The 57671-nt window shown below is 54.1% G+C and carries 34 protein-coding genes and 1 rRNA gene (1 of these 35 running past the window's edge); 14 read left to right on the top strand and 21 right to left on the bottom strand.

Annotation, left to right across the window (positions count from 1 at the left end):
* Positions 1 to 132, bottom strand: the 5' portion of a protein-coding gene (locus R3C20_13795; GenBank protein ID MEZ6041573.1) for a complex I subunit 1 family protein. The gene continues 1215 nt to the left of window position 1, outside the view; the window shows 132 of its 1347 coding nt (coding positions 1–132); it begins with the start codon at positions 130 to 132; its stop codon lies beyond the left edge, outside the window.
* 292 nt (positions 133 to 424) lie between these two features.
* Between R3C20_13795 and mnmA the strand changes: the two genes are divergently transcribed.
* From mnmA to R3C20_13780, 3 genes are all read left to right on the top strand, one after another.
* On the top strand, positions 425 to 1543 hold the full coding sequence (mnmA, locus tag R3C20_13790; GenBank protein MEZ6041572.1) for a tRNA 2-thiouridine(34) synthase MnmA: 1119 nt from the start codon (positions 425 to 427) through the stop codon (positions 1541 to 1543).
* Between the two features lie 117 nt (positions 1544 to 1660).
* The gene (locus tag R3C20_13785; protein ID MEZ6041571.1) at positions 1661 to 2311 is read left to right on the top strand and encodes a nitroreductase family protein; all 651 of its coding nucleotides are present in this window, start codon (positions 1661 to 1663) and stop codon (positions 2309 to 2311) included.
* Between the two features lie 234 nt (positions 2312 to 2545).
* On the top strand, positions 2546 to 3607 hold the full coding sequence (locus R3C20_13780; protein MEZ6041570.1) for a DUF1559 domain-containing protein: 1062 nt from the start codon (positions 2546 to 2548) through the stop codon (positions 3605 to 3607).
* Positions 3608 to 3830: 223 nt separating this feature from the next.
* On the opposite strand, the gene R3C20_13775 is transcribed toward R3C20_13780, so the two are convergent.
* Positions 3831 to 5345 (bottom strand): DUF1501 domain-containing protein, encoded by a 1515-nt coding sequence (locus R3C20_13775; GenBank protein MEZ6041569.1) that lies wholly within the window; start codon positions 5343 to 5345, stop codon positions 3831 to 3833.
* A gap of 256 nt (positions 5346 to 5601) precedes the next feature.
* Between R3C20_13775 and R3C20_13770 the strand changes: the two genes are divergently transcribed.
* The 5 genes from R3C20_13770 to R3C20_13750 all read left to right on the top strand — a co-directional run bounded on the left by R3C20_13770 (position 5602) and on the right by R3C20_13750 (position 11931).
* Complete coding sequence (locus tag R3C20_13770; GenBank protein ID MEZ6041568.1) at positions 5602 to 6648, top strand: type II secretion system F family protein; 1047 nt, start codon at positions 5602 to 5604, stop codon at positions 6646 to 6648.
* 240 nt (positions 6649 to 6888) lie between these two features.
* Complete coding sequence (locus R3C20_13765; protein MEZ6041567.1) at positions 6889 to 9072, top strand: glutamine amidotransferase; 2184 nt, start codon at positions 6889 to 6891, stop codon at positions 9070 to 9072.
* 218 nt (positions 9073 to 9290) lie between these two features.
* Positions 9291 to 10031, top strand: a complete 741-nt coding sequence (locus R3C20_13760) for a hypothetical protein (protein ID MEZ6041566.1) — start codon at positions 9291 to 9293, stop codon at positions 10029 to 10031.
* The gene (locus R3C20_13755) at positions 10028 to 11074 is read left to right on the top strand and encodes a DUF1559 domain-containing protein (GenBank protein MEZ6041565.1); all 1047 of its coding nucleotides are present in this window, start codon (positions 10028 to 10030) and stop codon (positions 11072 to 11074) included. The genes R3C20_13760 and R3C20_13755 overlap by 4 nt, the downstream gene beginning before the upstream one ends.
* 38 nt (positions 11075 to 11112) lie before the next feature.
* A complete protein-coding gene (locus R3C20_13750) occupies positions 11113 to 11931 on the top strand; it encodes a hypothetical protein (protein ID MEZ6041564.1) in 819 nt (272 codons plus the stop codon).
* Positions 11932 to 12110: 179 nt separating this feature from the next.
* On the opposite strand, the gene R3C20_13745 is transcribed toward R3C20_13750, so the two are convergent.
* From R3C20_13745 to R3C20_13715, 7 genes are all read right to left on the bottom strand, one after another.
* Positions 12111 to 13193, bottom strand: coding sequence for a TIGR00266 family protein (locus R3C20_13745; protein ID MEZ6041563.1), 1083 nt, complete (start codon positions 13191 to 13193; stop codon positions 12111 to 12113).
* Positions 13194 to 13208: 15 nt separating this feature from the next.
* Positions 13209 to 13895, bottom strand: a complete 687-nt coding sequence (locus R3C20_13740) for a TIGR00266 family protein (protein ID MEZ6041562.1) — start codon at positions 13893 to 13895, stop codon at positions 13209 to 13211.
* 76 nt (positions 13896 to 13971) lie between these two features.
* Entirely contained in the window at positions 13972 to 14628 is a 657-nt protein-coding gene (locus tag R3C20_13735) for a TIGR00266 family protein (protein ID MEZ6041561.1), read from the bottom strand.
* A 37-nt stretch (positions 14629 to 14665) separates the two neighbouring features.
* Positions 14666 to 15784: a M48 family metallopeptidase gene (locus tag R3C20_13730; GenBank protein MEZ6041560.1), complete on the bottom strand. Its 1119-nt coding sequence runs from the start codon at positions 15782 to 15784 to the stop codon at positions 14666 to 14668.
* 210 nt (positions 15785 to 15994) lie between these two features.
* Positions 15995 to 17452: a sulfatase gene (locus R3C20_13725; GenBank protein MEZ6041559.1), complete on the bottom strand. Its 1458-nt coding sequence runs from the start codon at positions 17450 to 17452 to the stop codon at positions 15995 to 15997.
* 222 nt (positions 17453 to 17674) lie between these two features.
* Positions 17675 to 18397 (bottom strand): RraA family protein, encoded by a 723-nt coding sequence (locus R3C20_13720; GenBank protein MEZ6041558.1) that lies wholly within the window; start codon positions 18395 to 18397, stop codon positions 17675 to 17677.
* Positions 18398 to 18461: 64 nt separating this feature from the next.
* Entirely contained in the window at positions 18462 to 19646 is a 1185-nt protein-coding gene (locus tag R3C20_13715; GenBank protein MEZ6041557.1) for an SGNH/GDSL hydrolase family protein, read from the bottom strand.
* A 237-nt stretch (positions 19647 to 19883) separates the two neighbouring features.
* On the opposite strand from R3C20_13715, the gene R3C20_13710 reads away from it, so the two are divergent.
* Positions 19884 to 22094, top strand: coding sequence for an alpha/beta hydrolase fold domain-containing protein (locus tag R3C20_13710; protein ID MEZ6041556.1), 2211 nt, complete (start codon positions 19884 to 19886; stop codon positions 22092 to 22094).
* A gap of 625 nt (positions 22095 to 22719) precedes the next feature.
* On the opposite strand, the gene R3C20_13705 is transcribed toward R3C20_13710, so the two are convergent.
* The 3 genes from R3C20_13705 to R3C20_13695 form a co-directional block, all read right to left on the bottom strand.
* Positions 22720 to 24234 (bottom strand): 16S ribosomal RNA (locus tag R3C20_13705).
* A gap of 306 nt (positions 24235 to 24540) precedes the next feature.
* Positions 24541 to 24954: a DUF983 domain-containing protein gene (locus R3C20_13700; protein MEZ6041555.1), complete on the bottom strand. Its 414-nt coding sequence runs from the start codon at positions 24952 to 24954 to the stop codon at positions 24541 to 24543.
* Positions 24951 to 25754 carry a Nif3-like dinuclear metal center hexameric protein gene (locus R3C20_13695; GenBank protein ID MEZ6041554.1) on the bottom strand — a complete coding sequence of 268 codons (804 nt, stop codon included), beginning with the start codon at positions 25752 to 25754 and terminating at the stop codon, positions 24951 to 24953. The genes R3C20_13700 and R3C20_13695 overlap by 4 nt, the downstream gene beginning before the upstream one ends.
* Before the next feature lie 33 nt (positions 25755 to 25787).
* Here R3C20_13695 and R3C20_13690 point away from each other — a divergent pair, with 33 nt between their 5' ends.
* On the top strand, positions 25788 to 26729 hold the full coding sequence (locus tag R3C20_13690; GenBank protein MEZ6041553.1) for a sugar phosphate isomerase/epimerase: 942 nt from the start codon (positions 25788 to 25790) through the stop codon (positions 26727 to 26729).
* A gap of 12 nt (positions 26730 to 26741) precedes the next feature.
* Complete coding sequence (locus R3C20_13685; GenBank protein ID MEZ6041552.1) at positions 26742 to 29105, top strand: dienelactone hydrolase family protein; 2364 nt, start codon at positions 26742 to 26744, stop codon at positions 29103 to 29105.
* A 17-nt stretch (positions 29106 to 29122) separates the two neighbouring features.
* Here R3C20_13685 and R3C20_13680 read toward each other — a convergent pair whose 3' ends face one another.
* The 7 genes from R3C20_13680 to R3C20_13650 form a co-directional block, all read right to left on the bottom strand.
* Positions 29123 to 30166: a ferrochelatase gene (locus R3C20_13680; GenBank protein MEZ6041551.1), complete on the bottom strand. Its 1044-nt coding sequence runs from the start codon at positions 30164 to 30166 to the stop codon at positions 29123 to 29125.
* A gap of 324 nt (positions 30167 to 30490) precedes the next feature.
* Positions 30491 to 31465 carry a PQQ-binding-like beta-propeller repeat protein gene (locus tag R3C20_13675; GenBank protein ID MEZ6041550.1) on the bottom strand — a complete coding sequence of 325 codons (975 nt, stop codon included), beginning with the start codon at positions 31463 to 31465 and terminating at the stop codon, positions 30491 to 30493.
* Between the two features lie 60 nt (positions 31466 to 31525).
* Positions 31526 to 32461 carry an NHL repeat-containing protein gene (locus tag R3C20_13670; protein MEZ6041549.1) on the bottom strand — a complete coding sequence of 312 codons (936 nt, stop codon included), beginning with the start codon at positions 32459 to 32461 and terminating at the stop codon, positions 31526 to 31528.
* A 612-nt stretch (positions 32462 to 33073) separates the two neighbouring features.
* Entirely contained in the window at positions 33074 to 34393 is a 1320-nt protein-coding gene (locus tag R3C20_13665; GenBank protein MEZ6041548.1) for a coproporphyrinogen-III oxidase family protein, read from the bottom strand.
* Positions 34394 to 34423: 30 nt separating this feature from the next.
* Positions 34424 to 35002 carry a DUF6580 family putative transport protein gene (locus R3C20_13660; protein MEZ6041547.1) on the bottom strand — a complete coding sequence of 193 codons (579 nt, stop codon included), beginning with the start codon at positions 35000 to 35002 and terminating at the stop codon, positions 34424 to 34426.
* 77 nt (positions 35003 to 35079) lie between these two features.
* Positions 35080 to 36093 (bottom strand): L-threonylcarbamoyladenylate synthase, encoded by a 1014-nt coding sequence (locus tag R3C20_13655; protein ID MEZ6041546.1) that lies wholly within the window; start codon positions 36091 to 36093, stop codon positions 35080 to 35082.
* Between the two features lie 49 nt (positions 36094 to 36142).
* Positions 36143 to 37123 (bottom strand): AAA family ATPase, encoded by a 981-nt coding sequence (locus R3C20_13650; protein MEZ6041545.1) that lies wholly within the window; start codon positions 37121 to 37123, stop codon positions 36143 to 36145.
* A 331-nt stretch (positions 37124 to 37454) separates the two neighbouring features.
* On the opposite strand from R3C20_13650, the gene R3C20_13645 reads away from it, so the two are divergent.
* The 3 genes from R3C20_13645 (at position 37455) to R3C20_13635 (ending at position 40687) form a co-directional block, all read left to right on the top strand.
* Complete coding sequence (locus tag R3C20_13645) at positions 37455 to 37661, top strand: CDGSH iron-sulfur domain-containing protein (GenBank protein MEZ6041544.1); 207 nt, start codon at positions 37455 to 37457, stop codon at positions 37659 to 37661.
* Between the two features lie 170 nt (positions 37662 to 37831).
* Positions 37832 to 39031, top strand: a complete 1200-nt coding sequence (locus R3C20_13640; protein ID MEZ6041543.1) for a lactonase family protein — start codon at positions 37832 to 37834, stop codon at positions 39029 to 39031.
* A gap of 120 nt (positions 39032 to 39151) precedes the next feature.
* Complete coding sequence (locus R3C20_13635) at positions 39152 to 40687, top strand: sulfatase (protein ID MEZ6041542.1); 1536 nt, start codon at positions 39152 to 39154, stop codon at positions 40685 to 40687.
* A gap of 179 nt (positions 40688 to 40866) precedes the next feature.
* Here the strand turns inward: R3C20_13635 and R3C20_13630 are convergent, their stop codons facing one another.
* Positions 40867 to 43317 (bottom strand): diguanylate cyclase, encoded by a 2451-nt coding sequence (locus R3C20_13630; protein MEZ6041541.1) that lies wholly within the window; start codon positions 43315 to 43317, stop codon positions 40867 to 40869.
* Between the two features lie 18 nt (positions 43318 to 43335).
* Positions 43336 to 57513, bottom strand: a complete 14178-nt coding sequence (locus tag R3C20_13625; protein ID MEZ6041540.1) for a cadherin-like domain-containing protein — start codon at positions 57511 to 57513, stop codon at positions 43336 to 43338.
* Between the last annotated feature and the right edge of the window lie 158 nt (positions 57514 to 57671).

The raw sequence follows: 57671 nt of genomic DNA, 5'->3' as shown, positions 1-57671 counted from the left end.
GGCGAACGGCGAGATGGCGAAAACATGAACCAGCAGAATTGCGTGCACGATGGCCGCCAGCAGATAGCCGTATCCGTTCAGCTTATCAATGCCGTTGAAGAATTCTGCTAATGATTGTGTCGCAAAAAGCATACTGTCACACCAAAAGGCAGTTGGTCACCACTCTGACTCAAGAGCAACTCGTTGCCGAAAGTCAAAATGTGGAGCTGGGCAGCACAAGTGCCACACAGCGCGCAGTGCTAAAGTCACCAGGCTAAATCCACCAGAGCAATAATCCCTCAGCGCTGGGCGATTAAGGGGCCTCGGAATATGACAAATGCAAAGTTGGACTGCAACCAACCGGTCCTGGCTTTCGCAACACCGGTTTCAGTTAGCTACAATTGCTCATTGAAAGCAAACTGATTTCTCAGGCCCGAGAAATGAACTGACTGGCATTATGGCGAAGCGTGTTGTTCTGGCGATGAGTGGTGGAGTCGATAGTTCTGCCGCTGCCGTGCTCCTTAAGGAACAGGGATACCAGGTCATCGGATTGTTCATGCGATCCGGTGAAAGTGAATCGTCCTGCGCTCTCTCATCGGACGGCCTGCTTCCTGTGATCAATCAGTCCTCTCATCGGCAGGGATGTTGCAGCGCTGAGGATGCAGGTGATGCTCGACGCGTAGCGGACAGACTGGGGATTCCCTTCCATTCGCTGAACTTTCAGGATTCGTTTCGTCGCATCAAAGACTACTTTGTTGAGGAGTACCTTGCCGGGCGAACACCAAACCCATGCGTTCAGTGCAATAACTGGCTGAAGTTCGGGAAACTATGGGATTTTGCCAAACAAGTCGGTGCTGAATACATCGCGACCGGCCACTACGCTCGCGTGATTCAGGATGCACACACCGGACATTGGCAGCTGCATCGTGGTGTCGACCTGAACAAGGATCAGTCGTACGTTCTGTTCGGGATCGAACGAACATTGCTTCCGCAGATCCTGTTTCCGCTCGGTACGTACCAGAAGCCCGCCATCCGGGAACTGGCCGCGGAGTCCGGGTTGAAGGTGGCCACCAAGAAGGATAGTTACGAAATTTGTTTCGTACCAGACAATGATTACGCCGGATTCATCCAGCGTTGGCATGGCCAGACAGAGACCGCAGGGACATTTGTGGATACCCAGGGGAACGTTCTTGGGGAGCACTCCGGATACGAACAGTTCACGGTTGGGCAACGCAAAGGGCTGGGGCTTGCGTTTGGCGAACCCAGATTTGTGGTTCGGATCGATCCTCAGAAGAAACAGGTCGTTCTGGGAGTGCCGGATGACCTGATCACAGAGTCCGTTTGTGTGGATCAGACAAACTGGCTGGTCGACGAACCTCTGAGTGCATTCGAGTGTGAGACGAAGCTTCGATACCGATCCACTTCGATTCCATGTCGCGTGACTCCGCAGCCGGGTCAGCGGGCTGTTTTGACATCGGATGAGACGTTCAGCGCTGTCGCGCCAGGGCAGGCGGCTGTCTTTTATCAGGGCAGTCAAGTGCTTGGCGGCGGTTGGATTGCGTGAGGCCAAAAGCAAAGGATTCTGCGCGTTCCGAAACTTGGTACTCGGGAGGTTGCCAATGTCACCGATCCCTCTTTTCAATTGTTGCGACTCATCGGGGACCCCGGGAGAAGTGATCGGATGAGGCAATACACCGAATTTCTGCCGACAACGGACAACGAGTCCATCCGGGGTGCCGAGGAATTTCTCACCCTGATGCAGCGCCGTCGCACAGTACGGCATTTCTCCGATCAGCAGATTCCCGACTGCGTTGTGAACAATTGCCTTCAGGTGGCACTCTCTGCTCCCAGTGGAGCCAATCAGCAACCGTGGACATTCGTCGTTGTTAAAGATGTGCAGATTCGCAAACAAATTCGCGAAGCCGCGGAAGAAGAGGAGCGACGGTTTTACGAACATCGGGCGCCGGAAGAGTGGCTGAATGCTCTTCGACCGCTCGGGACAGATGCTTCGAAGCCATTTCTCGAAACGGCCCCGATTTTGATTGCCGTCTTTGCAAGGTCTTGGACTCCGTCAGAAGGTACCAGGTCGAAGCACTATTACGTGAGTGAATCCGTCGGAATCGCGTGTGGCTTCCTGATTGCTGCTCTGCACAACTGCGGACTGGCGGCGCTGACGCATACGCCATCACCGATGAAATTCCTGAACCATATTCTTGAGCGGCCGGATTTCGAACGCCCTTATCTGCTCCTCGCGGCCGGACGTCCTGCCGCTGGCTGTGAGGTCCCTGATATCGCGAAGCGACCATTCGGCGACTCGGTGTTCTACTGCTGAAAGAGTTCTTCGGAGTGTCGCAGCGCACCGCGCGGCAATGTACTGCAGAGTGCTTCTCCCAATTCGCAAATCCGGTTCTTAACAGAATCTTCATGAGCCATTCGCACGAACTTCATATCACAGCCCGATAGTCCCCCTGCTCAAAGCCGGTCAGTTGATCGAGGTCACGTTTCCGTTCACGTGCATCAGGGGATGCATGGTGGCCTTTCGGCCGGAATATTTTGGAGGGTTGAAATGAGAAGTTCGTCGTCAGGTGCTCTGAAGCGCCGCAGTCAGGGTTTTACGCTGATTGAGCTCCTGGTAGTTATTGCAATCATTGCCATTCTTATCGCACTGCTTCTTCCAGCGGTTCAGCAGGCACGAGAAGCTGCCCGCCGCACACAGTGCAAGAACAATCTGAAGCAGATCGGTCTTGCGATTCATAACTATGAAGGTACTTACGGGACAACTCCAACATCCGGCGAGCACACTCGCAATGGTGGTACCTCCAGTGAAGTTCGAATCTTCTTCCCTGTGTCGTTCTTTACCGCGGCTTTGCCATTTATTGAACAGGCCAACATCTACAACGCGTGGGATTTCAACTACAGCTACCTCGGCGCTCCTGGCAGTGCCACTGTGGGCGCAAACAACCGGGCTTTGGCAAAGAGCAGCATTGCTGCATACCTTTGCCCCAGCAACGGTAATTTTGATGAGCAGGGTGGTGGCGGCTACGGTCAGACTGACTACATGCCAATCGCTTATGCGAACATCATCGACCCAGGCCAGCCAAAAACATCGGTTTCCGTCAAAGGTCCGCTTGCTGACCAGGCATACTTCGCCGACGGATTTCTGTCCGGTGGAGCTCGAGGTGTTGGTAAGTTCCGCGATTGCACCGACGGTTTGAGCAACACGATTGCCGTTATCGAAGATGCTGGGCGACCATCGAATATTGTCGGAAAGTATCCAATCGACCTTGCCGGCAACTCATACACCGACGGCTGTGGTGACGGCACCCGCCGTTGTCCAAACCGCTGGGCAGACGGAGACACTGGAAACGGTGTTTCTGGTCCGCCGAACGGTGCTGTTTCCGGCGTTCGAATTATCAACAACAGCAGCAATCCGAAGGGTGGTCCAGCTGACTGTCCGTGGAGCACCAACAACTGCGGTCCGAACGACGAACCATTCAGTTTTCACACGGGCGGTGTTCAGTGCGTTCTGGGTGACGGCTCGGCTCACTTCCTGTCCGAAAACATCGACACCGGAGTTATGCGTCGTCTTTGCGATCCAAAGGACGGCCTGGTAGTCGGCGAGTTCTGATCGATTTGAACATTCGCGTCTGACCCATGCGACGTTTCCGACACCTTGCGGTTTGATGCCGCAAGGTGTTTTTTTTGCGCAAACTCAGCCGGGTGAAAGGAAACTACGCAAAGGGTCCGGACGTGTACGTGAGCAGCAATGTTCCGACATGATTGACATCGCAGACTTCAGACGAAAGCATCGAGTATGCTTTTCAGCCAACGATTTCAGCGGACGGTCGCGCCTACGCAAGGACTTCACTCAGGACATTGCCGTAGACGTCGGTGAGTCGAAAGTCGCGGCCTCCATACCGATAGGTCAGGCGTTCGTGGTTGATTCCAAGCTGATGCAGGACAGTTGCCCACATGTCGTAAATCGTGCATTTGTTTTCGACGACGTGATATCCAAACTCGTCGGTTGCTCCATAGACCGAACCACCCTTCACGCCACCTCCAGCCATCCAGACGCTGAATCCAAAGGGATTATGGTCACGGCCATTGCTGCCCTGCGAGAACGGTGTCCGTCCGAATTCTCCAGCCCAGATGATGAGTGTTTCGTCAAGCAATCCACGTTCGCGCAGATCTCTGATCATGGCCGTGATGGGTTGATCAATCTGTCCTGCCATGGCACGATGTCCTCGCTCAAGGTCACCATGCTGATCCCAGGGGTTCGCAGCGCCACCCGCACCGATGGATCGCGTCAGGCAGCTCAGTTCAATGAATCGTACGCCCTTCTCAGCCAGCCGTCGGGCCAGAAGGCATTGTCGACCATAGGCCGCCATTTCCCGATCGTTCGAATCAATTCCGTATGCACGAAGTGTATGTGGTGTTTCTCCGGAAATGTCACACAGTTCCGGAACTGCGGACTGCATCCGATAGGCTGTTTCGTAATTGCGAATCGCGGCTTCGACCTGAGCGTCATCGTCAGCGCGTGTCAGGAACTGCTGGTCATGTTGCCGTATAAAATTCAGGCGGCGCCTTTGCAGCAAACGCGTCTCCTGAGGAGAGATGTTGGCGATGGCTTCCGGCTTGTCTGCCTGAAGAATGGAACCCTGATGAATGGCAGGCAGAAATCCATTGCTGAACAAACTGACGCCGCCGTGTGGAGGCACTGCACCGCCACTCTGCAGGACAACGTAGCCCGGCAGGTTTTCGTTTTCGATGCCAAGTCCATAACACGTCCACGCACCGGCGCTGGGATGACCCATGAATGGAAAGCCGCTGTGCATCAGGAAATTGCCCTGAGCATGTTCATTCACTGGTGTTGTCATCGATCGAATAACCGCCAGTTCATCCGCTACATTGCCCAGGTGTGGGAACATGCTGCTGATTTCGAGCCCGCTTTGCCCGTGCCTTGTGAATTCAAAGGGACTTCCCATGATCGAACCGTTGTTGTTGAACTGAGTTCGTTCAATTTCAACGGGCATTGGTTTGCCGTGGTCTTTTGTCAGCCGCGGCTTGGGATCGAAACTGTCCACATGGGAGACCCCTCCCGACATGAAGCAAAAGATCACGCGTTTTGCTCGAGGCGGATGGTTCAGGCGGGGTGCCGGTGTGTCGCCTGCGGCAATCTTGGACTGAAGTCCAGCAAGTGCGATGCCTCCGAATCCAATCGCCGCCGTCTGCAGAAGTCGGCGACGTGAATACGCTGGCCTCATGAGTTCGCTCAATTCGCTGGAGCATTGACTGTTTGTGCGACTGTTCATGATGCTTGCCTGGCTGGGGCTGGTGGTCAGGTTTCCCGGACCCTTTTGGCTCATCGTCTGTACGTTCAGCCACCATTCTACAGAACAAATGGAATCGAAAGTAGTTGTGATATGAGTTTCCAGCCCCCAAAACCGCTCTACAGAAGTGAAATCATGCCATGGGCGGATGAATTTGGGATGTTACTGTCTTGTGGTAAACTCGCGCAAACGGCAATCACCGGGCACCTTTCAATGAAGACGTTTCAATTCACACACTGACTCAATTCACACACTCAATTGACACATTGGTTTTCTTTTCAAAGAGCGTTGCATGCTTCGTAATCCTCATATTTCATGGCGAGCATTGTCGATGTTCAGTCGGTCGATGGCTCAGATGCTGGAGGCAGGAGTCGAAATCCGGAAAGCATTGAAGACCGCCTCTCGGAATTCGCCGGACTCACGATTGCCGGGACTCATAGAAAATGTCAACCGGCGCATTACCAGTGGAGCAACGCTTGCTGATGCGTTGAATGAGAACGAGGAAAGATTTCCACCGTTGTTTCGTGATCTTGTCAATGTGGGCGAGCAGACCGGAGCGATGCCGGAAGTGTTTGCCTCTCTGTCCCGTTATTACGAATCGCGGCTCAAGCAGGTCCGCGACTTTCGCTCTGCAATCTCCTGGCCGGTCTTCCAATTGGTCATCGCAGTGGGTGTGATTGGGTTACTGATTTTTATCGTGGGATTTCTTCCGCCACAGGCCAATGGAGAACCTGTTGACATTGTCGGACTGGGGCTGCATGGCGCAACTGGTGCGATGATCTGGCTTGTCGGGAGTTTCGGGCTGGGGTTCGCACTGATTGCGGGCTGGATCTTTGCCAACCGTAATCTGGCCGGGCAAACATTTCTGCATCCGTTTCTGCTTGGGTTGCCTCAAATCGGTTCCTGTATGAAATCCTTTGCCATCGCGAGATTCTCGTGGTGCTTCGCCCTGACGCAGCAGGCTGGCATGTCCATTCGGCCGTCACTGAATTGCAGTCTGAAAGCCACTGCAAACGGCGCCTATGTGATGGCAGAGCCTGTGATCTGGGATGCTCTTCAACAGGGAGAGACATTTGCTGATGCTGTCGCATCGTCCGGTTTGTTTCCTGAAGACTACATCCAGTTTCTGGAAACCGCCGAGCAGTCCGGGACGGTTCCCGAGGAACTGGACCGAATGAGCCACGTATTCGAATCGGAGGCGGTTCGCGCACTTCAGAGGCTGGCCTCCATCGTCAGTACGCTCGTCTGGCTGTTCATCGCGGGGTTCATCATCTTCTTTATCTTCCGAATCTTCCTGACATTCATTATGCCCAACTACCAGATCGACGGAGGGCTCTGAAAAGGCTCACTTCAGATGCCGGGATGGCGGTTGCCTTACCTGCATGGCGGAGAGTGCCTGCGGCAGATAAACTCGGCACGGAATGGGTGTCCCTGCGCAGGGTCGGCACCATTTTTCTTGAGAAGATAAGTCAGGACTTTGAATCAGGGGTGACGACCCTGCCGGAGACGGATGTCGCTACAACTGGAACCAGTTTGGTCATGGCCGATTGCAGTTTTCGCCTGTCTGGTGATGCTGTTGATGACTGCGCTGATTTATCCCAGACGTACGAAACATCTTCCCTCGAAGAGTCGACGATGGCTGATGGCTTTCCGCATCGCAGTTGTTGTCTTGTTGACTATCCTGATACTTCGCCCTGCGGTCGTATTGAAGCGGCAGGACAAAACGGACTCCGTTCTTTATGTCCTTGTCGACAGAAGCCGCAGTTTTCAGACCACCGATGCTCCGGGAAATGTGGCCCGCCGTGAAGCAGCTCTGAAAACGCTTCAGGCAGCAAAAGAATTCATCGATCAGCTCAAAGACAAAGCGGAGATACGCATCCGTGATTTCGATGAGATTTTACACGCGACGGAAGAACAAACACCGGAGTCGGATGGCAAGTCCACAGCGATCGGTTATGCACTGGATTCGTTGATCGACGAAGCTGGTCGGGACCGGGTCAGCGGCGTGGTCATGCTGAGCGACGGTCGTCAGGCCGCGCTGGGTAGTAAAGACGTCGATCCGTTACAGCCCGCGCGAACACTGGGACGACAACAACGTCCGGTCTACACCGTTGTCTACGGCAGTAGCGAGTCTTCTGAATCCGGTCAGGACGTCGCTCTCGATGAACTGGACTTGTCCCGGGATGTCTTCAAAGGCAATGTCGTTCCCATACGTGTTCGCCTGAAGTGTGCCGGAGTGCTGGGGCAACCGGTGCGTGTGCGAGTCTTGCTGGAGGATCGCTCGGATCCACGTCTTCAGCTTGGTCAGACGGGGCCAATGAAGCCCGTCAATCCAACGGCGCAGACTCAGCCGATTGTTGTGCATACGCCGACGAATCCGGATGACGAAGTGACGATCTCGCTGAATATCGTTCCTGAAATTGCAGGAGATCTGAAACTGGCGGTGGAAGCCGATGTTCTGCCAGGTGAACTGCGGCAAACGAACAACCGAGTGGAAACGATTATTCGTGTGCAGCAGGGCGGAATCCGAGTCGCTTATTTTGACATCCTTCGCTGGGAATCCCGGTTTCTTCGAGCGATCAATGTGAGTAACCGAGTGCAGATCGATTTCATTCGTATTCTGCAGGGACCGCTGGCTGGCAAGAACAGGATTCCCGACTCTTACTTTGTGCCGGGTGAATACGACGCTTTCATTATCGGCAACGTTCCAGCTTCCGCCTTTGAACCGGGGCAGTTGATGAATATGCAGCAGTGTTGTCTGCAGGGCGCCGGGTTGATGATGACGGGTGGCTTTGAGAACTTCGGGGCAGGCGGCTACGCCGACACTGCGATCGCTCCACTTCTTCCTGTTGAATTGCGTCAGAACGACCAGCAGTTGACGGACCTTCTGAAGATGCTGCCAACTCGTGACGGGCTTGCACACTATGTGATGCAGATAGCGTTGCTCGATCGCAATCGTGAACGCTGGGAACAACTACCGCCACTGGATGGTGCCAACCTTCTGAAGCGTCGTGATCAGTCCGCCGCTCAGATACTGGCGGCGTCAGCAGAAGGTACGCCACTTTTGATCGGTCAGAGTATCGGTAACAGTCGGGTTCTTGCATTCGCTGGCGATAGCACGTGGCAATGGGCAATGCAGGGGTTTGCTGAAGAACACCAGCGATTCTGGCGGCAGGTCATTTTCTGGTTAACCAGGAAGGATGCGGACAGCGATTCGCTCGTCTGGGTCAACGCTGACCCTCGCGACCTTTCACCAGGGCAACCCGCTGAATTAACGTTTGGTGCCCGGGATTCTGAGGGTCAGCCGCTTGCTGATGCCATCTACACGGTCGAAGTGACCACGCCGTCCGGAAAGAATATTTCCGTCGTCCCTCGCAAGGTGCCGGAAGGCGGCAATGGTGAATTCTCGGAGACGCTGGAAGCAGGAGACTACTGGGTCAAAGTTGCCGCCATGGCAAACGGTACTGCCGTCGGTCCAACAGCCGTGACCCGATTCAATGTCAACTCAAGAGATCCGGAACTGGACTATCCCGCAGCGGATCCGGATCTGATGCGCGAAATCGCGCACGTCAGTGGTGGAGAATACCTGACACCTGATGAAATGATTTCCCGCTTCGAAAAGTGGGCGATGGACGGTTTGCCGGGTATGGATCTCGAGCGAACTGAACGCATCACGCTGTGGGATAACTGGCTGATGCTGCTCCTGATCATTAGTCTGCTGACGATCGAGTGGGCGTTGCGGAAGAAACGCGGGCTCGTCTGAGGTAGATCTGAAGTCCGTGCCTTGAAGCGAAGGATGATCTCAGAACTGGATCTCCGGCCGCGCGAGCAAGGAACTGTGTTCGCCTTCAGTTGACTTCAGCGTATCGACGGGTGATTCATGACTGTGTGGATTTCCGTCAGTATCGTCAGAAACCGAGTTCTGCTGATTCTGAGTGGTGCCGACATCCTGATGACCAAACCACAGCTGGAAGTGCTGAAATGAATCCATACCCTTCACGATCCATCGCCCGAGCGATGATCGCAGCATGGCTGATGTGCCAGGGAACGGTAATCGCTGGAATGCCAATGGTGACGCTGACCGATGTCGGTCGGATGCGCCTCTCGACCGTTTCGTTCTTTCTGCTGTTGATACTGTTGAGCGCGGCCGGTATCCGATCTCTCTGGAATGGATTACGCTCAGATTTTCCGCAGCTGCCGGAAATCTCATTCTGCACATCAGTCAGAGGTGTGCTGTTGTGGGGGATCATGTTTGTTGTGGTCCTGACGATGATATCCGGTGCTCGAGAGCTGATGACACCCGGAGCGTGGGTGAAAAAAGGACTGACCTATCAGCTTGCTGAGGAATCTGATGCCGCCGATCAGAAGACTCAGGGCCAGCAGATAGCTGATGAAGTTCAGAGACAGATCGCTTTTCAGGCAGAAAGAATGAGCCGCCTTCAACAGCTGCACGTAGTACTGCTGGATTGGGCACGAAGGCATGGCGACTGGCCTGATCAGGTGCAGTTTCTCGAACTTCCCGAAGTGATTCGAACAATGCCGGGCGACTTTCCGGCTCCCTACTTGTACCGGACGGAGATCCCGAAACCGCAATCATCAGCGTCTGAAGACCTTTCTGTGGACGCCCCATTTCTCGTGATAGAGCCTTTGATCTTTGACGGGCAGGTGCAGCTGGCACTGGATGCAGCCGGAATGGTCCGGCAACTCAGGAACACACCATGAAAAGCATGAAGTGGATAGGTGTCAGTTTCGTGATCTGGCTTGTCATCGCCGCTTGTTGTGCATTCGCAGGACTGCCCTTCATCGGAGAAATCCCTCTGCGGATCGTCTTCGGCTGGATTGACTTTGTTTACAGAACGCTTCCGAATATTGAGTGGAACTGGGCTTCGGCTGGACTGGCAGCCATTTCACTGGTGGCACTGCTTGTTGGGGTGCAAAGATTGGGTGTGCGGTGGATGAGATATCGCTCGCGGCAACGCGGGATGAATGATGGGCCATGGCGTTTCCGCTGGACAGGCTCACTGGTGGCAGGTCTTCTCCTGGCGTTTACGGCTGGCATCAGTGTGCTGGGCGCTGTGCATCAGCTTGTCTGGATCGTGACTCGTGAGGAACCATTTGTCGAAAGTGATGGCTTCCATCTGTCCGGCAGAACGCAATCCCGAAATCATCTGAAGCAAATCGGTCTTGCTGTGCACAACTACTCGGACACACATGGGCTGCTTCCGCCGGGAGTGTCGTTTGATGAACAGGGCCGAGCCATGCACAGTACTCTGACCATGTTGCTGCCGTTTATCGAACAGCAAGGCCTGTATTCTTCCATCGATCTGAATTTGCCGTGGAACGATATCAGCAATCAATTGCCGTTTCAGACAAGGATCCCGGGCTATGAGTTTCCGCCACAAGTTCCAAACCCCGAAATGCGACCGCGGCGAGACATGCTTGCTCCTGCCAACTACGCTGGCAATATCCGGCTGCTTATGCCCGGCTCTGCGATGAGCTTCAGGGACATTAACGACGGCACGTCAAATACCATACTTGCAGGTGAAGTCATGGCGGGGCTCCGACCCTGGGGCGACCCTTTGAACCTGCGTGATCCGGCGAAGGGTGTTAACAAAGGTCCCGAGGGATACAGCTCACCTTTCCATGGCGGTGTCAACGTGCTGTTTGCAGACGGTTCAACACGATTTCTGTCGAGCGACACGGAACCAGGTATTCTGAAAGCGTTAAGTACTCCTGCTGGCGCTGAACCACTGGCGGATTTCTGAAGTCGAAACTGTTACGCGGTGAAATCGTGAGGTGATCTGTGGAAACGGTTGCGAATCCTTTCGCAGCTCCGGAAACTCAGGAGCTTCAGCAAGGCAGTCTTTATGATGCTCTCGGCCTCGCGGAAGTCCCGTTCAGAATTTCGGGCGATAGTTTGCTGTGTGGGTCAGACGTTTCTCTGCCGCCAGTGTGCGTCATCACCGGGCAGACCACCAACCTGACATTCCAGAGTCGCGAAATTGTGATTCCTCCTCCGGAATGGAAAGTTGTTGAGTGGGTTGTTATTGCCACGGGTGTCTGTCTGCTTGCAGGTTTTCTGTTGATCCCGGGGCTTGTCGTCCTGTTCCTGGGAGCCTTCTACAGAAGCACGCGAGACCTTTCGATGACCGTACCGAAGTTCGTTTTGGGATGGGTTCCTGCCTCTGCTGTGGTCGTGGTTGGTGTCGTTTGCTTGCTGTGCTGGTTGCAGTTTGTCTTTCGACGCGAGAGTAAGCGAATTCATATTCGGTACTATGTCGATCTCCCAAGCCGTAATCGATCCATCGCTGTGAACATGACCACGATCCTTTTTGGCTACATGCTGTTTTGTTTATCGACGGGGTTAGTACTTGAAGGGAATGTGGGCATCGCTGGGTGTCTTTCCGTTTTGCTGGTTGTTACGGCGTGCGGATGGCTGTTTCGGAAGCGACTGCGTGCTTGCGCCGGTTTGTACTGGCGTGGTTGGTCTGCCGTCGAGATTGGGCCAGGCTACTATCGACTGAAGGGCCCGAAGGCATCCTTTTTCAGGGCGGTCCTGGCAGACAAATCGGATTTTGAACCCCGCAACGCAGCACTCACGACAGCAAATGGCGAGCGATGAAGATCATTGCTCTCGTCAGTCTCCCGGGAATGACGAGAGCGACATTCAAAAGCGTGCTGTGAATCCCCTTTTGCTCCCCGGGCTTCATTACTTTCCTGACACGGGAGGCGGATTGCGCCACGGTTTCAGAAAGCGACGGAGATTCGAGTGACTGGAAAATGCCAGCAAGGCCCGTTGTGTTAGTTGCGGCTTTTTACTGGACGGAACACATGCACCCACGACAGGAAGCTTTGCACATGCCGAGTCTGAATCCAGACCCGGCCTTGTCCCGAGAAACGGCACACGAGTCCTTCACCTCCAAAGAACAGAGTCTTCAGTTTGCTTCCACCACGAAGCCCCGGAAGAACTGAAACGTGGTAGTTGAGAGTGTCTTCGAATGCAACGATATAGCCTGTATCCACGATGAATTCGTCTTTGACATTAACAGACAAAATAGCACCATAGGAATTGAAGAAGATATCGCCTTCGCCGCTGGCTTTCAGCAGTACGAGTCCCTGGCCGCCGAAAAAGCCTTTTGCCCCCTGCCATTTTCCGGTGACTTCGACTCCGTCACTATGCAGCATGAAGGCACCTCGCTGCAGCATGAGCGAGTTGCCAGTCAGCTCATAATGCGCCGCATCTCCCATGGCCCCTGCGGCAAAGACAACTTCCCCAGACCCCTTGTCGGCGGTGAACGTGTTGATAATCATGTTCTCGCCGCCAAGCATTCGTCCAAGTGTCTTGCCGAGTCCGCCTTTGAAACCGGATTTCAGTGTGACGCTCGGTGTCATTGAAGCCATGGCAGACGTTTCGGCGTATACTCTCTGGCCCTGTTCAAGGCTGATCGTCACCAGTGCAAAGTCTGGGCGTTGAGAAATCTCGTAGTCAAAATTCGGGGTCGAACCGCTGAGGATTTCTGCTCCTGTTGCATTATCGTTGGCGGCCGACGGGGTCGGTCTTGGTGCGGGTCGACCCGTCTGTACTCGGTCGGCCCCGGTTGCGGGCGGCCGCGGCATGACTGGCCGTTCGGGAGCTGATCGTGCCGATTCCGATGGTAGTTCCTGTCGCCGCGCGATTCGGGGCTTCTCCGAGGCGGTTGGTGGCGGGGTGTCGGGCCGCGCAACCGGCTTTGCAACACGAGGCCTTGTTGACTCCGGCGATGCCCCATTGCCTGAGGGAATTGGCATTGTGGCACCGCAGTCTTTGCATTTGGCGGCTTTGCCAGCAGCTTCGTCCGGGACTCGATATCGTTTACTGCACGATGGGCAGGAGAATTCGATCATGATACGAGATACTTGTTAGCGAGGCTTAAGTTTTGGACCGAGTGCTTTACCGAAGCTCGGTGGGTTGTGGCTCTGGCAGTAAAGGCGTCCTTGTCCGCTGAACCTGCAAACCAGCCCTTCTCCGCCAAGAAAGCTGCCAATCCAGCTCTTGCCGGCTTTTACAACACTGAACTGCAGTGTGTCTTCAAAGGCGACGATATGACCCGTGTCGACGATATATTCACCATCTATGTACATATCGTAGATAGCACCGAAGCTGCTGAGAAACAAACTGCCTTCGCCAGTACACTTGAGCCAGAACATGCTTTCACCGCTGAACAGGGCTTTACCAAGTCCCTGCCAGGTCGCGTCGATCTCAATGCCTGAGTCTGAAGCCATCCAGCTGGACCCCTGGACGATCAGTGATCCACCCTGCAACGGAACATGAACCACGTCTCCCAGCATCGACGGCCCCAGGATCAGTGATTGCCGATCATCAATCGCTGTAAAGTGATTCAGAAACATGCTTTCGCCAGCCAGCATGCGTTTCAGGGCTTTTCCCAGTCCGCCACCGCGGCCCCCTTTTTTGCGGGTGGTTGTTTCGACTTCGAAGCCCGGAGACATGGCGATCATTGCGCCGACTTCGCAGGTGAGTGATTCACCATCATCCATCAGCAGGCGGGCAACCGAAGCTGCCGGGCGGGAGAGAATCTTGAACTTCATGAGATTCCTCAGGGAGGCAAGTCAGAGCATTTGCTCGGTAAGAAGAATGACTGGGTACAAAAAGACAGACACGTTGTTACCAGAGATGCGAGTTGGTCCATGCTGTCAGGCCACCAAACGAACGTGACTGCATGTAAATGCGGCCAGGTCCGGATATCCGCGCGATGAGACCTTCGCCGCTGAAGAAACTGGAGAATATACCGCCCGCCATTCCTATCCGAACACCGACGGATGGCTCATAGGCAACAAGGTGTCCGGTATCGACGATGTATTCATCGTCTACTTCGCGTACGAAGATGCCACCGTAGGCACCGAACCAGACACGACCTTCTCCACTCACTTTCAAACGGAAGAGTCCTTCACCAGCAATTGCCATTTTGATACCGGCCCATGCGAGAGTCATTTTCACACCCGGATCACAGGCAATGAATGCTCCCGGCTGAAGGAACATCGTATTGCCCTTCAATTCGAGACATTCAATGTCTCCGGGGAACGGCTGTGTCAGAACAAGCTCGCCTTCCGTGTCAGTGGAAAAGACGTTTACAAACATCGATTCACTTCCAAAGACACGTCGCGCAATGCCTTTGATGACTCCGCCGCTCCACCGCGTCGTCATATCGATTGTTGCGCTCATGCTGGCCATCGCATCAGCTTCAGCGATGATTTGCTCACCGGCCTCCAGATGAATGCGGATGTTTGCAAAAGACGGCCGGTTTCGGATTTCTGATTCCATTGATGAAAGCACTTTCCATCCGGAGAGTAAACAGGTTCTATTTTTCAATGCGGGATTTGACGTCGTCCCAGTCGATATCAAACCCTTTGTATTCCTGCGGGGCAAGAGTTGCCAGTTGACTACGAACATTCATGATGCGAGCTTCATGTTCCGGGTGGGTACTGATCCAGCCAAGTCCATCCGGTAATTCTGGTCCCTCTTTCTTCATGATCTCAAAGAATTCCGCAAGGCTCAGCGGATCAATCCCGGCTGCATGCAGCATTCGGACGCCTTCTGTGTCGGCGGCTGTTTCCTGACCGCGACTGTAGCTGTTGATCGTGGCCAGTTGAAACAGTTCTGTCGCCAGAACAAACAATCCCTGAACGTCTCCCAGCAGCAGTCCGGCCGCCGCCGTCAAGCCCAGGGACTGACTCACACGCTGAAGACCGTGCCGGAGTGTTGCGTGTGAGATTTCATGGGCGATGACACCAGCAACCTGTTCCGGACGTTCAGCGACTTCGATCAGGCCTGTGTAAACAACAATAATGCCGCCAGGAAGGGCAAATGCATTGACCTCTTCGGAGTCAATCACGTGCACTTCGAATTCGAGCCCCTGGAGTGCCGCGTGCGGAGAAAGTCGATCGACCATTTGCTGTATCGCGTCGACGACGGTCGCATCGTGGATTTCTTTCCGACCCAGATTCATCGCGTCGTAGCTGCGTTCGCCGATCTGTCGATCCACACTGACTGGCAGCGCTTGTACCGCAGCTGCCCCGGCCACTTTGATACCGAAGTACAGTGCAAACAGGCCGACGACCATGGCGATCGATGCAACCATGAACATCCCACGGCCCTGCCACGCCTGTGCCTTCAGCTTCTTCTTTTTCAGATGCAGTTGTTCGTCGAGAACTCCACAGGATAGCTCCGAAAGACTTTTCGGAAACTTCTTGTCGTCGCAGAAAATCGTAACACTGCGATCTGCATTGCGACAGAAGATCATTCGATCGTTGTAACCACCGATATCAACATTGAGTTCGCTGAATCGAAGGAAAAAACGTTCGCCAGCACTGGTGGTGGCATGCACGCCGTCGAGCTGCAGTTCGATGTCGGCTCCGGCACGACCACCGTCAATGGTATCGCTGAAGACTCCGCCGGAGAAAAAAGTCTGGTCGTGCATACAAGGTTGTTTCCGGGCTTCTGATGAAGGCCCTCGTTGTGACATCAATTCAGACGCGGCGAGAAAGAGTTTTTGTCTTCCGCGACCGCAATTTCCGGACGACCAGCTTACCCAGGCTGAAGGCCCTTAAAAAGAAGTGCAACGAAGAAACATTCGGAATCGTGCGAATTCAGGCGGGTGGTCTGTCACAAATAAATTTTCCAGTCCGGTTCATTTCAATGTGCGAGGTGTTGGTGATTCGACCCGACCGGCAGCTCGCTGTCCCCTGCCTGTGACCCCATTGTCGCCAAGTTCTTCAACGCTGCGTTTTGCGAGAGAAGTCAATCGTTCGACGATTTCCGGATGTATGTCTGCGAGGTCATCGTCTTCGGCAAGGTTCTGATTCAGGTCGAACAACCGGGCCTTCACGGGCTGGGTGCCACCTTTCAGATTGACCTGCCTGTCCTCACGGGCCAGATGCAGTTTCCATCGACGATCGCGGATCGCCTGCAACTGGTCACGGAAGTAATACAGAAAAATATCGTGCGGTGACTTTGTTTCGTCTGGCTGCTTCAGAAGTGAGCTGATGTCTTTTCCGTCAATTGCGGGATTCGATTCGAGGGAGACACCGGCCAGTGACGCAAATGTTGGAAACCAATCCATCATTGTCGTAATTTCATCGCTGACTGAATCTGCCGGAATCACACCCTTCCAGCGAACAACACATGGGACGCGCATGCCACCTTCCATCGTTGAATAACCCCATCCGCTGAGCGGACGATTGCTTCCCTGAACGGGATTTCGCCGGGGTGCCCCGTTGTCGGACGTCCAGACGATGATCGTGTTGCTTTCGAGATCCAGCTGTTTCAGAGCGGAAAGAATGCGGCCCGTCGACCAGTCGATTTCTTCAACAGAATCGCCCCACTTCCCATTTGATGATTTCCCGCGGAATTCATCGCTTGCGTATGGAGTGGCCGTGCTGCCGGGCATTGCGTGCGGCAAATACAGAAAGAACGGGCGATCCTTGTTTTCGTGAATGAAACGAATGGAGTCTTCGGTGTAACGTTTTGTTAGCAGGTCTCGGTCGACGGGGGCTTCGATGACAGAATCCTGACGCATCAGGGGCAGATCGGGCCATGGCTGACCCTCACGCGGAGTCATGTCATCGCTGTAGGGAATTCCGAAGTACTGATCAAAGCCCTGTCGTGTTGGCAGGAAGGCAGGCTGGTCACCCAGATGCCATTTTCCGATACACGCGGTCGAGTATCCCGCACGTTTCAATACTTCGGCAATGGTGACTTCATCAGGATGCAGACCATTTGGCGAAACAGGTCTGAGAACTGCACCGTCCGGATCCGTCAGATGAAGTCCGACTCGGGGCGGATAACAACCCGTCATCAGTGCCGCGCGCGATGGGGTGCATACTCCACTGGCGGAATAGAAACTCGTGAGCTTCAGCCCCTCTCTTGCCATTTGGTCGACATTTGGAGTTTTGTGAAGTGTCGAGCCAAAACAGCCAATGTCACCATAGCCGAGGTTATCACACAGGATGAAAATGATGTTCGGCTTCGACTCTTCCGCCTCAGTCATCACGTCTGACAGGAGAAACAGGCTGATCATCGCCGCACAGGTTCCGGTTGTCATCGAGGATCGAAGTCTGCCGGATGGATGAGGGTTTGAATCGATCATTTTGCAGTTCCGTTCTCGGAGGCAGGATCTCATGTGAAAGACACACTGATCGTAAGAGTCATCATCTGAAATTCGCAGAAGTGGAGTCTCCGCGCGTTATGAGTTTCGGAAGGATTCTAACCTGACAGCCTGTTGGAAAACGGGACTGGCTCGAGCAGGAGACCGTAAAACACGATGGTTTCCTGTCGTCCTGAATGCCTGTCCCGGTTCTTCAACGGACAGCTAAAGCACACCGAAGGTTTCAAAAGCTGTTGTGGCCGACATGCCATTTCGGATGGCATCGCGGACCTGGTTTTCGGCATGAGCTTTTTCCCATGCGCTTTTTACGATTTCCACTTCAATTCTTCGTGGGACAATCACAAGACCGTCCTGATCGGCGGCAATTAAGTCCCCGGGTTCTGCACGGACACCGTCCAGCTCCACTGGTACGTCGAAGTCTACGACACGTTGGCGATCGCGACTGTCATAGGGGCATACGCCGCGAGCGAAGACTGGAAACTGCATGCGCGCCATCTGTGCGACATCCCGAACTGCGCCATCCACGATGACTCCAACACATCCTGCATTGCGAGCGGCGGTGGTCAGTAACTCTCCCCAGATGCCGGATCGCATCGACCCGCCAGCGGCACAAACGAGAACGTCGTTCGGCTGACAGGAATCAACCGCTGTTAGTTCCAGTTTGTAGGGCTCGGGGTCAATGTGCGCCATGTCTGACCAGAGCATTGTGCGGACGCGGCCAATCAGCATGAGGTCCGGGACGGTCATTGGAAACAGTGGAAGACGTGGCGACTGATGGCGATAGCCAGCCGCGTCCAGGGCATCACACAAGAGCGGAACGGTCAACTGCTCACGCATCATCTCGAGCGTGATGCTCAGCTCCTTCGAGACAGTTGGGCTGAGTGTGCCGGATTGAAGCTGCGGATTGCTGGACTGGTCGGCGGACATCTGATTCCTCGCAATGGGTGGCTTGAGGAAATGGAAACAGGACTCTCAGCTGCGGTGCGCACGCTTAAACATTCATGGCTTGTCGCAGGATGGGTTCCATAGCATCAGCGTGACGGTAGAAGCCAAGATCGGATGGATGGGAGCCGTCTGTGGTATCATCACGGTCCTGGCTCAGAAGTGACTCCCCGTCGACGTAATAGAGTCCCTCTACTCCGGCCTCGAGCAGAAGCTGATATTGTTTTTTGAGCGCTTCTCGACTGCTCAGGTTTCGGTCAAGCATGGATCGCTTGATCCACCCGGCAGGGTACGAGCGATCCTCAACAAGGACTAAAGGGACTTTTGGATGCGCTGCGCGCAGCTGTTTCACAAGGGGTATGGTATTGGATGTCACTTCGGCTGCACTCATGTTTGGAAGGCAGTCGATGACGTATGCGGCCGGATCAAGTTCTGTGAGGAACTGGCCCACTGTTGCCTCCATTTTGCCGTTTCCGGAAAATCCCAGGTTGATGACCGGACAATCCAGGCGCCGACCAAGAATTGCCGGGTGAGGCATCCCTGGTCTGGAGGCACATGCGCCGTGGGTAATAGAAGTGCCGTAGAAGACAATTGGTTTACCGGTGCGCGGGGCAATGGGTTCGAAAGTTGATCCTTTGGGGACACCAATCCGGAGCCGGCTGGTGCCGTTGTATAGTGGTAGATACACAGAGAAGTTCCGCGTTCCTTCGTCCAGTCCACTGACAATTTGCCCGTTCATTTCCTGTGATGCTGGTCGCGTGACAGCCACCCACTTCCATGACGCATCCGTGTCCTGTGCATACAGGTCCAGACCGCTGACTCCCGTGGCCGGCATATGGGGCATGGACAGGTTTGAAGAAGTCACCGCATGATCGGTATGGATGGCTGTGGCATTGGTTCGGAAGCGGACCATCATACCTGCTGAGTGTCGGCTTAACCCCCAAACAGCGCTACGGACGATTCCCTTCGCGCGTGCGGGAAGACGATCAAAGTAGCTTTCGGTATCACTGTAGCCACGACCTTCGAGTCCCCAGTCCCGGACATCATGCCATTGAATTCCGTCGCCCTCGGACTCGTCCGCATCCTGCAGCAGGGTTGCACCTCTGGCCGAATTGGCCGCCGCGAAAAGTCCAGCAGTCAAAGCGGATTGCCCCAGCAGTGAAATTGCTGAGGATCGGGTCAGGAACGATCGGCGGGTCAGAGTTCGAGCTGACCCGGCAGTTTCTTCAGACATGGTGGGGGTTCCTCGGGGCAAGAATGACATAATTCGATTGAGCGCAGATACGGGATCATGGCAAATGTCACCGCGATTGTCACAGGATGCACTGAAATCCTGTTGTGTTCGGCGACCGCTCTTCGCGCGATTGCAGAAAGTTGCGGGACTCAAAGAGCAAACCCACCGGGCCAGCGGCTTTCAATTCTGCCCAAAGTTCCTCAATATTTGCAGCCGCCAATTTTCTCAGCACACAGAGTGACAAAGATTCTTGTTCCGCAAATCCAGTCAGACGCTCGAAAGGTCCTGGTGAGGTATATGCTCTTTTCTTCCCGGCAGTTTGCCCTGATGATGGCTTGCGCTTGCCTTCCTGTGTTCCTGACCGCCACCGCCTTCTCCCAGCAAACGATTCAGCAGAATCGACGCAGCCAGTCGACGGCCTGGGCGTACCCTCCGGAGCTCCCTGACGCCAGGGCATTCACCTACAAGAAAGTCGACACTGTCGAATTGAAGGCCTGGGTCTATGAACCTGAAGGGTCGGCAAAGTCGGCTCGACCATGCGTTGTATTCTTCTTCGGCGGTGGGTGGCGTTCAGGTACTCCGCAACAGTTTCAGAGGCAGTGCGAGTATCTTGCTTCCAGAGGAGTGGTTGCGATTACCTGCGACTACAGGGTGGCCGCGCGACACAATGTGAAGGCCGTCGATTGCGTCGAAGACGCCAAGTCTGCCATCCGCTGGGTCCGGCAAAACGCACAAATGCTGGGCGTAGATTCTGGCCAAATTGCCGCAGCCGGTGGGTCAGCCGGAGGTCATATTGCAGCGTGTACCGGTCTGCTGAATGCATTTGATTCTGCCGAAGAGGATAAGAGTATTTCATCAAAACCAAACGCGATGATTCTGTTCAATCCGGCCCTGATGCTTGCGCCGATGGATGGAATCGATTCGGGTGACTGGGATGAGCAGAAATTCGCTGATCTGGAACTGCGAATGGGCGTACCAGGGCGGGAGTTGTCACCGTTACACAACGTTCAGGCCAATCAGCCTCCCACATTGATTCTGCATGGGTTGGAAGACAATACCGTGCCGATCGCAACGATTCGGCCATTTGTCAAAGCCATGACTGATGCCGGGAACCGCTGTGAACTGGCCGTGTACGAAGGGGCTGGCCACGGATTCTTCAACGTGAGGAACCAGCCGTCGACAAGTGGGGCGGATTCTGAAAAGACGGACAGGCAGATTCAGTGGAACCTTCGAACGATGTTGCGAATGGACCAGTTTCTGACTTCATTGAATTGGATTGAAGGCCCGCCAACAGTTCCAGTGGTTGATCGCGACAGCGTGTCGATTCGGGGAAGTCTGGCACACAGCTTTCGGCAATTTAATCACAGCAAGAAGGGGCATGTGGCGTTCCTTGGCGGATCGATCACAGAAATGAACGGTTTTCGACCGATCGTCGAACGTTGGCTGACGACTCAGTTTCCTGAAGCGGAATTTGACTTTACGAATGCCGGTATCGCGTCAACCTGTTCGCATACTGGCGCGTTCCGTCTGCAGCGTGATGTTCTTTCAAGAGGGCCCGTCGATCTCCTGATTGTGGAGTTTGCGGTAAACGATGATCAGGATGCCCATCATTCTCCCGAAAACTGCCTGCTGGGGATGGAGGGTATTCTTCGCCACACCCGAACACATAATCCGAATGCAGACATCGTCATGGTTCATTTTGTGAACCCGGACATGTTGAAGCAGATTCAGGATGGGACTGAACCGCTCAGCTCTCAGCAACATGAGCGTCTGGCGCGGTACTACGGAATTTCATCTGTCTATGTGGCGCGGGAAGTCGCCCGCCGGATTTCGACGAATCAGTTAACGTGGGAACAATTCGGAGGTACTCACCCTGGTCCCATTGGAAATCAGCTTGCTGCGGATCTGGTAGCAGAAGTTCTGACGGCTGGGTGGTCGTCCATTCGAGCGGAATCGAAAGTCTTCCGGCAGGAGGATTATGAGATGCCCGCGAAACCGCTGGCTGAAGGGTGCTTCGATCATGGAGAACTTGTCTCTCACCAGGACTTAGACCTGGGGCCCGGCTGGAAACTCGAGAAACCGGACTGGAAGAGAATCCCGGGAAGCTTTCGAAGTCGCTTCGCAGCTGATGAATTCTGCTGCAGCTTGATACCCGGATCGCAGTTGAAATTTCGATTTCGCGGAGATGCCGTCGGAGCCTGGGTACTGGCGGGACCTGATGCAGGGCAGCTGCAGGTCCGAATTGATGAGGAGGATTGGGAAACCATCGAACTTTTTCATCACCACAGCAAAGGGCTTCACTATCCCAGAACGGTTCTCTTTGGCAGTCAATTGGGGCCCGGTGAACATCTTGTGACTGTTCGCATTGCAGAGGGAGCTCATCCACAAAGCACTGGCACCGCCGCTCGAATCCTTTCATTCGTGGCAAACGCTGACTTGTCAGAATAGCGGTGTGCCATCGGCGGATCAGGTGACCGCGAGTTGAACCATCCATCTGTGATAAGAAAATTCAAAACAGTATGGACGACAGAACTGAGGAGCGGTGGCATGCCATTTGATCTTCCAGCAGAGAAGAAGTCTGACTCGCTGGGAGAAGAGCGACGGCACAATTTCCAGATTTGCCGATGGCCATAAACCCTGTTGCAGGAATGAGGGCTCGAGCAATGCATTTTCCGGATTGAAAGATGCTTCGACCATGCAAGCGTGTCTGCAGCTGTCGCAGTTTTATTCCCGACGGCTTCGCCTGGAAACGGACATCACCGCCAGCAACCTGTTGAAAACGGGACTGGCTCGAGCAAGGGATTTTAAAACACGACGGTTGACTGCCGTCCCGCGTGCAGGTTTTTCAACGGACAGCTGGTTGCGATGTTGGGGAGAAGTCACGCTGTAAGGTGAGCCATTTTTTGACGCAGCGCACAGAAAAAGGCGAGAGTCCGATGAAGGAGCTCTCGCCTTTTTGCGTTGTATAAACAGGTTGAGAATGTCAGTGTGGTTTTGTCGTACCAGGATTTCTTTTTGGTAGATGGGTCTGCTTTCTGTACGGAAAGCTCAGAGAGCCATCAATCATCCTTAGAAAGGAGGTGATCCAGCCGCAGGTTCCCCTACGGCTACCTTGTTACGACTTAGTCCCAATCACGAAGTTCGCCCTAGGCACCTGCCTCTCCGAAGAGTTAGCACAGCGACTTTAGGCGCCCCCCGCTTTCGTGGCTTGACGGGCGGTGTGTACAAGGCTCAGGAACATATTCACCGCAGTATAGCTGACCTGCGATTACTAGCGATTCCAGCTTCATGCAGGCGAGTTGCAGCCTGCAATCCGAACTGAGCGACGCTTTTTGAGATTAGCTTGCCCTCGCGGGTTCGCTGCCCTTTGTACGCCGCATTGTATGACGTGTGCAGCCCTGGACATAAAGGCCATGATGACTTGACGTCGTCCCCACCTTCCTCCGGTTTGACACCGGCGGTCTCCTTAGAGTCCCCAACTGAATGCTGGCAACTAAGGACAAGGGTTGCGCTCGTTAAGCGACTTAACGCGACGTCTCACGACACGAGCTGACGACAGCCATGCAGCACCTGTGCACGTTCCACCCGAAGGCGTGGCTCTGCTTTCACAGAGTTAATCCGTGCATGTCAAGTCCAGGATAAGGTTCTTCGCGTTGCCTCGAATTAAGCCACATGCTCCACCGCTTGTGTGAGCCCCCGTCAATTCCTTTGAGTTTCAGCCTTGCGACCATACTCCCCAGGCGGAGTACTTAACGTTTTCACTACGGCAGAAAGAAGCGAACTTCCTTCCGCCCAGTACTCATCGTTTACAGCCAGGACTACCGGGGTATCTAATCCCGTTCGCTCCCTGGCTTTCGTGCCTCAGCGTCAGTTATTCCCCAGTGTGGCGCTTTCGCCTCCGGTGTTCCTGCCAATATCAACACATTTCACCGCTCCACTGGCAGTTCCCCACACCCCTGAAATACTCAAGCAAATCAGTTTCAGCGCAATGCCGCAGTTGAGCTCCGGCATTTCACACCTGACTTGATTCGCCGCCTACGCACCCTTTAAGCCCAGTGATTCCGAATAACGTTCGCACAGTACGTGTTACCGCGGCTGCTGGCACGTACTTAGCCCGTGCTTCCTCTGAGGCTCTGTCAACATGGAAGGATAGCCAACCATGATTTCATCCCCTCTGACAGCGGTTTACAACCCAAGGGCCTTCATCCCGCACGCGGCGTCGCTCCGTCAGACTTTCGTCCATTGCGGAAGATTCTCGACTGCAGCCACCCGTAGGTGTCCGGACAGTGTCTCAGTTCCGGTCGTGGGGCCATGCTCTCACACCCCTAGACATCATCGCCATGGTAGGCCATTACCCCACCATCAAGCTAATATCACATCAGCCGCTCCTCCGGCGGAATCTCACCTTTGATCCGCAGATATCATCGGGTATTACCCACAGTTTCCCGTGGCTATCCCCGACCGAAGGGTACGTTCCGATGCATTACTACGCCGTTCGCCGCTCCCATATTGCTATGAGCGGCTCGACTTGCATGCCTAATCCACGCCGCCAACGTTCATTCTGAGCCAGGATCAAACCCTTCAAAAATATGCTTGAATCAGCATCAAAACTGCTTCCGAAGAAGCCAGTGCCACGGGCGTGACACCATTTTGAGACTGACTACAAAACAAGAGTGGTTTAATACCTGTTTGTCGTTCCGGTCAAAGAACGACCAACAATTTACCTAGTGCACAAAACTCACAGGCTCACATTCTCAACCATGTTGTCAAAGATCGGTTTCGCCCCGAAGACTCTTCGGCCTCCGTCAGGCGAGCGGGGAAGTCTAACGTTATCAGTTCCGCTGTCAAGCGTCACCTTCCCGTTTCTTGCCACGCTCCTGCGATTGAAACTTTTTCACTGATGACGGGCTTCTTCAAGCCCCGTCCGGTCAAAGTAACAATCGATGGACAGCCACAGTGATCGGGCGTAGCGGAAGAAAACAAAAGGGAAAATGGCGCAAAATGCCACTAACCCAGGTAACAAAGCAGAATTGGGAATTCTCAGGACGAAGTGCAGCAACACATAGCTGGCCGTCGTGATGCCGGCTGTTAATCCATAGTTGATGTAGGTGGAACCAAGAAAATAGCCCGGTGCGCGTTCAAACTTAAAATGGCAGTGCTCGCATTTCTCATGCATTCGAAGAAGTCCACGGAAGAGCGAACCTTTCGCACAGAGTGGACATCGGAGTCTGGCGGCACGCAGCAGGGACTGCGCAAATCCTGGAAATTCAGAACTGGTGTCGTGAGATGAGTCTTGGGAGGAGGTCATGGGTCGTTTCCAGTCCAGAGCGAGAGCGGATTGCACTCCTGCATGCTCGCAAACACTTCCAGCACAGGAAAGGCGGCGGCGATTTTTTTTGCCAGAGTCTCGACCGCAGGACGTTCGCTGTGGTAGTGACCGGTCAGGATCAGATTGACGCCTTTCGAACGTGCCTCCAGCACGGTGTGAAATCGGGCTTCACCAGTAATGAAGGTGTCACAGTGGTTTGCAATCGCCTCAGACAGAAAACTTTCTGCGGCCCCGCATCCGATCGCCAGCTGCCGCACGTGTTCTCTGCCATTGCCGCAGTATTCCAGGTGTTTGGCACCGAGGGTTTGCCGGACACGATCCAGAAGTTCTTGAATGGAAATGACTTCAGGAAGGACCCCCCAACGTCCGCTTCCGTCCGGAGATTCCGGTGAAAAATAGTTCAGCGGCCGTACATCCTGCAGGCCAAGTGCGTTCGCGATTTGCTGGTTGATTCCTTCACGAGCACTGTCGAACGCGGTATGCGGGCTGTAAACCGCGATTCCGGTTTCGATGAGTTTCAGAAGCATATCCCCTTCGATTGTGGCATCGCTGAGTCGCTTTGTGCCACGAAAAAGAACAGGATGATGTGATACGATCAGGTTGGTTTTTGATGCGATCGCTTCCGTGGCGATGTCCGGGGTGAGCGTCAGGCACGTCATGATTCGTGAAACAATGCGGTCCGACCGCCCGATAAGCAGGCCGACATTGTCCCAGGATTCAGCCAGATTCAGCGGTGCGAATTCGTTCAGGAAATCGCAAACCTCTCCAACGGTTGTCATAATTTGGCCAGTTGATCTGAAGGTTGTGGTTGAGTGGTCAAGTTGTTTTATCCGGAATGCGTAGAGCGAAGAAGGCAGGGAAACGTGCGATTAGCCGTTGCGACAGAAGATTTTGGAAAACCACTTCGTCAGGCTATCCAGCAGGCGGGGGCGTGCGAGGTTGACGGATTGCGGCTGAATGCTCGGACGGAAATACCATCCGAAGAGTTTTCGGATACCGCATTGCGTCAGTTACGACTGCGGGTTGAAGAACGACAGATGCGAGTTGCGGGAGTGCTTTTTCCTTCTCGTCGTCCGTTATACGAACAGCAAAACCTCGAACGAAGGCTTCAGGGTATTCGCGCGGCGATGGGTCAGGTGCGAAAGCTCGGGACACAGGAATTACTGGTTCGGTGTGGGCAGATCCCGGATCCGCAAAGTGAAGAAACCGTTCGAACAAAGGACGCCCCGACAAACGCCGAGGTGGATTCTCTGGCGAATCCATTCTCGTTCGCGCCCACAGAGCTGATTCGAAAGGAGATGACGTCGGCACAGCAGTTCCACATGCTGGCGGAGATCCTGAATGACCTGGCACGCGAAGGGAATCATGTGGGGTGTACGCTGCAGTTACAGCTGGCCTCCTTCCAGGCGGACCGGGTTCGCTCGCTTCTTAATCAGGTCACGAGCGGGCCAATTCAGATTGTCTTCGATCCGGCAGCTGTTGTGATGAGCGGCGGACAGCCGGTGAAATCGTTCCGCGAACTTTATGCTTCAGTGGGATACATCCGAGCCCGGGATGCGCTGCGTGATATGGATGGGACGGGTGCTGAAGTGGCTGTGGGAGATGGGGTCGTTGACTGGACCGAATTGCTGCCCACGCTGAGCGAAGCGGATTACACTGGCTGGATCTGCATCGAGCGCGCTGGAGGGGATCAACGAGCGGATGATGTTCGGCGAGGTGTTGAAAAAATAAGGCAGCTGATCAGTTTTTCATGACAGGAACCCGACATGCCAGCGGCACAGCAAACGAATCAAATCCGGCGAACGGCTCTTCTGATTCTCACGAACCTGAGTGTCTTCACCTTCGCCAGCGCTCAGGAGTCGATCTTACCGGAACGAACGGCTCCGCTGACAATCGAAGGCGACCTGGCTTCGCAGATGGTGGACGGGATTGATCGCTTCCTGCTGAAGGAAATCGAAAAGGCTGCTGCCACTCGCGCGGAACGCTTTATGGTCGACACGTCGTCGCCTGAGGCATACGAAGCATCGCTCAAACCACATCGGGACAAGCTTGCAAAGTGTCTCGGCATCCGCGACGCTCGCATGTCGTTTTCCGCACCTGAAGTCATCGTGCCCGTTGGGGGCGATGTGGTGATTGCTCAGTCGGACAAGTTCACGGTGCAGGTCATTCGCTGGCCGGTGCTGAGTGATCCGACGCCACAGGGAGCTGGACTGGCATCGATCTATGGAGAAGGATTGCTGCTGACTCCGAAGGGTGAGACAGTCGCTAACGTAATCGTGCTGCCGGACGCGGATCAATCGCCTGAACAGATATGCGGCCTGGTCGCGGGCATCGCAGAAGAGTCGCAGGTGGCTCGTCATCTGGCCGAAGCCGGTTGTCGAGTTGTGGTACCGCAGTTGATCAGTCGTCATCGGGAAAAACGACTTGGCCGCGCCGACCTGACGAACCGTGAATACCTGCATCGAGCGGCGTTCGAGCTCGGCCGAACTCTCGCAGGCTATGAAGTGCAAATGACGCTGAGCCTGGTCGACTGGTATTCTGAATCTGATCCCGACAATGCCATCGGAGTCCTGGGTTACGGTGAAGGCGGGATGCTGGCGCTGTTTTCCGGTGGTCTGGACACACGAATCGACGTGACGTGTGTCAGCGGATTCTTCGGCCCCCGGGAACAATCCTGGAAGGAACCGATCGATCGAAATTTTGCGGGCTTGCTAAAGAACTTCGGCGAGCAGGAACTTGCCGCATTGATCGCACCTCGAGGTTTGATCGTCGAACAATCCCGGGGGCCGGAAATGATCCTGGAAGGGAATGGCGGAGGCCCGGCAAGCCTCACAGTGGTAGAAGATCAATTGGCCGCGAAACAGTTTCGGCGGACACTTGCCAGGCTTGCTCCAATCAATTGGGAACGACACGTTTTTTATCGTGCCAACACTGAAATGACCGATGGAGCTTCAACGACGATCACTTTTCTTACATTCATTGACCGCATGTCAGCGGACTTTCAACAAGTGCATCTCAGTCCTGCAATTGGGGCAGGGTCGGAAAGGATTGGGGAGCCCGAAACAGCACAGTTGATTGCTCGCTCAAAATCACGCGAAATCCGCATCCTCAAGCAGATCGATCGTCACAACCAGGCGTTGCTTCGTGAGAGTCCGTTTGTTCGCAAAGAGTTCATGGCGAAGCTGGATACGTCATCGGTCGAAGCCTATGAGAAATCCGTTGAGCAGTATCGCGACATCTTTCGCAAAGACGTCATCGGCGAATTCGATCAGCCGCTACTGCCGTTCAATGCTCGATCACGGAAATCATGGGACACCGACAAATGGACGGGGCATGAAGTCGTGCTTGACGTCTTTCCGGATGTGTTCGCCTACGGTGTGCTGTTGCTTCCCAAAGACCTCAAGCCTGGAGAGAAACGTCCGGTTGTTGTGTGCCAGCATGGCCTGGAAGGTCGACCAACGGACACCTTTCTTGACGACCATCGAGCTTATCATGACTTCGCCGCGAAGCTGTGCGAACGAGGCTTCATCACGTTCGCTCCGCAGAATCCTTACATCTTCACAGATCGATTTCGAACACTGCAGCGCAAGGCACAGCCTCTGGGCAAATCGCTCTTCTCGATCATCGTGCCTCAGCATCAACAGATCGTAAACTGGCTGAAGACGCAGCCGTTTGTCGACAGCGACCGCATCGCATTTTACGGCCTCAGCTACGGCGGCAAGTCGGCCATGCGTATCCCTGCACTCGTCACCGATTACTGTCTGTCCATCTGCAGCGCCGACTTTAACGAATGGGTGCTGAAGAACGCGAGCACTCGTGAGAACTTCAGTTACATCTGGACAGGAGAATATGAGATCTTCGAATGGGATCTTGGCAGCACATTCAACTATGCAGAGATGGCTGCGTTAATTTGTCCACGACCGTTCATGGTCGAACGAGGCCACTTTGATGGTGTTGGCGAAGATCACTGGGTTGCTCACGAATTCGCCAAAGTACGACACCTGTATGCCGCGAAGCTGGGAATTGGGCATCACGCAGAGATTGAATGGTTTGTTGGTCCACACACCATCAACGGACAGGGCACTTTCAACTTCCTGCACCGACATTTGCAGTGGCCGGCACCTGAGTAGTTGATGGCAGCCTAACGCTAAGGCCGTCCTAGTGGTCTCGTCGGAGCGGGGCAGCAGTCGTCAGGGCAAACGTCGTGGTTTGGGCCGTACTGTCCCAGACACTCTCTGGGTGCGGATGCAATCCGCTCCTGAATCAGTTTACGGATCATGGTGATGAACGTGGGGTGTGATCCCGGCGTCTTCGCCCGGCTCATTGTCATCCCCAGTTCGTCACACAACTTCCTGGCTTCGTCATCCAGGTCGTACAGGACTTCCATGTGATCGGAAAGAAAGCCGATCGGGCAAACCACAATCTGCCTGTGTCCCAGCGAATGCATGTGCCGGATGTGATCCAGAATATCGGGCTCCAGCCACGGATCCTGGGGACGTCCACTTCGACTCTGATATACAAGGTTCCAGAGAGACGGATCGATATTGAGTTCTTCCGCCACCAGCCGACATGACTCAGAAATTTGCTTCACGTAGTCAGAGGTGTTGGCCATCGAAGCGGGGATGCTGTGCGCTGTGAAGGCAATGGGAACCGATGGCGGATGATTGTCATTCGATGGGTTGTTTTGGTGGATCTGACGGATGGCGTCCTGTACGTGTTCGCAGACAACCGAAATGAAGTCCGGATGGTTATAGAAGACTCGCAGTTTGCCAACCTGCATGCTTTCTGCGTCTGCTTCTTTCAGGGCTGAGATAATATTCTCGCGGTATTGCCGACATCCCGAATAGCAGCTGAAGCCTGAGGTAATGTAAACCAGTGGACGCCGGACTCCGTCGTCCTTCATCTGTCGAATGGTGTCTGGCAGAAGCGGGATCCAGTTGCGATTGCCCCAGTAAACGGGCAGGTCAATTCCATTTTGTTGCAGTTCGGGTTTCAGTTTCGAAATGAGGTCCCGACACTGTTCGTTGATTGGGCTGACACCACCAAAATGATAGTAATGCTCGGCCACTTCCAGCATCCGTTCGCGTGGGACGGGCTTTCCGCGCAGGACATTTTCGAGGAAAGGGATGACATCTTCGGGCTTTTCGGGGCCACCGAACGACAGGATCAGAATCGCGTCAAAGTCTTGCATCTTTGTGGCTTTGATGGGGGGCAGTTGCTTCGAAGTTGAGCGTCAAACCGTGGGATGATGTTCTACTTAACAACCGTTGGCAGTTACGATTGTTGATCCGGACACGTTTTCCCGGCGTGGCAGTGAAACATCGGCAGCCGCTCCTGACGGAGTTGGCAAAATTATTCTGTACGTCGTGATGGGTCTGGTGTTCAGCAGCCTGTTGAAAAACGGGAATGGCTTGAACAGGAGACCCTAAGAACATGTTGGTTTCCAGTCGTCCTGCGTTCCTGTCCCGGTTTTTCAACGGACAGTTAGCCGTCCTTTCGGAAGCGGGTCACGCATTCATCGGATGCCGCGAACCGGTTTGCCATTGCTGGTCAGGATCTGCGAATTGGTCGTGGAATCGCCAAACCGATCAAAATCCCGGAATGTCCAAACGACTCGTTTTTGTCGATCGATCTCAATCAGTTGAGGATTTTCGGGGCCTGCGTGGCAGTTGTTGATGAGGATATTTCCGTTGGGAAGTACCTGAAGCGAAGTGACCCATGCCAACTGGATTCCGGGCAGATCATTCTGATGAACACTCCAGACATCCTGTCCTGCAGGTGTAACTTCGATAATTCCATGCCCATTGCCGGTTGCAATCAAAGTGTTCCCGTTTGCCAAACGCAACGCAGTGAAGCATTGGTTACCAAACGCATCAACACCATGCCCGGGAGAGGGTTGACGACCAAACAGCGGAACCGCAAATTCCCACACGGTTTGACCCTGCGAATTGTACTCGCGCACAAGTCCATCGCCTTCGTGGCAAACCAGGTAGTTGCCGTTGGTGAGTTTGCGGACGAGTCGTGTATCGCGATGAGCATCGGGTTTCGAAACTTTGAGCGGAATTTCCACAAGCACTTTATTTTGGGAGTCGAGTTCAAGAATGCGGCTAGTACCGGACTCAACCACCATTGTGTTCCCATTGTCCAGACGCTGAAACGCGTGGATTTCGATGCGCTTTCCTTCGTTTCCTGGTGCTTTCCTGGCTTCGTAGTCCCAAATGATTTCATCTGTTGCCGGATTGACTTCAAGTACGTGTGTCCATGAATCCTGGAACAGCACGTTGCCATTCGGAAGGACGTGAAGATCGTGCAACGGACCAATTTTGTGTTCCCATTTGGTCTGGCCGGATTCGTCAACGATTGCAATTCGTTTTCTTGACGAATCGGCTGCGACAAAGCTGCGAGTTTCATCGGCCAGACAATGGATGGAACAACCAACAGTGCTCAAGAGCGAGAGGGCGATCATGCGCAGATGACGAGAAGAAATCATGAAAGAATCCGTCAAACGGTAGTGGGGTATCAGATCTTGTTTTAAGGTTACTGATCTTTATTACTTGTCGTCAGCTGGTTTTTCTTTGGCCAGAGTTGGCTTCAGGTTTGCCGGAGGATCGACGGGTGAGCTGGCCAGTACAGAGAGAGTCTTGTCCGGAGCCAGCGAAAATATGGTTCGAATGTGGGGATCTGCGATCAGTAGATTCTCGCCACTGCGGCATAGCCCCACTGGTCGATCCATGGGGGCCCCTGCAATCCATTGTTGCTTTTGACCGTCTGCTGTTATCTTCCAGACACAGTGTTCGTAGTTGTCTGTGACAAAGAACGAACCATCATCGGTACGGACAATGTTGTGGGGCAGGTTGAATGGGTGTCCCTTGATAAAGAATTCAATCGTTCCGTCGGGTTTCACTTTTTGAATCTGACCATTCTTGCTGGATGTTGACAGGACCCACAAATTGCCCTCCGGATCCAGTGTCAGCCCCCGTGGTGAATTGATGACCGCAAATTCTTCGGGTTCTTTTGAACCTTCGGCTGGCATTTTCCAGATGCGATGAAGTTCCAGGTCGGCCGTGTAAATGGTGCCATCCGGAGCAACCGCGATGGCCATGGGAATTCCGATCCAGCCATTTGTGAGCGGTTGTGGCTGGCCTTGATCATCGAATCGATAGACTTCGCGCGTGGACGAGTCGCCTGCCAGAAGTTTTCCTTCGTGGTCGAAGGCCAGGCACCGTACGGCATTTAAGGGTGTTCGGAAACGTTTGGAGGCCTGAAAGAAAACAGACTTCTTACCCTCTGTCAGTTTCCAGATCCCGGGCATTGTGCGGTCAGCGACGAAAACTGTGCCATCGGGAGCTGCGGCGACTGCCAGTGGATACTGAAATTCGCTGACCAGCGGCTTATCGTTCGCATCCTGTGCTGAGACAATCGATTGGCCGGTTGCAAACGCGGCCAGCGCGAACACAACGGCGATGAAAACAGGGTATTGTTTCATTGCAGATTCGTACTTTGAAATGGGGTAAGCCTGCGAAAACGATTTCGGAGCGAGAATGGTAGAAAAAGATACACGGTTGGCATGCGAATGTGTACCAGTTCACTGCATGGCGTTCGCAGAAGATGCAGGATTCGCCGAGCATTTTCAAAGTCTGCGGCTTGTCACGAATTTCACCGATCGAATTGTTCAGTGTGTTCAAACAATCTCTTGCGAAACGACCGGCCAGTGTCTATCGTCACCGAGTGCACTCTGTGCATGACCTCTACCAGCACTGCTGGCTGCATACCAAGTTGACCCTACAGATTTTACCCAACAGGGAACCCGGTCTGATTCCGGCCGACTGTCACGCCGACCATGTTTCGGATCACATGACCCGGGCGTCGGGTGCCCACCTATGATTTCTCTGGGTGTCAACAGTTGTGATGCACCACCGTTCTGGTGAGGTTTTTTTATGCGCGGCGCAGGCGGTTCGCTTTATCCTGCGTTCTGAGCAAAGTCGATCTCGGCAGAGATCCGAACAGCAGATTTCTTTGGCCGAGTTCGATTTGCGGCACGCATCGCCCCGCATCGGATCGCTCCGTCTGTCACCGAATGAGACCCACGCCGTCGTTCTCAGGTGTATCGAACCGCTCGGTGTTGAGGTTCAAAGTACTCGGGCAACAGGCTGTCCACCTGAAGGAGGCCTTTTCGTGTGAGCCGAACGGTTGATCCGTCCACCGTCAGGTAACCGGCTGTTTGCTGGTTCTGGAGGGCGACGGCAAATTCGCTCAGGACGTCTACTCCGTACTTTTTGGAAATGCGGTCTGTATCGACAAAGCCTTCTTTCATCAGGAGTACAAATTCGCGAATCAGGAGCTGATGGGACGTTGGGGACATGGCACGATTGATAGGCAAGACGCCTGTGTTCACTGTTTCCATGTAATCTTCGATCTTGTCGAGATTCTGATAGTGAACTCCCTGAAAGTGGCCAAACGACGAAACTCCGGTTGCGATCAGATCACAACCCCGCCAAACGTTATCCCGGTAGACAAACCGATCTGTATCGGTGTTACGGACGAGTTCGTTACCGCTGCTGATATGAAATCCGGCCTCAGTCAGCTGATCCATGGCCTGATTCACCCACCGTCGTTTCGTTGGCCAGTCAGCAATCGGAGAGGCCAGTCCCTGCTCTTTCATCTCCCTGGAGATGACGGTGTTGAACGGCAGTTCCATCTGGTAGATGGTGATGTTATCTGGTTTCATTTCCAGAGCTTTGTCGATGCACTTCTGCCAGTTTTCGTCGTTCTCTCCGATCATCCCCGCAATCAGGTCGATGTTCACCTGAGAGAAACCAACCTGCTGGATCCAGTCATACGCCCGGAATACTTCCGGCGACAGATGCGCTCGACCGTTTTCCTCCAGAATCCGGTCATCGAAGTTTTCGACGCCCAGGGAGATTCTGGTAACGCCGATGTCTCGAAGCGTCTGGAGTTTCTCGAGACTCAGCGTGCCAGGTTCGCACTCGAACGTCACTTCTTCTGCATTCTCCCATGTGATGAATTCGCTCATGCGCTCACGCAGCGAACGCAGTTGTTTGGAACTCAGGTAGGAAGGTGTGCCACCGCCGAAGTAAACAAACAAAAGTTCCCTACCGGCGACGGCGCTCTTCTGACTGACCAGTTCAATTTCGCGAATCAGCGACTGGACGTAGTCTTCGATCGCTTTCGCGTTTTGATTGGTATAGACGCGGAAGTAGCAAAATCGACATCGTTTGCGACAAAACGGAATATGAATGTACAGGCCCAGCGGTGTCTGCCGTGTGTCTTCGACGGATTTGTCAAAGACCGACATCACTTCCGGGACGCGTTCGTTTGTCCACAGTGAGAACGGTGGGTAGTTGGAAATAAAGTAGCTGCCAACTTCAGTCGTCTGAGGTGTTTCGGCGGTCGACATGGCGGAAGAACTTTCTGTTTTCCGTGTGGCTCAGGATTCAGAGGCTCCCGGAGTTTCCATTGCTGGTTCCTCGGAAACCGCTGAACGTGTCTGCAACCCGGGCAGGTAATTGAGCAGACCAAAAAAGATCAGGCTGAATGCAATGTCACCTAGAAATGTCCCGCGGGCAAACGGAACCGCTGCCGTGTAACAATTCAGCAATCCACTGAGATCGCGAGCGTAATAGTGGTCTGATGCCAGCATCCAGACGCCAAAGTTGCTGACCACGAAGAATAAAATGGCTGAGCCAATTCCGGACAGAAGTGATCCCAGCGGACCCACACGACCAACGGAGCAGCCCAGCAAACAGATGAGCCCGTAAGCGGCATAATCGAACAGCATGCTGTTATAGAAGCCGTGGCCAGTCCTGGCTTCCAGCCAGCAGTCGGTCAGGAAACGACAACCCAGTGGAATCAGCAGTGCCAGCCATCGCGGCTGGACCGTGGCCCCACAAAGCAAAGCCAGGGCGCCCAGAGCAGACAGATTCCATTCGAATGGCATCGATAGTAGTCGGGGGATGACTGCAATCAGGCAGGCAGACAGTACTAAGAGCTGCAGGGGCTTATTCATTGGGATCGCTGGGATTTCACGGAAAGGAGGACCAGGTGACGGTGCATCAGGAACCGTACCGTTCGTCAGACAGTACATCACGAAGCGTGACGGCTTCCAGCGGCCGCGCGACGGAGCCGATCATTCAGGGCTCGCCCCAGTCCAACCTCCGGAAACTCATGTGCGATGATAACATCAAGATCGGCTGAGTCGAGTGCTCTCATCATTGCAAAGAAGTTTGCTGCACACGTTTGCAGTCGAACTCCGATATCCGGGTTTGTATCGGAATGAAGCAGGAGGATCTGGCTGAACCCGTCGTCCCACGTTCGCGTTGATTCCGTGAGCAGGCCGCATTTTTGCCCTGAAACAGGGATGGCGCGAGCTTCATGTGGGAGAAGAATCAGTGGTTTTCGCGGTGCATAATGGCGGCTCAGCATCCCAGGCGCAGGTTGAGCTGCGTCATCGGCAGAAGAATTCGGAACTGCGACGGCGATGGTTCCCACAATCTGCTCGATGGATTCCAGTGGGATGCCTCCATGACGCAGTAGCAGGGGCTGTTCCTGCATCAGAGAAATCACGGTCGATTCCAGACCAACTCCACAGGGACCGCCTTCAACCACAAAGTCAATCCGATCTCCGAGCCCCTGAAGCACGTGAGCCGTTGTGGTCGGGCTGATGCGTCCGAAAGGATTCGCGCTGGGGGCGGCGATGGGACGATCGGTCAGCTCAAGTAGTTTTCGGGCGATCGGATGGGCCGGAATCCTCACGCCAACACCGGGCAGTCCGGAAGTGACAAGGTCGGGAATGCTGGCGCTTCGGGGGAGTACCATCGTCAGTGGTCCGGGCCAGAAGTGATCGGCCAGTCTTCTGGCGACGTCGGGGAATATCTGCACCACCTGCGGCAACTGCTGCTGTGATGCAATGTGAACGATCAGAGGGTCGAAGCTGGGGCGTTGTTTGGCTTCAAAAATCCGAGCCACTGCCGCACTACTGGTGGCGTCGGCCCCAAGTCCGTACACCGTTTCGGTCGGGAATGCGACGAGTTGACCGTTTCGCAACGCATTCGCCGCTTTTGACAAGTCGATGATGACAGAAGCGGTTGTCGAACACATAGCATCAGGAGCAGTCAGAAGATGGGGATTTCGTCAGGCGTCGTAATCGTCAGTCGTTCAGGTCGTCGAGGTCATCCATTTCATCGAGGTCATCAAGGTCGTCCATATCCGGATGAAGTGGGTCGTCCGGTGAAAAGAAGAAATCACCGAGGCCCATTGGAATCTGATTTCCGCCCAGCGACTGACTGCGTTTGTCAGCTAACGACTGAAGATCACTGGCATCTTCTCCCAGGCAGCGTTCCAGCGCCTCGCGCCAGACGTCATCTCTGGCCACCGGGTGTGTGGGGTCCTGTGATAATCGTTTGAGTGCGAAGCGAAGGATATTAATTCCGTCACGGGTTGAAAAATCAAGATTCAGCGAATGGGCCTGCTGAAGGAAGTCGACGGTCAAATTCAGCATCTGATCATCAGCGAATGGCAGATGGTACTGCAGAATGGTGAGTTCATCTTCGCGGGACGGATGTCCCAGTGTTAGCGTTGGCTGCAATCGGCTGAGGATGTAGTCCGGAATTTCGAATGTCGATTCATCATCATTCATTGTGACAGCGCATCGGAAATCAGGATGCGCGTGAATCGTGATCCCGGCAACAATCGATTCGACATAGCGTCGATAGTCGAGCAGCGGTGCCAGACTCGCCCATGACTTTTCGTTCATGCGGTTGCCTTCATCCAGAATGCAGACGCCACCGCGAATCATGGCGGTAACCATGGGCGAAGCGTGATAGGCGATCTTGCCGCTTTCGGCGAGCACAGGCGTAACCAGCAGGTCTTCGGGGCGTGTATCCGCAGTGCACTGGTAGATATACAGTTCCTGATTCCGTTTGCGAGCGGCAGATATGGCGAGCGTGGTCTTGCCGATACCCGGGGTGCCCACCAGTCGGGGAGTGAGCGGAAGGTCTCGTTCATCGACCACCAGCCAGCAGGCGAGAAGCTGTCGCAGAACTTCCGTCTGACCAATCCATTCAGCCTTGCTTGCGTCCGGCGTCGCGAGTCGGAGATTAATTCCCTCAACATTGTGCGTCGTACTCATGAATCCGTGAACTCTCTTGCTGTTCTTACTGAATCGGGTTCCCGGGTCGGGAATTCTGCCGCGTACCATCATGGTGTTGCTGTGCCGTTGTGGAGTATGACGCCAATACGGGAGGCGTCGAGCCCACCGGGCGAATCCGTTGTGGAATCCTCTGGCTTGCGTCGATCGTACTTGCGGATCAAAGGTGCCCCATGGCTTTCCAAATCATTCCGTGGTTGTGACAATTCCGGATTGTTGGTCGCTTCAGTATAAGGTCCACGTCTGCGTCCAGAACGCGGGCCAAACTTTCATTTTTCAATTCAGGTCAATTTGCATTGACGGGAGCAATCTCATGGCGGAAGTCAAAATTGATGTTCGGGACAATGGCCCATTTCTTGTCGCCGGGCCGGTGACCATCTGTGATGCCGCAGGCAACACCTTTGATTGTCAGGGCAAAGAGATGGTCGCTCTTTGCCGCTGCGGGGCTTCTGCAAGACGTCCGTTTTGCGATGGCGCTCACAAGGGTTGTGGATTCGAATCTTCAGAACGAGCCGTCTGAATCGACTCATTTCCAATCCGGCGACCGTGGCAATCCAGCAACGGCAGCAATTCAGTGCCAGTGCCAGTGCCAGTGGCAATCCTGGCGATCCCGTGACAGTGTGATTCCGGTTTCGGAAGCTTCTGAAGGGGCCGAAACCGCACCCCAAACGTTAAAGCAGGGGCTCGACAATGATGGCGGTTCGATTTAGCAAGTGTCGAAATCCGAGTGTGGATGCATGTTTCCGTTCAGGTCTGTCGTTTGTGTGGACCTGCTTCCTGGTATTTGGCACTGCACTCATTCCACAAAGCGTTTCTGCTCAGGACATCATTGATGTCTGGATTGGGACAGGTCGATCTTCACTGAGTCGAGGGATTTACCACACGACACTCAACTGCAAGACGGGAAAGCTGTCTTCTCCCGTTCTCGCCGCAGAAGCGGATGCTCCTGGCTTTCTCGCGATGCACCCCAAACGTCCGGTGATCTACGCTGTGGCAACAATCCAGGATGAGCCGTGTGTGGCTGCCTATTCGATGGAAGGGGCTCCCGGGAAGCGGTCATTGACGCTGTTGAATACTATTGAGATCGGGGATGGTGGTGCGGCCCATTTGAGCGTCGATCGGACCGGGCAATTCCTGGTGACAGCGCAGTACGGCGGCGGTTCTGTTGCATTGTTTACCCTGAATACGGATGGATCTCTGAAACAGCGAATTCAGATTGTGGATCACGAAGGTGGATCGAAAGTGACGCCTGGCCGGCAGGACTCCTCGCACGCGCACTGGGCCGGTTTTTCAGCCGATCGCCGTTTTGTCCTCGTACCGGACCTGGGTTTGGACCAGGTGGTGATTTATCAGTTTGATGCAGTGTCTCCAAAGCTGGTGAGGCATGGAGCAGGCATCCTGCCGCCCGGAAGTGGCCCAAGGCACATGAAGTTTCATCCGGATGGTAAACATATACTGGTGCTGAATGAAATCGGTATGACCGTCACCGTTTTTGCCTGGGACGCAAAAGCGGGCACGATGACACCCGTAAATACGGTCTTCACGATTCCGGAATCTGATTTGTCCGAGAAGGGGCTGAGCACATCCGAAATTCGGATCCACGAAAATGGCCGTTTCGTCTACGCGGCGAATCGAGGGCACGACACGATTTCCGTATTTCACTTCGAACCTCGAACGGCCGCGTTGACACTGCTGGAAAATGTTCATGTGCGAGGTGCTACGCCGAGGAATTTTAACCTGGATCCGACGGGCCACTGGCTGATTGTTGGTGGTCAGGACTCGCATACGCTTGCGAGCTTTGAAATTGATCAGCAGTCCGGCAGGCTGACTTACAATCGAAGCATTGTCCATGCGCCGTCCGCCATCTGTGTTCTATTTGGATTCGAATAGTGCAGCCGTCCAGAAGCTTGATTCCCGCGTTGCTGATGGCGGCTGGAAGCAAGGCCTTGAATTCAGCTCTGCTGCACTTCTTCGATTCTGTTGACTGTTCATGAACAAGGGACGTCTAAAATGTTCAGAGTTTTCACCTCAGTCTCCCGACTCACCCTGGTTCTGTTTTCATTTCCGGGCGTGTTGTTGCTTGCAGTCTCCAGCAATCTTTCAGCTCAGGAAAAAACATCGGCGAAGGAACAGCCACGACGCAATGTGGTTGTGATTGTTGCGGACGATCTCGGAATGCAGTTGGGCTGCTATGGAGACACCGTCGCGAGAACTCCCGGAGTCGATCGCCTCGCAGCACACGGGACCCGATTCACTCGGGCATTCTGTACCACAGCAAGTTGCAGCGCGAGTCGATCTGTGTTGATGACAGGACAGTTCAATCACACGACCGGGCATTTTGGTCATGCCCACGGCTACAATCATTTCAGTACTTATGAATCTGTACCAACGTTGCCTGCTATTCTTGGTGATGCCGGCTATCGCACCTGCAGTATTGGTAAGTATCACCTTGCACCGGATTACGTTTATTTCTTTCAGGACTACAGGAACGACGGGACATCTGGCGCGAGAAACAGTGTTGTCATGGCCGCCAATGCGAAGGAATGGATTCTGGAAGACGACACAAAACCATTTTTCCTGTACTGGTGTTCGAGTGATCCGCATCGTGGTGGCGGTCCCGGCGGATTTGCGAACTTCAACAACGATCCGAAGCATTACCCCGGTGTGGAGACTGTTCGGTTTCGTCCTGAAGATATTCCGATGCCTTCATGGCTTCCCGACAATGAAGAAGCCCGTTCAGAGATGGCCGAGTACTATCAGGCCATTACACGATTTGATCAGGGCGTGGACCACTTGCTCAACGCGCTGGTTGAAACCGGGCACTGGGACGACACACTGGTCATGCTGTTAAGTGACAATGGCCCTCCGTTTCCTGCGGCCAAGACCACTTTGTATCAGGCCGGCATGAATTTGCCGTTGATTGTTCGAAATCCGGGACAGCCGGAAGGCGTCGTTTCTTCGGCCATGGTTTCCTGGGTGGACATTACGCCGACTGTTCTGGACTATTGTGGTGTGACACCGAAGCCACGATCGCCAATTCGTCCGGCAGAAAACAAGGGCCGTGCTGATCAATCCGCTTCGGCTGGCGGCAGGAATGCTGTTCGCCCTGTGAAGTTTGCCGGTCGCTCATTCCTTGATGCTGTCGACGGCAGGCATGACGATGAGTTTCGTGAAGTCTTTGCATCACACACATTCCATGAGATTACGACCTACTATCCGATGCGGGTTGTGGTTGAGGACAACTACAAATACATCTTCAATGTTGCACATCAGCTGCCCTATCCGTTTGCATCCGATTTGTATGCATCGCCAACCTGGCAGGGGGTGCTGAAACGTGAAGAACCGATGTATGGCGTTCGGCCGGTCTATCAATACCTGCATCGTCCACGGCATGAATTGTACGACCTGGTCTCGGACCCCGATGAACTGGTCAATCTGGCAACGCAGCCGGAGTTTGCGGAGCGACTAAGCCGCATGCAGAAGAAGGTGCAGGAGTGGCAGAAGTCGACTCGCGACCCCTGGGCTTCCAAATGGGAGTATGAATAGCCGTCAGGATATTCGGTTCTGCAGGCTAACCTAACCTATTGAGAAACGGCACTGGCTCGATCAGGAGACCTGAAAGCACGATGGTTTCCAGTCGTCCTGCGTGCCTGCCCTGGCTTTCCAACGGACAGCTGAAACTGAATTGTCGGTCGCCCGGTGCGCAGCCGCGCTGTATGGTGAGATCAGCAGGCAGAAGCAAGTTCGGGGTCACCCACGTAGTAGCCCCCACTGTGCCGCGATTGAATGAGTGAAACCTGGGTTAGGCGGCAAAGATCGAGCAGTTCGTTTGCAATCTGCATTACTTCAATGATGTCGTTACCCTCGTCCAGCGCCTGTTTGAGCATTTCTGTTACGTGGGCCATATGGTCAATTCCCGACTCTACTGCAGTGTGATGGAGTCGATCGGTTAACTCTTTCAGATCGTCCGTATTCTGGTCATCGAGTGCAGTGACAAACCGTTCGATTTGCAGGCCGATGTCCAGCGCGGTGTCGGTGGAGACCTGTGGCAGGCTGTGCTGGTCCTGGTTCTGAAGTTTGACAGCGGTAATGAAACGTTCGACAAGTTCCGGGTCAAACTGTGTCCCGGCACACTTCCGCAATTCGGAGAATGCTTCGGCCGGGGTGAGGCGTCGTCGGTAGTTGGCTTCTGAGGACATTGAATCGTAGGCATCGGCGATTGACAGAATTCGAGCACTGAGTGTTGGGCGTGTGCCTTCCGGGAATGCGTGCCCTGCATTGCTCAGGTCGAACCAGAGCGATTGCTGCTCCATGATTTCCGTAAGCACACTGGAAGCAAAGGAAGACTTCACAAGACGCACACCCACAGAATGGTGTCGTTTCATGATCTCCCATTCTTCGTCGGTTAGTTTACCCGATTTGTGAAGAATGTTGTCGGGGATGCCAATCTTTCCAATGTCATGAAGAAGTGCGGCCAGTTCCAGGTTGTAGCAGTCTTTCATCGACAGCAGGCCTTCTGCGGTTGCAACGCAAAGATCAGCGACGCGACGGCAATGTGCAGCTGTTCGGTGGTCGCGGAATGACAAGGCCGAAACCAGTGCAGAGACCGCCTGGAATGGAATGGTTCGGTTGGCTGCCCTGGATTTCTGCGGTTCAGCATTTTCTCGGCGAATTGGAGCAGGACTATCGCCCAGTGCAGCAATCTGTTGTTGCGCTTTGTCGTAGCGAATCACCTGGTTACGGCCATGTCGCTTGGCAACGTAAAGGCACTTGTCGGCCTTGTCGAGCAGATCCTGGGGCGATGTCGCTTCGCATTCGGTCGAGGCCACTCCGAGACTTGCAGTGATCTTCAGACTCGAGATCTTCAGTGACATGATGGCAAGTCGAATGCGTTCGCCCACCATTTCTGCTTCATCCAGATCCGTTTCGGGCAGGAAGACAGAAAACTCCTCACCCCCGTAACGGCACACGACACCCGGGTCGGTTACCGTTTGCATGACCGCTGCAGCAACGCGGCGCAGAACTTCATCGCCCATCGCGTGCCCATGATTGTCATTGATGGACTTAAAGTGGTCGATGTCGACCATCATTGCACAGCACTGTGCAGACGTTGTGCTGAATCGGTCCCAGTCTTCTTCGAATATCTTGAAGAAGCTGCGGCGGTTGACACAGCCCGTTAACGCGTCGCGTGTGGCCAGCCATTCGAGTTCACGATTCTGCTGTCGGACTTCTTCACTTGATTGTTTCAGAGATGTCAGAGCGTCCTTGAGTTCGCGTTGTTTCTGATCCAGGACCGTGACGTCTTCAAAACTTGTAACGACCCCTCGAACGTTGTTTCGGTCATCATGGATCGGTACGGCGCTGACGGAAAATGTTTTTTCGCGTCCTTCCGTAAACAACTTCATAAGAACGCCGCGGATGGGTTGACCGCCACGCAGTGTTGCCTCCCAGGGGAGGTGTGGTTCGGTCGCTTCTGAGGCAATCTGGAAGCCCGTCATTCCCACGTCCTTGCCAATCCATGCGTCAACGGAAATGTTGGTGCAGTGTGAAAATGCCTTGTTCGCGAGGACAATTCGCTTTTTCAGGTCTAACACCAGTAGCCCCTCCGCAAGCGCATCCAGAGCCTCGCGGACGCGTGGAGGGACAACATGCGATGGATTCAGATGTTTGAGGACGCGCTGAAGGTAAAAGTAGAATCCGATCGAGAGACCGACCCCCATGAACGCGACAAGTGCAATGTCGAACCGGACAGGCAGCCCGAAGGGGCCCGTCGTTGGTTTGAATCGGACTTCCATTTGTCCCCATGGCTGTCCGTCTGCTGAAATCGGCACAATGAACTGATTGTTGTTGGATGCAACGTCTGTCGGATCCCAGCGAGACGAGTGGTCATTGATGTTGATGGCCAGCTCATTGCTCAGTTGGCGAATGCCAAGCGAATCAATCTCTGGTTGCCGGTCGACGACTTGCTGCAGGGTTTCCTGGACCTGCGCAGCGCTCATCCGAGGAGCCATGGCCATGAACGAAATAGATGTCGATTCGCAAAACGCTGCTCGATTGGCAATCGATGCCGTTTGCGAATCCGGGATCAGACCGATCAGACTGGCAACCAGCACGCTGCTGATTGCCAGACTGACCAGGCCAACCACGATCCGTGATGTGGATGAGAGGGGCTTCATGTACGGTCTTTGCTAGTCTTAACTCTCGATATTCCCGCTGCCTCCCTTGTCGGGAGCAGGTTTGGTCACCATCGAAAGCAGTGATTCGTTATCTTCTTCCTGATTTCGTTCGAATGAATCGAGAACCGGAAGCGGGTCAAACGCCTGCCAGGCCGGAAGCGCTGACAGGAATGTGCTGAGTAGGGTTCCCCCTCGCAGCATCCAGACAACATAGCCCACAGAAACTGATGTCGAGACTGCTGCTGTCGTGCCCACGACGACTTTGTTCGTAAAGAGCGTTTCAGATTGCTGGTCGATCATCTGTTGATGGAAAGACGGGTTGTCCAGCTTCAATGATCCGATTGGGATAATCGATTCAGATGGACCGATGAGGTAAGTTGTTCCTCCCCACATCGGAGATTCGACACTCTTGAGGTGTGATCGTGAGCTATGCGGTCCGCGAAGTCCGTCATTGGAAACTGGTCGGTCCGGTACCGCGTCCAGATTTGAAGCAATCAAGAACGTCGTTTCCAGATTGCGGTCCTCGTCTGACGTTGAAAGAACGCCCGGGAACATGACTCCGGATTTGTAGTTTCCTGTGGCGTTCCTGCCGATCTGTGTCTCGGTTTGAGTTCCTGAGTCTTCTTCGCTTCCGGAATCACCGGATCGCCTGTCTGTCACTCGGCTTTCGGGTTCAGGCGAATAACTGTTGCCGAAGGTACCTGGGACGATATCCGGAATGAGATCAGATTCTGCGTCTATACCATTGATGGATTCATTCGATATTCCACTGGACGGACCTGAGGTTGATGGCGTGGATGTTGTCGGCGTGGTTGTTGCCGGTGGCTGTATGCTGACCTGAATACTGAGTGTGACCGTTGCGATATCACTGAGATACTGGCCGTCGGTGACTCGGTAAGTGAACGAGTCGTTGCCGGCAAAGACGCCAGCTGGCATATAGTAGAAACTTCCGTCTGGGCGAACGGTCAGCGAGCCGCTGGTTGCTCCGGACACGAGGACAACAGTAATTGCATCTCCATCAACGTCCATGTCATTTGCCGTCAATGTGCCAGCTGACCTGTCGATGGCAAATGTTTGCAATCCCTGGAATGAATCGTCGACAGCAACGGGAGCCTCATTCACATCCAGTACCGTGATACTGAATCCCTGATCGCGAAAGAGTCCGCTGGCATCCGTCGCCCGAACGACGATGCCTACGGCTGGCGTCGCCTCATGATCCAGAATTGCACCGGCAGCGACAGAAACGTCTCCCGTCACCGCATCAATCGCGAAAAAGCCGTTTGCGGAATTGATAAGGCTGTAGGTGATCTGGTCGCCAGCATCAACGTCCAGTGCTGCGGCCTGCCCAACCCATACTCCCGCCGAACTGTTCTCATTGATTGTGGCGTTGGTGAGCAGAATGCTTTCAGGCTGCTCATTGATATCCTGCAGTACAAACGTCACGCCGATTTGATCACTTAGTCCCTGAAGGTCCGTGACGGTGACAATTCCGGAGAAGACGGGTGAAGTTTCGAAATCCAGAAGTGAGGCATCCAGCACTCGAATAATTCCGGTCATCGGGTCAATATCAAACGCTGCTGCGACTCCTGGCGATGTCATGCTCAGTGAATAACGAAGCTCATCCATCGCATCGACATCGCTTGCTGTCATCACGCCAACGATTGCTCCCGCCGGAGTGTTCTCGTCAAGAATGAACGGCGTCGGATTCTGCAGTACCGGACTTTCGTTGACATTTGTGACTGCGATCACAATGTCCTGGATAGATGAACTTCCGTCGGAACTGTCAGCACGGACAGTAATGATATGCTGGTTCTGCGCTTCGTAGTTCAGCGAACCGATCAGCGTGACGACACCAGAGTTTGAATCAATACTAAACAGCCCGCCAGCATCATCGACAAGTGAATAAGTGATGATGTTTGTCGTACTGTCTGCATCGACGGCGAAGGCCGTGATGCCAGTCAGGCTGCCTGAAGAAGCGTTTTCGGCAAGTGCATTCGGAGCCGTGTCCAGATCTATGGGGACTAATACGTCAAATTCATCCACGTCGCCGATGTTGATCGTGAAGGTCTTTGTTGTATAGCTGCCGTCGGTCGATGTCGCGCGAACTGTGATTGCGTATGAGCCAGCGGCTTCCCGATCAATCTGCCCATTGACTGTGACCTGCCCGGATACGCTGTCGATGGAGAACCGGCCTCCGGCGCTTTCGTCCAGTGTGTAGGAGACGGTGTCTGTTCCATCGAGATCGACGGCAAAGGCTGTGATTCCCACTACGGTGCCGACAGCACTGTTTTCGTCAATGCTGTCCGGTGTGGCATCGATGTCTGTGACCGGTGTGATATCGAATTCATCGAGATCATTGACGCCGATGTTGAATGCCTGAGTGGATGTTGATCCGTCCTCGGATGTCGCCCTGACGGTGATGTTGAGGTTGTTTCCGACGGATTCGAAATCAATGGCGCTGGCAGTGGTGACGACTCCGGTATTGGGATCGATCTGGAAGATTCCTGCGGCATCGTCATCGAGTGAGTAGGTGATGTTGCTGTTTGTTCCATCGAGATCGACAGCAAAGGCTGTGATTCCCACTACGGTGCCGACAGCACTGTTTTCGTCAATGCTGTCGGGTGTGGCATCGATGTCTGTTACGTTAGTAATCGTGTGCTCGTTCACATCCGTAACATGCACATGAAGTGTCTGCTGCCCAATGCGTCCCTGTCCGTCGCGAGCTTCAACGATCAGGTCGTAGATGTTGTCAAAATTGGCATCGATGGCGTTCTCGAAATCGGCGGGAGCAGTGAAATTCAGTGTGCCAGACACGGAATCAATCGTGAAGAGGCTCGCGTCAGAGCCACCGGCAATATGGTACGACAAAGATTGGGTCGGAAGGTCACCATCGAAAGCCTGAACGATTGTCACTGCTGTCGTGTTCTCAGCGATGGAGATATCCGATTCCAGCCCGCCACCGTCGCTGATAATCGCAGGGTTCTGATCGTTGACCGGCATGATGGTGATGGCAAAGTCGGAACTTGTTGTCGTGCCACTGCCATCGTCGACGGTGAATTTGAATCCGTCGATGAAGGTTTCGGAATCATCGTGATCGTAGGTTAGCAGACCCGCGTCGATATCTGCCTGAGTGAAGGTGGAAGAGATGTTGAGTACAATGCCATTGAGGCGCAGGACTCCGGACGTCGGTAATGATGTCAGGAGATAAGTGATCTCCGCCGGAGTATTGTCCACATCCGTTGTTTGCAGCATTGAAGGACCAATCACAATCCCGGTGTCACCCTCGTTCAATGACAGACCCAGGTTTGTGACGAGCACTTCTTCGTCGTTCACATTCGAAACGTCAATCTGAATGGTATCAATATCGATTTGTGCCGGGCCACCCGTGTTGCCATTGTCGCTTGTTGTGACTGTCAGCAAATCCGCAGCAATGCCATTGATATCGGTGTTTGCTGTGTAGCTCAGAGTGGCGAGTGTCGCATTGACGTCCGCAATCAGGCCCGTAATGGTCAACGTGGAACTGTTATTGCTGCCCGCCGTAATTGTCGCACTGTTGACCAGCGCCAGGCTGATGACACCATTGTTGACCGAAAGAGTCGTGGAAACGGGCAGGCCATTGGCATCAATATCTGAGACGAAAATACCTGGGATAGAAGTTTGCTGTTCCTCCACAACGGTTTGAGTTCCCGGTACCGTCTGCACCGGGGCGTCATTGACTGCGGTAACGCTGATAGTGGCTGTATCGCTGGCGGCACTGAACGCTGTCGTTCCTCCGTTGATGGTTACATCAACCTTAGTCCCCGCAATTCCACTCGTGCGGTCCCACGCACGATAGCTGATTGATGCCGTGTCAGCATCGATTGTATCCGGGACAAACCGCACTCGGTGTGAGGCCCTCAAAAGCAGGGCGGAAGATTCTGAAACCGTGCCTATGTCGTTCCAGTTCGAACCATCGATGCTGAATTGCCAGATGCCATGACTGTTGTTGATGCCGGTGATCGCCATTCCCTGCTGTGCTGTCAAGTCCGCATCTGTAACACTGCTTCCCAGCAGTTCAGAAACCAGATTTCCTGAGTTTGCCGTGTCATCTTCCGTGATTGTGGAAAATGCAGGCGAGACCGGAGACAAGACTGGAGCGTCGTTCAAAGCATTGATTGTGACCTGGGCTGTGGCGAGATTGCTGCTGTGGATGCCATCGGTCACGCTGACTTCGATGAGTCTTGTGGTGGTTGAGGGAGCATCCGATGTATTGTCGTATGTCAAAGTGCGCAACACCTGAGTGTATTCAGAGATGGCTGCGTTTCCGGAAAGAGTCAGGGTTCCGGCACTGTAGTTGGCCACGATGCTCGTGCCCGTGGTGTCGACAGACAGAATTTCGGATGCTCCGTCCTGCAGATTCGAAATGGTTGCTGTAAGGCCGCTGAGCTGACTGTCGCCAAGATCCGTGATGAATGCATCGGAATCGGCAATGCCAACGGGGCCACCATTCTCCGTGAACTGTGTCCACAGATCGGCTCCTGAAATTCCAGTGCTGTTGTCCGAATCAAGGTCAATCGAGGGGACACTATCCTGACCAAGGTAGTATCGATAGTGAGCCGTCACGGATTCACCCGCGCTGATCGAAGTAAACTTGTAAGCAAGAGAAATTGCTTCATCAGCCGTATTACTGCCAGCTCCGTTCAGTCCATTTGTCGCATCGAAGACGTCCGTAGCATTCCGGTTGGAAAATCCTCCGTAAGAGACCCTTGCATTTTCGCCATAGCCGACCAGTGCAAGGTAGGATCCGTCAGACTGTGTTGCCGAAACGATGGCCTGCCCACCACCATCGTTGCCCTGAGCAACGATGGTATTGATCGTCGTAAAAGAATCCGCACTCCCTTGCGCCTGATTGTTATCGGGATCGATGTTTCGCATGTAGTAGACATTAGACATGTCCGATCCCGTCGTATTTGTGAGTGTCACCACGACGTCGACATAGAGCTCGGTTGCCAGAACTGTATATGTCTGATCGATTTGCAGTCCTGCCACACCGCCAGACCAGTCGACTGACTGCTGCGATGTGGTTGTCGTCAGGCCCTGCAGTGTTCCGGTAATTTCCGGGGTCAGGATGTTGTTGTTATTGTTGTAGCTGATCCCTCCAACCTGAACGCCCCAGCCTTCTTCCGGTGATCCTGGCAGTGCAAAGTCGCCGTCGTAGGTGCCAAATCCGTCCTTGTCCGGATCACTTGTCAACGCCAGTTGCTCGCCTGCAAGTGCGTAGCCTGAAGGTGCCACTCCGTCAGAACCGAATGCTCCATCTGCCCCAAGACCAACCTGAACGAAGCTGCCCTGCAGGAATGCGTCACCAACAACCGGTGGTGCCGGTGGACTGTTGATGGTAATGTCAAGGCTGCCGGAATCGGTCATCACGCCGCCAGTTCCGGAGAATCCGTTGTCCGAAATATCGATGGTGATTGTGCCGATGACATCGTGATTAATGTTGTTCGTAAAGTACATGCCATCCAGAGCGGCATTGATGTCAGCGATTGTCCCGTCAAAGGTCATCGTTCCATCTGCGATTCCGTCACCCGTGACGAATGACAAACCCGCAATGGAACTCAGAGTCACTGTGCCATCCTGAACCGCGATGGAAACCGTCAGTTCGGGAGCATCGGAATCTGAAACGGAGATGGCGTTGTTGTTGCCCGTGCTGAATACAGTCGGCGTGCCTTCTATTGTCGATTGAGTACCTGGAGTCGTAAGGACGGGCGCGTCGTTGATATTCGTCACAGAGATGCTGAATGAACCCGTTGCGGAAGTTGAGCCGTCTTCGCCACCGTCGGTTAATTCAAAAGAGAAGGTGTCGAAAGTTGTTTCGCTGCCATCGTGATCATAGGTCAGCGACCCCAGATCCACCTGGGCCTGAGTAAACGTGTCATTCGTTCCCAGGATCGTGCCGTCCAGTCGCAACTCTCCGTTCGAGACATTCGAGGTCAGCCGATATGTTAATTCGCTGCCGGAATCATCCGGGTCTGATTCATTCAGCGATGCAGAATCAATCACATTACCGGTTGAGCCTTCCTGCACCATGATGCCGGTGTTGGTTCCGATGGCCGGACTGTCGTTAACCACTGTGTAGACCACGGCGGCCGGCTGTGGGCCGGTGGACAGAGAACCGTCGGAAACACTGACAGAATAAGCTGCCGGCGTCTCACTGCCATCGTGAATGAATGAGACCAGTCCGTCGATAACGTCCTGATGAGTGAAGCTGGTGGTCGCCAGGCCTGATCTTTCGAAATGGCCACCACTGATGCCTGAGACGGTCCATGTCAGTGCTGATGGATCGTTGTCAGGGTCAACGGAATCAAGATTGGCCGTCGTCAGGGTGACGGAATCGCCCTCAGTCACTGTCAGGGAGTTCGCAAGAATGACGGGAGCATTGTTGATTGCGACGACAGACAAACTGGTCGTTGCAATCTGGCTGTCGCTGGTCCCGTCATTTGCTACAAACGTGATATTGCGAGTCGAAGTATCCGGATTCTCGCTGCTGTTGTTGTAAAGGACGGTTTGCAGGACCGACTGGTAATCGACAATCGAACCAGAACCGCTGATGGTCAGCGTATCGGTGTTCGTATCCCAGACAGCCGTCAGGGCCGTTCCGGTTGTATCAGCAGTGAGAGCTTCTTCGGCATCCAGGCGATTTGTGATTTTCACCGTGATACCTGCAAGTGTGCTGCTGTCGATGTCGGTGAGCGTGGCATCTGAATCTGAAACGGCAACGGCTGGTCCGCCTTCAGTAAACGTCGTCTGGAAATTCTGACCTGTCACTCCGCTGCTGTCGTCTGCATCCAGATCAATGACTGTCGCGTCATTCACGGGTGTGATGTCGACGTTGATTGTTCCAAACAGCACGTCAACGCTGCCACCAGCGCCGGTATTGCCATTGTCGTTGATTGAAACAGCAATCGTGTCGACACTGTTGCCGAACAGATTGCCCGTAGAATGCAGGTACGAAATATTGGCAGAATTGTTCAGGTAGCTGTTGAGGTTTGATGATGTGCCGGTGATGGAGAGGCTGCCGGAGTCGTTGCCGGAGATCGTGATGCCAGCTGCGGCTGCCGCATTGATATTCCCTCCGGTTGAGGTCGTTAGTTTCAGGGTGAGTTCGCCGGCGTTCGCATCCGGATCAATCACGTCCATTCCGGATAAGTCGATCGCTGTTGCAACGTCTTCGATGACAGTGACTGATGCAGGAAGACTTCCATTGTTGAATGGTGCATCGTTGATGGCTGTCAGAGTCAGTGTTGCAGTAGCCGTATTACTGGTTCCGCCGTCTCCATCTGTCAGGACGACGCTCACCACACGTGCGCCCGGCGTTGGGTTATCGGTCAGATTCTGGATCGATATTCCATGGTAGACTGCCAGGACATCCGAAAGACCCGCGTTAGCGTTAAAGGTAACCGTCAGCGGACCGTTGGTCAGGTTTCCGGAAATGGTACCAATTGTCACACCACTGACGATGACGTTGCTGCCCGAGATCGTAGCACCATAGTTGGGAACGATTCGGAGAGTGTCAGTTCCATCACTGCCGGAAGAAATCAGAACACTCAGGACGCCGCCATCAAAATCTGTGCTGTCGATATCGACAATCGATTTCCCTGTGAATGCTGTCGCTCCGCTGCCTTCGGAGTAGCCAATATTGGAGCCATCGTCGACAACCGGGGCGTCATTGACAGCGTTTACCGTCACATTGATTGTTTCAGCGATCGACACTGGATCGCTGCTGCCGTTGGTGGTTCCATCGTCGGTAACCGTGAACGAGAAGGTCTCCGGGCCTCCGTTTGCGTCAGCGGCGGTACGGAATTGCATCCCCTGAATTTCGGCAAGGGTGTACGTTGTCCCGGCCGTGACGACTGTTGTGCCGTCTGCCAGAACGATCTCCCCAATCGCAGCATTCGGAACTGCGGTGACACGATACGAAAGCGACTGAGATGCTTCATCGATGCCGCCGCCGGTGCTGTAGTTCAGGCCGCTCAGCCCCAGACTGGTCAGGCCGCTGTCTTCTGCAACCGTCAAATCACTAACCGTCCCGGCTGTTCGGACAGGGGCATCGTTGACAGCGGTCACATAGAGATTGGCAGTGCCCGGCACGCTTGACAGGTCGCCCGCATCGTCTTTTGCTGAGTATGAAAAACTGGCTGTGCCATTCCAGTCGCTGTCAGGAACGAAATACAGTGCGCGAATCTCTGCCGTAGCGGCGTAGTCAACACCGATGGATGCTATTACGGTCAGGCTTGCATCCGTGTAGAGCGTTCCATTCGATGGCAACGAATTTAACTGGAACGCAATGACGGTTCCGTCCACGTCACTACCGCTCAGCAGAATGACCATGGAGGTGGTGTCTTCAGGCTGCGTTGATCCGGACGCACCGGAAAGTGGTACGTCGTTCACAGCCATAATGTCGATTGATCGACTCTGAACATTGGAGTCCATGTCACCGTCGTTCACCTGAATCGTCAGTGTTCGAGTCGCGGTGGCAGGTGCGTCGCTCAGGTTATGGTAAGTCACACTACGAAGGGCGGATCGGTAATTGGCCAGACTGTCGGATCCGGTCAGTGTCAGCGTTCCCGTTGTGTCATCCCATGTTCCGTTGATGTTGCCTGTGTTCGTGAACGACAAGACGTCTTCACCGGAAACGTAGTTGTTGCTGATACGGATCGTTGCTGATTCGAGATTGGCGTCGTCTGCATCGCTTACCAGGATCACATTTGAAACAGGAGTGGCCGCCGCATTTTCTGTGTATGTCAGCGCCGTCGATTCAAGATTGGAGAGCACCGGTGCGTCATTCGTCGCAACGATGGAAACAGTGCTGGTGACCACGGTTGAGGTCGCAAACAGGTCGGCAGCTTCGATTGTGACGATTCGGGACGTGGTGTCCGGCGAATCGGATGAATTGTCGTAAACGATTGACCGAAGCACCTGCTGATAATTGGCCACCGTGTCTGTGCCCGACAGACTCAGAACTCCGGTTCCGCTGTCGTAGCTGGCGTTGATGCCCGTGCCTGCGACGTTCGCGGACAGTGATTCGGCCGTGCCATCCAGCAGGTTTGTGATGGTCACGGTCATTGACTCAAGTACAGAGCTGTCTGAATCGGTGATGGTTGCGTCGGCGTCCACGATCAGGATGGATGAAAGGCCCTCGGTCCAGATTGTTTGATAGTTCGCGCCGGAAAGCCCCGAACTATCGTCGGCGTCGAGATCAAGCTTTGGAGCCTGAGGCAGCGTGTACTCGATTGCAAGATACGGCCGCAGCGCCACCGTTGCCGATTCGGAAGATTCGAATATCCAGTTATCCGCGGCGGCCGAAATCACGGCCCAACCGTAGTTGTCGCTGCCATCCGCCCATTGCTGAACCGTATCCTGAAGTCCTGTGATGGTGACCCAGCCGCTCTGACCGGCGTCAATGGTTGCCTCGATGGCAAGCGATGCCTCTGCACCATCGACCTGAATGCCGTTTACAGTGGTGTTCCACGTCGACGCTTCAGACCATGTGGACAACATTTGACGTAAAGCAAGGGTTTCTGCGCTGTCCGTGTTTGTGACATAAATCGAGAGGCTGGCAGAAAGGATCGTCGATCCATATTCAATCTGACCAGGGTTCGTCCCGAACATATTGTCGAATCGAATCAACCCGTTTGCCGTGGAGCCGACGTTATCTGCGGTGACGCTGGAAGAACTCCCGAAGGATGTCGTTGCTGCTGCCTGAGAAACATACGTGTCCTCAGTCCCGGTGTAACTGTTGACGCCTTCCTGGAAGCGAACTCCACCCACGATGATTTCGACAATGTCGGCATCACTCAGACTGCCACCGGTTCCGGTATTGCCAAGGTCTTCCGTCAGGATAGAAACCTGGGCAGTCCCGGCGAAGTCGGTGTCCGGAGTAAATTGCAGTCCATCGAGAGCGGCGTTAATACTTGAAAGAGTGCCGCTGAATCGCATTGTCGAATCACTTGTGCCATCCCCCATGTCGAAAGAAAGCCCAGCCAGGGTACTCAACGACAACAATCCGTTCGTTGCTGACAGTGTAACCCGCAGCGGGTTGTTGGCTGCATCGACATCCGAAACAATCATGGCCAGGGTGCCGGACATCGTCAGAACAGAATTGACCCCTGTCGTCCGGGTGCCTGGAATGAAGTTCTGAGGCGTGTCATTGACCGATTCGACGGTGAGTGTTCGTGTCTGGGCTGCCGACTCCTGAAAACCGTCATTGACAGAAAACGAAATTGTCCGAAGGGCCGTCGAAGGCATTTCACTGGCGTTATCAAACGTGATGCTGCGAAGAGCTGTCTGATAGTTTGCGAGCGAGGCGTTTCCTGTCAGCGAAAGCGTTCCGGTTGATGCATTCCACGTCCCGGTGATGCCATTCTGGTTGACAAAATGCAGCTGGTCCTGGCCACTCGAGTAGTTGCCCGAGATCCGGATCGTAGCGGCGGTCAGTGTCGCTGAATCTGTATCGCTGATCGTGATTGATCCATCAACAGCGACTGCAGGTGCGTTTTCGACATACGCACTGCTCCCCGATGTTGTGACCACAGTCGGTGCATCATTGACAGAGATATCAAGTGTGCCCACAGGGCCACTGCCACTCCACCGTTCGCTGATCTCCGTCGAAGACAACGCGCGATCATAGACAGCTACCGAATCAATGCTGCCATTGAAGTGACGATTGGGATCCAGATCCGACCGGGTTCCGATGTAAGCGTTTCCTGTCGGGTTAATGGCCTCGCCGCCGCGGTTGATGGTGTCCTCAAGCAAACCATCGATGTAGACGCGTGTGCCTGTACCCGGCGTCACGGTGGCCGTGTACATGTGCCAGTTGCCATCTGCAATTAATGAAGAAATATCGACGAAGCTCTGGCCATTCGTCATGTTATCCTTTGAGTCAAGAATGGTTGTGATGATGTGTTTTCGCTGGGAGATGGTCGTGAAGTTGTCTTCCGCAAGCGCGACAAAGACCATATTGGAGTTTGCGACCGCTCCATGACTGTAGAGATACTGAATGCTGGTTCCTGAATTGTCGTCGACCTTAAAATAGAACGACAAAGAGAACTCGCTGTTATATGTCACATCTCCGAGTTCGACATATTCGTACGTGCCATTGAAATGAAGCGCCTGACCATAGTAGCCGCTTGTTGTCGTCGGCGAATTGACCAGAGTTCCATCAATGCTTCCGATGGAGTCAATGGCATTTCCATCCAGTTTCCAGTAGTTGGTCAGACTATCATTTCCGTCGGTGACAAGATACTGGACCGAATCTGTTCCCAAATATGCAATATCGGATGTGTATGTAATATCTGAGCCACTATATGTCAGACTGCCGTGTGACGGGTTCGTGACATCAAGAACGGTCAGTGGGTCGCCCTGTGGATCGTAGTCGTTGCTGGTCACATTAATGGTTGTCGGGGTATTCGGAGACACTGCGACCCAGTCGTATGTCGCGATTGGCTGACCCGTGGCAATCGCGACATTGATACTGGCAGTTTCTGTCGAAGTGCTGAAGGCAGATGTCCCACCATTCACACTTGAGTCAACTTTAGTGCCCTGAATGCCGACCGATTGATCCCAGGCCCGAAACGAGATCGAATTTGAGTTGCCCACCGTGCCTGAAGGAACAAGCCGTACCAGGTCAGAATCACGGAGCAACAGTGACTGACTGGCTGACACGACACCAATCGAATTCCAGCTGACTCCATCGTCAATGCTGTATTCCCACGTGCCATTTGCTGCTGTCGTCGCATAGACAGCAATGCCTTCATTGTCGGCATCCGCATCTATGATACGATCGCTGCCAGCAGAAGCGATGATTTGGCCAATCGTATTTCCGTGGTTGTTCAGATCTGAAATCGATATCGTGTTCAATGTCATGGTGCCCGCGTTATCGAGCACGGGCGCGTCGTTGAGAGCAACAATCTGAAGCGTAGTAGTCGCCGTCAGACTGCTGACAAACGCATCACTGGCAACAAACTCAATGGTTCGATCTGTCGTTGTCGGGTCTTCTGAGGTGTTGTTGTACCGAATCGTTCGCAGCACCTGCTGGTAGTTGGCGATCGTATCCGTGCCGCTCAGGGTCAGCACGCCCGTACCGCTGTCATACGATGCTGTAATGGACGTTCCCGTGGTATTGGCGGCCAACGATTCGGCGGCCCCATCCAGTAGGTTGCTGATAGTGACCGTCATCGAATTCAAATGAGTGCTGTCACTGTCCGTCAGCGTGGCATCGCTATCGGCAATCAGCACGGGACCGCCGTTTTCCGTAAAGCTGCCGTTGAATGCAGTGCCCGTAGCGCCTGAGCTGTCGTTGGCGTCGAGATCAATCGCCGCTGGTTGCGGTGGAAGGTAGGCGATCGTCAAATACGGTCGAAGCGTTACGTTGCTGTTTTCTGACGAAATGAATTCCCACGCATCACTATCGTTTGTGAGTAAGCTCCAGCCGTAATTCGCATCTCCGTTTGCCCAGCCCTGAAGATCAGCAGCCAGGTTTGTGAACGTCACCCATCCGGCGGTGGTTGCGGAAATGGTGTCAGAAGCAACCGCAGCAGCCTCGGTACCGTTCGTCGAAATACCGCCGACCATCGAACTCCAGGTAGACGATTCGGACCAGGTCTGGTTCATCTTGTAGAGACCGACGACGGAAGCAGGTGCCGTGTCATTGCGATGTGAGACATACACCGACAGCGTCGCATTGGCAATGGTCGCTCCGACCGGAATCTGGCCTGCTCCGGCACCGAACAAATTTTCAAACCGAATGAGCCCCTGCTCTGCAAAACCAGACCAGTTGTTCGTTTCCACAATCGTATCGTTGCCAAACGAACTGGAGGCGGCGTACTGTCGAACGAAGGTGTCTTCCGTACCGACGTAGCCGTCCACACCTTCCTGGAATCTGATGCCGCCGACCTGGATGTTCAATTGATCGCTGTCTGTCAGATTGCCGCCGGTTCCCGTGTTGCCCAGATCTTCGGTCAGGATGTTGATTACAGCCGTGCCGTTGAACGACGCGGTGGGACTAAACGTCATTCCATCCAAAGCCGCATTGATGCTCGCAACGGTGCCTGTCACCGCAATCGTTGAATCCGCCGTGCCGTCACCAGTTGAGAACGTCAAACCCGTGGTCGAAGCCAGCGTCAGCGTGCCATTGGTCGCTGACAAGGTGACTTGAATGCTGCCTGCCTGTGCATCCACATCACTCACCTGAATTGCATTCGCGGCAGAAAGAACAACTGGCGTGTCGACGTCAGTGACCATATCACCAGGCATGACATTGACCGGCGCGTCGTTGACGGCCGTCAAAACAATATCGCGTGACTCAGTGACGCTGTTATCGATGCCATCGCTGATCGTGAAGCTGACGGTGCGAGTTGCCGCAGTCGGATTATCGCTGGTGTTTTCATAAGTAATGCTAAGAAGCGCGGTTTCGTAATTTGCCAGCGTTGCCGACCCGGTGAGCGTGAGCGTACCGTTCACCGAGTCCCACGCACCGGTGATGCCATTTTGATCCGTGAATGCCAGAATATCTTCGCCATCGACATAGTTGCTGCTGATCGAGATGACTGCCGATTCGATCGTTGTGCCGTCTGCATCCGTGATCGTAACCGCCGACGTGATCGCCACCGGTCCGTCGTTTTCGGTGTAGCTAAGCGCAGTGCCTTCGATGTTGGCCACTACCGGAGCGTCATTCGCCGCGGTGATCTGGACGACCGTGTAGCCCGTTGCGTCCAGCGCTCCGCCTGTGCCCTGCGCGTTGGCCGCGTTCCCATCGTTGAAGGTCCAGTCGATTTGCAGGCTGGCTGGTGGCGTGTTGTTGCTGTTGCTGTAGGTGATAGAATGCAGAACTTCATTGACCTGCCCGCCGGTCGCGGTGGCGTTGAAGGTGATTGCAAGCTGGCCACCGGCATTGGTGTAGCTTCCGATATTGATGGAAGATAGTTCCAGAGTTCCGGCGTTGAGCACCAGGTTTCCAGTGGCACTGAATACGTCATCGCTGTTTGCGCCGCCATTGCGAACCAGTGTGAGCGTGGTTCCGTCAAAATTGTCGAGAGCCGCGTTGATTTCGGCATCGAATAGCGTGACATCGCTGTCTAACACGACCGCCGCTCCGTCTTCCGTATAGTTGGCAGTGCCAATTTGGCCATTGATTTGGCGGACTGAGATGTTGTCCACCGCGGAGTCGACTCCGTTGGTGGCTGCACTCATCGACCCAGCGTCATCGGAGGTGTCCGTAAACGTCAATGTGGATGAGATCGAATCTGCAACGAACTCAAATCGGTATCGGACAAACGTGCTGCCATCTGTATCCGTGAGAATCTGCTCCGATGTCA

This window comes from Planctomycetaceae bacterium (genome assembly GCA_041398825.1).
Classification (GTDB): Bacteria; Planctomycetota; Planctomycetia; order Planctomycetales; family Planctomycetaceae; genus F1-80-MAGs062.
This window is presented reverse-complemented; position numbering and strand designations above follow the sequence as displayed.

What these genes read in the sequence shown, in the direction of transcription:
- R3C20_13785 (MEZ6041571.1), top strand. Translation starts at nt 1,661, where the DNA reads ATGAGGCAATACACCGAATTTCTGCCGACAACGGACAACGAGTCCATC.
- R3C20_13780 (MEZ6041570.1), top strand. Translation starts at nt 2,546, where the DNA reads ATGAGAAGTTCGTCGTCAGGTGCTCTGAAGCGCCGCAGTCAGGGTTTT.
- R3C20_13775 (MEZ6041569.1), bottom strand. Translation starts at nt 5,345, where the DNA reads ATGAGCCAAAAGGGTCCGGGAAACCTGACCACCAGCCCCAGCCAGGCA.
- R3C20_13770 (MEZ6041568.1), top strand. Translation starts at nt 5,602, where the DNA reads ATGCTTCGTAATCCTCATATTTCATGGCGAGCATTGTCGATGTTCAGT.
- R3C20_13765 (MEZ6041567.1), top strand. Translation starts at nt 6,889, where the DNA reads ATGACTGCGCTGATTTATCCCAGACGTACGAAACATCTTCCCTCGAAG.
- R3C20_13760 (MEZ6041566.1), top strand. Translation starts at nt 9,291, where the DNA reads ATGAATCCATACCCTTCACGATCCATCGCCCGAGCGATGATCGCAGCA.
- R3C20_13755 (MEZ6041565.1), top strand. Translation starts at nt 10,028, where the DNA reads ATGAAAAGCATGAAGTGGATAGGTGTCAGTTTCGTGATCTGGCTTGTC.
- R3C20_13745 (MEZ6041563.1), bottom strand. Translation starts at nt 13,193, where the DNA reads ATGATCGAATTCTCCTGCCCATCGTGCAGTAAACGATATCGAGTCCCG.
- R3C20_13740 (MEZ6041562.1), bottom strand. Translation starts at nt 13,895, where the DNA reads ATGAAGTTCAAGATTCTCTCCCGCCCGGCAGCTTCGGTTGCCCGCCTG.
- R3C20_13735 (MEZ6041561.1), bottom strand. Translation starts at nt 14,628, where the DNA reads ATGGAATCAGAAATCCGAAACCGGCCGTCTTTTGCAAACATCCGCATT.
- R3C20_13730 (MEZ6041560.1), bottom strand. Translation starts at nt 15,784, where the DNA reads ATGCACGACCAGACTTTTTTCTCCGGCGGAGTCTTCAGCGATACCATT.
- R3C20_13725 (MEZ6041559.1), bottom strand. Translation starts at nt 17,452, where the DNA reads ATGATCGATTCAAACCCTCATCCATCCGGCAGACTTCGATCCTCGATG.
- R3C20_13720 (MEZ6041558.1), bottom strand. Translation starts at nt 18,397, where the DNA reads ATGTCCGCCGACCAGTCCAGCAATCCGCAGCTTCAATCCGGCACACTC.
- R3C20_13715 (MEZ6041557.1), bottom strand. Translation starts at nt 19,646, where the DNA reads ATGTCTGAAGAAACTGCCGGGTCAGCTCGAACTCTGACCCGCCGATCG.
- R3C20_13700 (MEZ6041555.1), bottom strand. Translation starts at nt 24,954, where the DNA reads ATGACCTCCTCCCAAGACTCATCTCACGACACCAGTTCTGAATTTCCA.
- R3C20_13695 (MEZ6041554.1), bottom strand. Translation starts at nt 25,754, where the DNA reads ATGACAACCGTTGGAGAGGTTTGCGATTTCCTGAACGAATTCGCACCG.
- R3C20_13685 (MEZ6041552.1), top strand. Translation starts at nt 26,742, where the DNA reads ATGCCAGCGGCACAGCAAACGAATCAAATCCGGCGAACGGCTCTTCTG.
- R3C20_13680 (MEZ6041551.1), bottom strand. Translation starts at nt 30,166, where the DNA reads ATGCAAGACTTTGACGCGATTCTGATCCTGTCGTTCGGTGGCCCCGAA.
- R3C20_13675 (MEZ6041550.1), bottom strand. Translation starts at nt 31,465, where the DNA reads ATGATTTCTTCTCGTCATCTGCGCATGATCGCCCTCTCGCTCTTGAGC.
- R3C20_13670 (MEZ6041549.1), bottom strand. Translation starts at nt 32,461, where the DNA reads ATGAAACAATACCCTGTTTTCATCGCCGTTGTGTTCGCGCTGGCCGCG.
- R3C20_13665 (MEZ6041548.1), bottom strand. Translation starts at nt 34,393, where the DNA reads ATGTCGACCGCCGAAACACCTCAGACGACTGAAGTTGGCAGCTACTTT.
- R3C20_13660 (MEZ6041547.1), bottom strand. Translation starts at nt 35,002, where the DNA reads ATGAATAAGCCCCTGCAGCTCTTAGTACTGTCTGCCTGCCTGATTGCA.
- R3C20_13655 (MEZ6041546.1), bottom strand. Translation starts at nt 36,093, where the DNA reads ATGTGTTCGACAACCGCTTCTGTCATCATCGACTTGTCAAAAGCGGCG.
- R3C20_13650 (MEZ6041545.1), bottom strand. Translation starts at nt 37,123, where the DNA reads ATGAGTACGACGCACAATGTTGAGGGAATTAATCTCCGACTCGCGACG.
- R3C20_13645 (MEZ6041544.1), top strand. Translation starts at nt 37,455, where the DNA reads ATGGCGGAAGTCAAAATTGATGTTCGGGACAATGGCCCATTTCTTGTC.
- R3C20_13640 (MEZ6041543.1), top strand. Translation starts at nt 37,832, where the DNA reads ATGATGGCGGTTCGATTTAGCAAGTGTCGAAATCCGAGTGTGGATGCA.
- R3C20_13635 (MEZ6041542.1), top strand. Translation starts at nt 39,152, where the DNA reads ATGTTCAGAGTTTTCACCTCAGTCTCCCGACTCACCCTGGTTCTGTTT.
- R3C20_13630 (MEZ6041541.1), bottom strand. Translation starts at nt 43,317, where the DNA reads ATGAAGCCCCTCTCATCCACATCACGGATCGTGGTTGGCCTGGTCAGT.